Genomic DNA, 56,062 nt, shown 5'->3' on the forward strand with positions numbered 1-56,062 from the left:
AATCAGGTAATCAGGTAATCAGGTAATCAGGTAATCAGGTAATCAGGTAATCAGGTAATCAGGTAATCAGGTAATCATTTTAACCCATTAGGCATGGAGGAAAGTTGATATCTCTGCTCTTGCCACCTTCCTGTGTGACCCTGGCTTTAATTCACCGGATGCCAGTCATGTATGTTCACCACAGAATAAGGCTTCGTCGAAAACCAGTAGCCAATAGTGATGGACAATATTGGACATACACCACCGAATATGACGCAGACCATATATCACCTGTTATAATCGTATATAAATTATTATTTGTGACTGATATCCCACACTTTTTTATGGCGATTGATTTCTCAAAGTGGGGTGTTATCATCTAAACATAGAGTAAAGGGCAAACCGGTCGAAAGGTCGGGACGCAAAGCCACCGGTCTAAGGGTTCATAACCTAAGACAGCGGAGCTGCCATCTGAGAAGAGCGATGTCATCAGTTGTATCTGTGTCATTCTCTTTGATTGCGTTGCCCTTTTCGTACAACGACATGTGACGAAAAGGACATAAAAATGAACACTTCCACCGCTTCCGTTCGCAACAGCGCCATCCGTTTCGCTTCTTCTGCCGCCGCAGCCATGCTGCTGGGTGCTGCCTTGCTGCCTGCTACTGCCTCCGCCGCCGACGGTTCCGTCACCTTCACCGGTACCATCTACGAAGCTCCCTGCGATTTTGCCGACAACAGCGTGACCTGCTATTCCGGCACTCAGCGCCAGACCATGGATCTGGCCAGCCTGCAGCAAGCCGGCAGCCTCAATACCATCAGCAGCACCATGCAGTACAAGCTCTCTGCCGGCAGCAGCAACATGGCCATCGTCACAGTCAGCTACCTCTGATCGGGTCGTTCCTGCCATCAGCCCGGGGTTGTTCATTACCTCGGGCGGATCTGTTCGTCTTTTGAAGAATGAGCCCCCACAGCCTCACTTAGGCTGCCATTGTTAACGCCCGCTCACCATCCGCCAATCCCTCTCCTGTTCTCTCGATTTCCATGTTGACTGCCGCCCGGCGGCTTTTCACTACGATACTCACTGCGACACTCGGCTTTCTACGCAGGCAGATCAGCACTTTCCCTGCTTGCTACCCAGCTTGCTACCCAGCTTGCTACTGTCGCATTCCCGCTTGGCGGGAGAATCTCAAACGAGACGTTGATCACAGTTGCCGGCCTCAGACTGAGATCCCCCCCAGATGGCAGATGAGTCCTTGCTATCAACCGGGTCCCTAATGGGGCTCACTTTGTTTTGATTTAATCTAAATAAATGATTTATATGGCCTGATTGGTGGGTTGATATCCCTTTGGGGCTGACTAGATTGCACGCGTCAATCACGCAGACAATCAAGCAAAGGGATAAAAATGAACAATCTGGGTACCAGGTTGCTGCTGCTGGCAGCACCGGGCCTGTTTGCCACTTCGGCGCTGGCCAATTACTCCCCCTCCGACTGGCAACAGTATCAACTCAAAGGTGAATCCAGACGTCAGCTGGGGGATCGTCTCACCGAAGTGACCTACGAGCTGAGCGCCCGCAGCGGCGACGCTCCCTATCAGCAGCTGAGGGTGTATCGCCGCTTCGACTGGAGCGATGCCAACCTGGCTGCGCTGGCAGAACAGCAGTGCGGCGAGCCGCAGCTCAAGATCGAGCAGGGCTGGCAGATCCGCTACCTCAGCTGTGAAGAGGTGGTGCCGGCCGGCAAGGCCGTCCCGGCCAGCAGCTATGACTATGGCTACGGCATGAAGCAGGGCCGCTGGGAGCCACTGGCAGGCACCCCGACCGCGCCGCGTCAGGATCGTCTGCCGTTGGCGGAGCGGGTCATCCTGGGTCACAGCGAGCAGGAGCTGGATCGCTGCGAGCTCAACACCGAAGGTCGCTGCGCCGAGCAGGCATGGCAGTACCAGCCGCAAAACTGGCAGCAGTTGAAGGTGCTGGAAGAGACCCCCAATGAACGGGATGGTCGCCTCGAGCAGATTTTCTTCCGCCTGCAGCCCATCGCGGGCAGCCAGGCCGCCAAGCAGGTGAGCGAGCTGCACGTCTGGCGCCAGTACACCTGGTTGCTGGAACAGGCCAAGACCCAGCAGGAGTGCGATGAACCCCAGACCCGCCAGGAAGGGGACAAGACCATCAGCTATCGGGTGTGCCGTCAGACCCTGCCCGCTGGCAGCGAAGTGCAGGTGGTCTTGAAGGACACCGGCTATCAATACCCGGTGGGGGGCAGCGAATGGCAGGCCCTGCCGGAAACAACCGAGTGGCAGGAGAGCCGGGTGCTCAACCGCCCCATCGTGCTGGCCAGCAAGGAAGAGCAACTCGACTGTCGCCGTGCCGACGGCCGCGCCTGTTCCGAGCCGGATCTGCCGGGCACCGAACTGCTGGACGCCGAAGCGGCCAAGATAGTGCAGGATGCCAGTGGCCAGCCCGCGCCGGTCTGGCAGGAGAACTATGGTCACGATGACACCAAGCTGCTGGCCGTGTCGCGCGGCATCCAGAGCCTGCTGGCGGCCAATCAGCCGGCCCATCCGGCCATGAAGCTGCTGCTGGAATACGTGCGCGCCCACAACTACCACAACTACGGCAAGCACAAGGAAGACGGCCCGGCCGCCGCCGAGGCGCTGGCCGAGGCATTGACGGCGCTGGGCGCCCATCCGCTGCTCTTCCCGGAGCAGGCCAGCGACGAGGTTGGTGCGGTCATGGGCGCCTGGAGCATCGCCCTGCACGGCCAGTTCAAGAGCCCGGCAGTGCAGAGCCGCTTTGGCACCCTGCTCGGCGAGTTCAACCAGATGCTGGCCTACAGCACCCGCCATGCCAGCGAGATCAACGGTCAGCACGCCTGGGCGACCGGCCTGTTCGATCTGCTCAACTTCCTCGACTTCGCCAGCGACTACAGCGACCCCTTCGCCAACGACTTCCGCCAGCAGGATGGCGAGCTGCGCAAGCAGCTGCACGCCCTCGGCATGAGCGAGCTCGCGTTGTGGAAGGGACGGGATGGTGCCGATCTGTTCCTGCTCAACAACGTGCTGGATGCCTACACCCGCCTCTACCGGGTCGCCCGCTATACCCGCCCGGACGAGCTCGACGGCTACCGCAAGCTGCTGGATGACTCCGTCATCGCACTGGTTCGCCACCACGACCTGATCCCCGGTGGTCAGCAGAGCCAGGATCTGCTGGAAGACATGTCGCTGACCCTCTCCACCTACTACCTGACCTACACGGACCGCACCAGCGAAGCCTGCATCAGCGGTGACTTCGCCGGGCTCTGCACCCCCGTCCGGGTGGAGGACGTGCTGCCGTTCGAGCACACCTGCTCGCCGACCCTGCGCCTGCGGGCCCAGGATCTGACCATGGCTCAGGCCGAGGGGATCTGCCGTGAACTGGGTGCCGAAGAGCAGCAGTTCCATCAACAGATGGAAACCGGCTGGCAGCCGGTAGCGGATGATCACAACGAGGCGCTGGAACTGGTGGTCTTCAACTCCTCCGCCGACTGGAAACGCTACGGCAGTGCCCTGTTCGGCGGCGTCTCCACCGACAACGGCGGCATCTACCTCGAAGGGGATCCGGCTCGCCCCGGCAACCAGGCCCGCTTCTTCGCCTACGAGGCGGAGTGGAAGCGCCCAGCGTTCCAGGTGTGGAACCTGCGCCACGAGTACGTGCACTATCTGGACGGCCGCTTCAACCAGTACGGCAGCTTCGGCCACTACCCGCTCAACCGCACCACCTGGTGGTCGGAGGGGCTGGCGGAGTTCGTCGCCCACGGCCAGTGCTTCGCCCGCGGTCTAGACAACGTCGCCGGCCGCCCGGCCAACGACCGTCCTGCCCTGGCCGACATCCTGCACCTGGATTACGACAAGGGCGGCGAGATGGTCTACTCCTGGTCCTACACGGTGCACCGCTTCTTGAACGAGACCGGTCGCGGCGCCAGCTGGCTGGCCATGGCCCAGGCCCTGCGCAACCCAGATCAGCAGCAAGCCATGAGCGCCTTCGAAGCCGAGCTGGACCAGCTGATTGCCAATGACAGCGAGGCCTACCAGCAGTGGCTCGGCCGCGAGCTGCTGCCCTGGTGGGAAGCCAACAAGGACTCCGACGAGTGCAAGGCCAACGACTCCTCCCACTGAGGACGAGAGGCTATGACAAGGGGCGGCCATGGCCGCCCCTGCTTATGAACGATTTTAATCGGCTCAGGATCAAGCAGTTAGCCGACCTCTCCCTGCGACAACCTCTGCCCGAGTGACGTCTTCGGCGGTCATCAAGCCTGACGTACGGCGGCAACTTGTAATAGAATGACCCTCTGTCACCTCTTACTTCAGACCCGAACCGCACCGCGCATGAAGAAGTTTGCCAAGATCCTGCTCGCCTGCCTCTGCCTGTTGCTGGCCTCCGTCGCCACACTGCTGGGCTACAGCGAGTGGACCGTCTCGGACGCCCGTCACTACACCTACGACGACGTCAATGCGGTGCCCTACAACCGGGTCGCCCTGGTGCTCGGCACCTCCAAGTACCTGATTGGCGGCAGCCCGAACCACTACTTCAAGTACCGGATCAAGGCCGCCGCCGAGCTCTACAACAACGGCAAGGTGGACTACATCCTGGTCTCCGGCGACAACGCCACCGTGCAGTACAACGAGCCGCGCCAGATGCGGCGGGCTCTGATCCAGGCCGGCATCCCGGCCAACGCCATCTACAGCGACTACGCCGGCTTTCGGACCCTGGACTCCATCGTGCGAGCCAAGGAGGTGTTCGGTCAGGCCCACTTCACCGTGGTCTCGCAGGCCTTTCACAACGAGCGCGCCATCTTCATAGCCCGCCATTTCGGCATCGAGGCGGTCGGCTTCAACGCCGTGGATCCCAGCGCCTATCAGGGCATCAAGACCCGGGTACGCGAGGTGTTCGCCCGCCTGATGGGGCTGCTCGACCTCTACGTGCTGGACAAGGGTCCCAAGTTCCTCGGCGAGCCCATCGTCATCGGCGGCCCGGTCCCCTGCCAGGCGTTGAGCACTATAGGGGCGAGCCAGCCCTGCCTGCCCATTGCACCGCCCCCTCATAAGCCGAAGGCCAAGCCGGCAGCGGCAGTGAGCGCTGCAACCGCCACCAGTGCGGCGGCCGCAACCAGCGGTGCCCCGGCCACCAGTGCAGTTGCACCGAGCGAGTCAACGCCCGTGGATAATCCGGCTGCCGCCAGTGCGGCAACACCAACCAGCGGTGCCTTGGCCACCAGCGCCGCCGTGCCGAGCGAGGCAACGCCCGTGGATAATCCGGCTGCCGCCAGTGCGGCGCCGCCAACCGGCAGCGCGCCGACCCCTCAATAGCAGAGACCCGCCAACAGGCGGGTCTCTTTCATTGCGCTCGGTATTTCCGGCGATCAGGCCAGCGCCGCCACGTAACGCCGCGCCACCTCGTTCCAGTCGATCACCTTGTAAAACGCGGCTATGTAGTCGGGACGCTTGTTCTGGTACTTGAGGTAGTAGGCGTGCTCCCACACATCCAGCCCCAGAATGGGCACCAGCCCATCCTGCAGGGGGCTGTCCTGGTTGGCGCTGCTCACTACCTGCAGCTTGCCGCTCTGGTCGACCACCAGCCAGGCCCAGCCGCTGCCAAAACGGCTCAGCGCCGCCTGGGTAAAGGCCTGTTTGAAGGCCTCCAGTCCGCCCAGGTCTCGTTCGATCGCCGCAGCCAGCTCGCCGCCCGGCTCGCCGCTACCCTGCGGACTCATCACCTGCCAGAACAGGCTGTGGTTGGCATGACCGCCGCCGTGATTGCGCACCGCCCCCTGCACCTTGCCAGGCAGGCTGTCGAAGCGGGCAAGCAGCTCCTCCACCGGCAACGCCGCCAGCTCGGGGAGATCGGCCAGGGCGGCATTGAGGTTGTTGATGTAGGTCTGATGGTGACGGCTGTGATGGATCTCCATGGTCAGCGCATCGATGTGGGGTTCCAGCGCGTCATAGGCATAGGCAAGGGCTGGCAGGGTATGGCTCATGGTCACCTCTGTTTATTGTGATTAATGCAGTTGGCGGGCGGACTCGGTCTGGCACAGGCACTGACCGAGGCAGCGGCGGATGCCGTCGTGGTTGCCGTGTTTGCGCAGGAAGGCGAGCAGCTCGGCATGGGTGCTGCGGGTGTGGCGCAGGGCCGCATCCCGCAGAGGATCGGGGCTGGCCGGCGACTGGCTGGTGGCGAGCAGGCAGTCGTGGATGTGGCACAGCAGGTCGGCAGCCCGCTCCGGCCGCGCCATGGCGACCAGCAGATCCGCCAGATTGTGGTGGGCCACCACCAGCGCGGCGACCGCCTCGTCCACGTCGGGCCAGCCGGCAAACTGCTGGCGGGCCAGCCACAGCGCCTGCTGATAGCAGGAGAGCGCCTTGCCGTGCTCACCGGCATCGAAGTGGCGATTGCCGCTCATGGTCTGCACCTTCCAGTGCACCATGCTGCTGTCGCTCTCCTCCGTCCCTACCCATCCTCTTACCCAGCTCGCCGCCATGATCCTCAACACCGCAAATGATAATAATTATTATTTAACTTATGTGGGCGGCGAACACAAGGGATAGTTGTGCCGACACCGCCAACAGCCCTGCCCATATGGGTAGGGCTTTTTTGAATCTGTCTGATTGGTGATCATTTGCACAGATGCAAACGTCCCGCTCCGTCATGCTGGTCGGTACTGGCATGAGGCCGGTGATTGCCGCTGCGGCAACCTTATTCACAAGGATGGACAAGATGAAAAAATGGCTATTGGTGCTGCTGTGCGCCCTGCCCATGCTGGGCCAGGCGGCAGGTTATACCCAGACCCGCTACCCCATAGTGCTGGTGCACGGTCTGTTCGGCTTCGACAAGCTGCTCGGGGTCGACTACTTCTACGGCATCCCCCAGGCACTGACCCGGGATGGTGCCAGAGTCTATGTGGCCCAGGTCTCCGCCACCCAGAGCTCGGAACTGCGCGGCGAGCAGTTGCTCAAACAGGTGCAGCAGGTGCTCGCCATCACGGGGGCGGAGAAGGTGAACCTCATCGGCCACTCCCACGGCGGCCCCACCATTCGCTACGTCGCCTCGGTCGCCCCCGAGCTGGTTGCCTCCGCCACCAGCGTGGGCGGGGTCAACTACGGCTCGGAGATCGCCGATCTGGTGCGCGCCAACGTGGCACCGGGCTCGGTGGCCGAGAAGCTGGCGGTGGCTGCCGCCTCCGCCCTGTCCGGGGTCATCTCGCTGCTCTCCGGGGGCAGCCAGCTGCCGCAGGATCCCCTCGCCGCCCTCGACGCCCTCACCAGCGCCGGCGCCCAGCGCTTCAACCAGCGCTACCCGGAGGGGCTGCCCAGCCAGTACTGCGGCGAAGGGCCCATGCAGGCCGCCAACGGGGTCTACTACTTCTCCTGGAGCGGGCGCGGCACCATGACCAACATCCTGGATCCGGTGGATCCGGCGCTGGCGCTGACCGGCAGCTTCTTCAAGGAGCCCAACGACGGCCTGGTCGGGGTGTGCAGCAGCCACCTCGGCAAGGTGATCGGCACCGACTACCGGATGAACCACCTGGACGAGGTGAACCAGTCGTTCGGCATTCGCCACCTGTTCGAGACCGACCCGGTCAGCCTCTATCGCCAGCACGCCAACCGCCTGCAGAGACTGGGACTATGAGCAAGGCATGGCTGATGGCCGCTCCGCTGGGCGCGGCCCTGCTGCTGGGGGGCTGGCAGCTGTGGCCCGCTCCGAACTCCACCTCGGCCGCTCCCCCGGTGCAAGAGGCCGGGTCGAGCTCCCCCCTGCCCAGGCAGGCTGCCCCCTCGCCCGATGAGAACTCGCTGCAGGCCCGCTATGAAGCCTTTCTCGCCGCCGAGGGCAGCCTGACGGTGCCGACCGATCCGGGCCTGGCCAGCCTGCAGGTGCTGTTCGACGAGCGCGAGCAGTTGCGCCAGCAGAGCTTCACCCCGGCCGAGCAGGAGCAGCTGTTTGCCGAAGATCGGCTGATGGAGCAGTGGACCCTGCGCCGCAAGGCGCTGGCGGAGGCTGGCGATGCCGACAAGCCGCTGCTGGCGAGCGAGCTCGAGCTCTGGCTGGCGGAGCAGCCCCAGTGGTTTCGGGAGGCGGAGGCCAACAGCCGCCTGCTCGGCGACCTGCAGAGTCTGGAGCGGCTGCCCGCGACCGAGCGTGACGCCGTGCTGCGCGAGCAGCTGGGGCCGGAGGCGGCGGACCGGCTGCATCAACTGACGCAAAACCAGCAGGGGTTCGAGCAGCAGCTGGCCGGCTATCTGGCCGAAATCAAGCCACTGCCCGCCGAGCGCCGGGCAGAACAGCAGCCGGAGATCCTGGCGCGCTGGTTCGAACCCGACCAGTGGCGACGGGTGGAGGCCCTCACCCGGCTCAGGCTGGGCGAGTAACCGCCACAATAACCAAAATAAAAAGGGGGCCCATATCTGGGCCCCTTGCTTTAATACTGCCGCGCTTACTGCGGCTTGTTGGCACCCGGCAGCGGCTGCCAGGTGAGGCGGGTCACCTGGGGTCCCTGCACCTCGCACTTGAGGCTCAGATCCTGCCACCCCTTCTCCTGGCGCAGGGAGACTTCCCCCTCTATGCCCTCGGCGCGGGTCTTGAGCTTGGCCTGCTCGAAGGTCACCTTGTCACCCCCGGCCAGCGCCATCAGCTTGCCGTTGCAGAGCCAGTGGGCCAGCTCCGCCCCCTTGAGCTTGACGCCCCCCTTGGCCGCCTTCTGTTCGGCGGCGCTCGGTGCAAACAGCTGACCCAGCTCGGCCGCCCGTTTGGTGAGCCAGACTTCCCGCTGCTGCATGCTCATCTTGCTGACGAACTCAGCGGGCTGCCCCTTCTCGTCCAGCCACTGGGTCAGCTTGCCGCCATCGTCAAAGGCGAACTGGGCGGCGGGCTCCTTCACCCCGAACAGCTTGCCGCCCTTGAAGTAGTAGCGGCTCTCCCCTTCCAGCTTGCCCTGCTCGTTCATGATGGGCACGGCGATGATGACGGGAGCGCCATCCACCCAGGCCTTGATGTCGACGCCATCGTGGCTGAACAGACGGGTATCGAGGGCGCTCTCGGCCCCCTTTTCCATCAGGGAGAACTGCTCGGCGAGGGAGGCCGCCACGGAAGGCAGGGAGCAGAGCCCCAGTCCCAAGCCGAGGCTCAGGGCGATCACGGTATTGCGCATAAGTGTCCTGTGATTGGCCGGTGGGCCAAGGTTAGCTTTCTATCAGCCAGGCCCGCAGCCCCTCCCGGTGGCGATCGCTCAGGGGGATGGACTGGCGGGACTGGTAGTCAAAATGGATCAGGGTGGTTTCGGCGGTCACCGCCAGCTCGTCCCCCTGCCAGGCTTCCTGCCAGAGCGTGAAGGAGCTGGAGCCGATGCGGCGGACCCCGGTTTTGATCAATACCTGCTGGCCGTAGAACAGCTCCCGTTTGAACTGCACCGTGTAGCCCGCGATGATCAGATGCCAGTTGTGCACATCCAGCTCGGGGGAGAAGATGCGAAACAGCGGGTCGCGGGCCGATTCAAACCAGACCGCCGGCACCGTGTTGTTGATGTGGCCGAGGGCATCGGTCTCTTGAAAACGGGGTTGGATCTGCATTTCCAGCATCGATATCGACTCCTTGTCGTTGGACCGCGCTCAGGCTAACGCGGCCCGCCTTTGGACTCAAGCTCCCCCGTCGTGTCGCCGGCGCCGACGGCCAGCTCCGGGCGCAGCCAGGCGCTGCGAAAATCGAACCAGCCGAGCGCCGTCATCCGCACCCCGTGCACGCCGACCCGGCTCTCCAGCTCCAGCCAGTGGTGAAACAGCGGCACGAACCAGCCCTGCTGCTGCACGCTTGCCAGCAGGGCGCGCGGCCCCGGCTCCTCGCCGCTGGCACGCCACTGCGTCAGCCCCTGCCACAGACGCTGCTGGCTGCCCCACACCTTGCGCAGCAGCGGAATGCCCTGCAACCAGGCGTAGGGGGCGAAGGCATGTTCGTGCTCCAGGTTGAGGGTGCCGAGCCAGAGATCCACATCCTCGTCCGCCCCGCTCACCCAGCGGCCGTAATCCAGGGTGCGCACCTCGAGCCGGATCCCCTGCTCTGCCAGCAGGCTGCTCATAGCGTTGGCACACTCGTTGAACTCCAGGTGCTGGTTGAAGCAGGCCAGCACCAGCTGGCGCGGCAGCTGTTTCGGCGTCGGCAGCGGGGCTGGCTGCGCCTCGCGCCAGTGGGGCAAAAGGCCAAGCGCGCTGGTCCAGCCTCGCTGCAGCTCGGGGGCGACCCGCGCCATCAGGGCGATGGGGTTGAGCAGGCCGGCCAGCCACTGGCGCAGGGCGGGATCCTGCAAGGATGCGGCTCTGTCGTCCTGCAGCAGGAAGTAGCAGCCGGATTCCAGCTCGGACTCGCCGCGCATGGTGCCGAGCTCGGGGCTGTCGCGCCCCAGCTGCAGGTGGCTCTCCAGCCGCTCCGCCAGCTCCGGCAGCATCCAGATGTCGATCTCGTCGAGCAGGGCGCGCAGGCCGAAGTAGTCGTCGAATGCCTCGAGGCACAGCTGCAACGGGTCGTTGGCGGTCACCCGGTAGGGGCCGGTGCCCACCGGTTGCAGGGCAAAGCCCGCCTCCCCCTTGAGCTCGCGCGGCAGGATGGCCGCCACCGGCTCGGCCAGCAGGTGCGGCAGCAGAGGATCAGGGCTGTCGAGATGAAGATCCAGGGTGCGCGGCCAGGGGCTCTCCAGCCGCGCCAGATGGGTGAACAGCGGGCGATCCCGCAAGGCCAGCAAGCTCTCCACCACGTCCTCCACCACCAGCTCGCGGCCGTGGTGAAAGCGCACCGCCGGCCTCAGATAGAAACGCCAGTGGCAGGGGCCCAGACACTCCCAGTGGTGGGCCAGATCCCCCTCGATTTCCCCATTTTCCTCATTTCTCCGGGTCAGGCCGTTGAAGATCTGGCGGCTCAGGTGGATTTCGGAGCGGCGCAGCGGGCCGGTGGGCAGCAGGCGCGGCAGCGGCCGGTAGTAGGGCACCCGCAGGATCTGGCGCCCTTCCCGAGTGGCCTGGCCGAGCTGCTCGATCAGCAGCGGGGTGAGCAGATCGAGGCGATCTTCGGCCAGCCGTACCGCCTGCGCCAGCTGGCCCTGGCTCAGCAGATCCCGCAGCCGGCGCCGGGTCAGGCTCTCCTGGTTGTCGAGCAGGGTGAGCCGGGAGCGCCGCCCCCGCCCGGCCTCCGCCGCCCAGCTGAGCCAGCCCTGATCCTGCATGCGGCGCAGCAGCAGGCGGGCATTGCGCGGGGTGCAGCAGAGCAGATCCGCCACCTCGGCGAGGCTGATCTCCCGCTCGTCACAGCCAAGCTGCTGGGCGAGCCGTTGGAATTGCTGGTAAAGGCGGCTGGTGGGCATAAAAGAGGAAATCCAGTTGCTTAAAGTCATCAGTTTTTACTTCCGCATTTTAGCTCAATACTGCTGGCGAACGTGAGAACCACAGCACAGGAGCACCATCATGAGCCACGCCAACCCCATCAAACCGAACCGGATCCAGCAGATCCTGCGCCGTTACTTCAAGCGGATCCTGCCCAGGCCGCTGACCCTGATCGAGGATCCCATGAGCCAGCTCAACCGCCTGATGCAGTGGGACATGCAGCAGATCGACGATCGGGAGTATCGCCGCCGCCTCTGAGCCCCGCTCGCCCGGGTCACGCAACGGAGGGCGCAGTTCGCCAGCGGGCGCAATTGCTTTGCCGGATTGGGTGGTTTACATCGGCGCTGAGCCTGATAGATTGGACGTCTATCCATCTATAACTGCTACCCAGCAACATCCAACAAGGAGTGTGTGATGAAAGATGCGACCCTGGCCCTGCACCACGGCTTTACCAGCGACCCCACCACCAAGGCCGTTGCCGTGCCCATCTACCAGACGGTGGCCTACGAGTTCGAGAGCGCCCAGCACGGGGCGGATCTGTTCAATCTGGCGGTGCCAGGCAACATCTACACCCGCATCATGAACCCCACCAACGATGTGCTGGAGCAGCGGATGGCCGCGCTGGAAGGGGGGATCGCCGGCCTGGTGGTCTCGGCGGGTTCCGCCGCCATCACCTACGCCATCCAGGCGCTGACCGCCGCCGGCGACAACATCGTCTCCACCCCCCAGCTCTATGGCGGCACCTACACCCTGTTCGCCCACATGCTGCCAAGCTTCGGGGTCGAGGTGCGCTTCGCCAAGGATGACAGCGCCGAGGCTATCGCTGCCCTCATCGACGACAACACCAAGGCGGTCTACTGCGAGAGCATCGGCAACCCGGCCGGCAACATCGTCGATCTGGCGGCCTTCGCCAAGGTGGCCCACGCCCGCGGCGTACCGCTCATCGTCGACAACACGGTCGCCACCCCGGTGCTGTGCAAACCCATCGAACACGGCGCCGATATCGTGGTGCACAGCCTGACCAAATACGTCGGCGGCCACGGCAACTCGCTGGGTGGCGTCATCGTCGACTCGGGCAAGTTCCCCTGGGCGGATCACGCCGAGCGCTTCCCCCAGCTGACCAAACCCGAACCTTCATATCACGGGGTGGTCTACACCGAGGCCTTTGGCCCGGCCGCCTTTATCGGGCGGGTGCGCACCGTGCCGCTGCGCAATACCGGCGCGGCGCTGGCGCCGATGAACGCCTTCCTGCTGCTGCAGGGGCTGGAGACCCTGAGCCTGCGCATGGAGCGCCACGTGGACAACGCCTTGCGGGTGGCCCACCACCTCAAGCACCATCCCAAGGTAGCCTGGGTCAGCTACGCCGGTCTGCCGGGTCACCCCCACTACCTGCTGGCGGAGAAATACATGGCCGGTCGCCCCTCGGCCATCCTCTCGTTCGGCCTGAAGGATGGCTATGAGGCGGGGGTGCGTTTCTACGATGCACTCAAGATCTTCAAGCGGCTGGTCAACATCGGCGATGCCAAGTCGCTGGCCTGCCACCCGGCCTCCACCACCCATCGCCAGTTGAGCGAGGAAGAGCAGGCCAAAGCCGGGGTGAAACCTGAGATGATCCGGCTGTCGGTGGGGATCGAGGCCATCGAGGACATACTGGCGGATCTGGATCAGGCGCTGGAGGCCTGAGTCAGTCAACGCAGGAGCGGGCATCCAGCCCGCTCTTTTTTGGCCAGCGGTGAACCTGCCACCGCGCAGCTGCGTATACCGCCTTCCGTCACTGCGTCGAGGTTTCCATGATAGTCCTGCACCACCTGAACAAATCCCGCTCCCAGCGCATCATCTGGCTGCTCGAAGAGCTGGGCCTGCCCTATGAGATCAAGGCGTATCAGCGCGATGCCACCACCTTTCTGGCGCCGCCCGAGCTCAAGGCCATCCACCCCCTCGGCAAGTCGCCGGTCATCGAGTTCGACGGCCGGGTGCTGGCCGAATCCGGTGCCATCACCGAGTACCTGATCGCCCGCCACGCCGCCGATCGGCTGGCTCCGGCCCCCGACAGCCCGGACTATGCCGAGTATCTGCAGTGGCTCCACTTCGCCGAGAGCTCGGGCATTCTGCCGCTGCTGCTCGACATGTTCGTGCGCAAGGACGGCAGCCCGATGCGCTTCCTGCCGGACTACGCCAAGGCCGAGTGTGCCAAGGTGCTGGGCTACCTCGATGAGGTGCTGGCAAGCCGCCGCTATCTGGTGGCCGATCGCCTCACCGGCGCCGACATCCTGAACTCCTTCCTGGTGGATCTGCTGGCGCAAAGCGGCCAGCTGGCCCAGTTCCCGCATCTGCAGGCCTACTGGCAGCGCCTCAACACCCATCCGGCCCGCCAGAAGGCGGCAGCCCTGGAGCGCGAACTGGACCGCAGCGCCGGATAAACGGCCGCGCCCGGCAACACCATGCAAAACGCCCCGATGATCGGGGCGTTCTCTTTTCCGGCCGTCAGCCAGATGATCAGAGTGCGTGAGAGAGGATCCTGGCCGCACTTGTTGTCCAGATCGCCCCTTGGCCAAGGGCCTCAGGCCTAGAGGGCGTGGGAAAGGATCCGCGCCACTCAGATTGCGAGGCGCGAGTCCCCTGACTTAAAGCGCGTGGGACAGGATCCTGGCTACCTTGTCCGGATCTATGTCCTGCTGCTCCCCGAGGGCGGTCAGGCCGAAGCGCTTTAGGTTGGAGCAGATGCCGGGGATGCAGCTCTCGCTCAGGCCGTAGTCGGCGAGGCGGGTGCCCACCCCCATCTGCTGGAAGAACTGCTCGGTGCGGATGATCGCCTCCTCGATTCGCAGCGCCTTGTCCTCGCGGCTGGAGTGCCATACCCGCTCGGCGAACTGGGCCAGCTTCTCCTGCTTCTGGGCAGATTGCTCGCGCAGCAGGGAGGGCAGCACCACCGCCAGACTCTGGGCATGATCCAGCCCGTGCAGGGCGGTGAGCTGGTGACCGATGGCGTGGGTGGACCAGTCCTGCGGCACACCGCGACCGATGAGGCCGTTGAGCGCCAGGCTGGCCGCCCACATCAGGTTGGCGCGCACCTGGTAGTTGGTGGGCTCCGTCAGCGCACGCGGGCCGTTGTCCACCAGCACCTGCAGCAGCCCTTCCGCCAGCCGGTCCTGCACCTCGCCCCCCACCGGGAAGGTGAGGTACTGCTCGATGATGTGGACGAAAGCATCCACCACCCCGTTGCCCACCTGGCGTGGCGGCAGGCTGTAGGTGGTCGTGGGATCCAGCACCGCAAACACCGGCTGCACCAGCGGGTTCATGAAGGAGAGCTTGGCCTCCCCGCGGCTCACCACGGCGGCCGGGTTGCTCTCCGAGCCGGTGGCCGGCAGGGTCAGCACGCAGCCCAGCGGCAACGCCCCCTTGATGGGGGCCTTGTGCAGCAGGATCTCCCAGGGATCCGCCCCTTCGAAGCAGGCCGCGGCGGCCACGAACTTGCTGCCATCCACCACGGAACCACCGCCGACCGCCAGCAGGAAATCGATGCGCTCGCGCTTGACCAGGGCCACCGCCTCCATCAGCTGATCGTACTGGGGGTTGGCGCCGATGCCGGGAAACTCCAGCCACTCCCGTCCCGCCAGCGCCTGGGTCAACTGCTCATAGACCCCGTTCTGTTTGATGCTGCCGCCGCCGTAGAGCACCAGCAGGCGGCTGCCGGCCGGGATCAGTTCGGGCAGCTTGGCGATCTGGCCGTCACCGAAACAGACGCGGGTAGGATTGGCATATTGGAAGTTGTACACGGCAGAGCCCTCGGTTGAATGCATGCAGGGGAATTGTGCGCCTGTGGCTCCGGCAGGTCAAAAAACGGGAGCCGGCTATCAAATTGCGCAGCGGGGGCCGGGCTAGCGGAAAGATGTGATGTGGCGCCACTCCTGTTTCCGTGCCGCTCTGCTATGGTCTCTCTGGGAACCGGGTGTTCCACTCTCATCGCCCCGCTCCCACCCTCCTCACTCTTTTGTTGATAAGGTCTGACACATGAAACTCAAGCATGCATGGATTGCCGGTTTGCTCTCCCTTTCAACCTGCCTGGCACAGGCCGCCGAGGTGGCGGCCGAAGTCACCACGGCCCCTGGCAAGGCCAATCTGGTGGAAGCCGTTTCGGCCCAGGCCACGGTCACCGCCATCGATATGGCCAGCCGCAAGGTCAGCCTGAAAAACGCCGCCGGCGAAGCGTTCGACATCGTCGCCGGTGAGCAGGTCACCAACCTGGCCAACCTCAAGGTGGGCGATACGGTAGCACTGAGATACATGCAGATGCTGGATCTGGAGCTGCTCAAGGGCACCGCCGGGGTGAGAAAACGTGTCGTGGAAGTGGCGGCCGACAAGGCCGAGGCAGGCGAGAAGCCGGGCGCCGGGATCGGCAAAAAGGTCACTCTCTATGGCGACGTCATCGCGGTCGACAAGGGGCAGCAGACCATCACGGTGAAGGGGGTGGATCACACCCTGGTGCTCAAGGTGCACAACCCGGCCCAGTTTGCGCTGATCGCCAAGGGCGACCAGATCAAGGCCGTGCAGACCCAGGCGGTGGGGATCGGCATTCTGCCCGAGAAGAAGTAACGACGGCCTGAGTCAATGCAGCGGCCGGACGCCGTCCGGTCACCAAGGGAGTGGCAGCCGCCCTCCCTTTTTTGCTGCCGTGGTGGCGGCGCAGAGCGGCCCGTGCTGCGCCGTATCGGCAAGCCGCTCATGGTGCCCGGACAGGGGCAAGTGATTGCCCCCACCGACCATGGATTGCCGTTCGAGTCATCCCGCCGCTCAGGCGCTCTTGGTCTCTTCCTTGGCGCTGCTCTTCTTGCCGGTAAGGCGGTCCATCGCATCCTGCAACATGGCGTCCCGCTGCTCGTTGAGCGGCTTGCTCTGCTCCGCCCGCTCCTCGGCAGTCAGCTGCTTGTTATCGGCAATCGTCTTGAGCTTCTCTTCTATCTCGTTGAACTTCTTGCGATCAAAGCCGAGCGCCTTGTCCACCAGCTGCTGCATCACGCCCCCCTTGTCGGAGCCGATGTCGAGCGCCGGCGGCAACTTGCTGTTCTTGGCCAGGTGTTCATAGGTCAGCGCCTGCTGGGCCTGGCCAGTGATCCGCTGGGAAGAGAGGTTGACCAGATCTTCCCAGCCGCCACCCTGACCGCTGTCGGCACTGCTGAGGGTAGCGAGGGCGCGGTTGTTGGAGGCACTCTGGGCAAGCTGCTGGCTGTAGGGTTTGATATCCATGGGGACTCCAGTCTGCATGCCGATCCGGCATGACGAGGTCGCTGATTCGATGGCATGAGGCGCCAGGCCCCATCATTGGCAATAAAACCAGCAAGTTGCAGGCCAACTTGCCAGATTGGCGCGGATCCCGGCTCGCACGGGCTTGCGAGCCTCCCGATGCTCATCTAGACGTCAGGATCATGACGCCGCGCTGCCCAATCGGCAGGTTCTGGTGCATATCGCTGCCTTTTTCACGCTTTACCAGACAAAGCAAAGGAACGACTCATAGATCACAAAACAAACAACCAGCGAGGCATACAATTTCGGCGCACAAAACGACCAGCAAGCAGTGTTATGGATGAAATGTTTGCGTCATCGACCATGAGCAGCACGATCCCCCGGCAGCGTATCGGCGGCCGATCGCTCTGCGGCAGACCTGCATCCCACCGCCTGGCTTTCACTCACAGTTACGCTTCGGGCAATCCCATGAAAAAACACACCTTGAGTCTTCTCTCCGCCACCCTACTCACCCTGCTTGGCACCAGTGCCGACGCCTGTACCGGCCTCATCGTCGGCAATGGCGCCAGTGCCGATGGCAGCGTGATGATCGCCAGAAACGAGGATTTTGGCGTCAACAACTGGAACAAGTACCTGGCCTTCCGGCCCGCGCAGCAGAACGAGGGCAAGGTCTGGAAACTGGGCAACGGGCTGGAAGTACCGATGCCCAAGGCCTTCTTCGCCTACTCAGCCATTCGTGACTGGGATGCCACAACCAGCGACCCGGCAGGCAAGTATTACGAGGAGCGCGGCATCAACGAGTTCAACGTCGCCATCTCGGCCACCACCAGCGCCGAGGTCAACGACAAGGCCCAGAAAGCCGATCCGCTGATCGAGAAGGGAGTAATTGAAGCCATCATCCCGACCCTGATCCTGCCGCAGGCCAGGACGGCCAAAGAGGGGGTCAAGCTGCTCGGCCGTTATGTGGAGCAATATGGCGCCGGTGAGGGTAACAGCCTCTATCTGGCGGATGTAAACGAGGCCTGGCTGATGGAGATCGGCTCCGGCCACCACTGGATAGCGGTGCGGGTGCCGGACGACAGCTACACCATGGTGGCCAACGGCCTGCGCATCCACGGCGTCAATCTCGACAGCGCCGATGTGCTGCACTCGCCCAGGCTGCTGGAGTTCGTACGCGAACACAAACTGCTGGATAACGCCGACCCGAAAGAGTTCAACTTCGCCAAGGCGTTCGGGGTCATCGCCGACCCCTACAACGTGGATCGGGAGTGGCTCGGCCAGAAGATGCTGACCGCCAGCCACCCGCAGCCGACCCGGCAGGCGCAATATCCACTCTTTATGAAGCCGGATGCCCCCATCGCCGTGCCGGACGTGGCCAGGCTGCTGAGTGCCACCTATGAGGGCACGCCGCTGGCCGGCAAGGCGGAGCGGCCGATCCGCATCGACAGGCAGCTCGAATCCCACGTCATCCAGTTGCGCAAGGAGATGCCCAAAGAGCTGCAGGGATTGATCTGGCAGAGCTACGGCGTGCTGGCCGAGTCGGTGATGGTGCCGCTCTACAACACCCTGGAATCCTACCCCCTGCCCTATCGCAGCGGCAGCGACAGCTACTCCGATGATTCCGCCTACTGGCAGTTCCGCAGCCTGACCGCGCTGGCCAGCGCCGATCCGGACAAGTACCTGCCGCTGCTGCGCGGTGTCTGGAGCAAGGAGAGCAGCAAGCTCTACCAGGAGGTGGCCCTGCTCGACAAGAGCCTGAAGCAGGCCTATGCCAACGACAAGGCTACCGCCATCGGGCTGGCCGCCGACTACTCCTATGGCCAGTTGGAGCAGACCTATCAGATGGCCAAAGAGCTGCGCTACAAGCTGATGACGGATCTCACCAAGCGCACCGAGCAGAAGTATTCGCCGGAGGAGTTCAAGAAGATCATGAGCCTGTAATCGGCTCACCAACGCAAAGAGGCTCCCAAGGGAGCCTCTTTCATTTCGTCAGCTGCAGCCATCAGCGGCGGCTGATATTGAGCGGACCGAAGGTCTGCGCCACCGGCATGATCTCGATGCTGTTGATATTGACGTGGGCGGGCTGCTGGCTCACCCAGAGCACGGTATTGGCGATGTCTTCCGGCTGGATCGCCTGCACCCCCTGATAGACGCTGGCCGCCTTGGCATCGTCACCGTGGAAGCGCACGTTGGAGAACTCGGTGCCGCCGCACAGGCCCGGCTCCACGTTGGTGACGCGGATGGCGGTACCCGCCAGATCGGCGCGCAGGTTGAGGCTGAACTGCTTCACGAACGCCTTGGTGGCGCCGTAGACGTTGCCGCCCGGATAGGGGTAGGTGCCGGCGATGGAGCCGATGTTGATGATGTGGCCGCGATTGCGCGCCACCATGCCCGGCAGCAGCAGGCGGGTGAGCAGGGTCAGACCGCTGATGTTGGTGGCGATCATCTGCTCCCAGTCTTCCAGATCCGCCTTGTGGGCCGGCTCCAGCCCCAGCGCCAGCCCGGCGTTGTTGACCAGCAGATCCACCTCGCTCCACTCGGCCGGCAGAGCGGCGATGGCAGCGCGGGTGGCCGCCTTGTCCTGCACGTCGAACACCAGCGGCAGGAACTGCGCGCCCAGCTCGTCGGCCAGCGCAGCCAGCCGTTCGGCACGACGGCCGGTACCGATCACCCGGTAGCCCGCCAGCACCAGCTGACGGCTGATGGACTCACCAAATCCGGACGAGGCGCCCGTTACCATTGCTATCATCTGAACCTCCATATCTACAGCGCTATTGTTATTTATCTGTTTGAAATCAATTTGATTCATTCATCGCTCAATTCACGCCCGGTCACCCTGCGCCAGACAAACACCAGCAGGTGAAGCAGCAACAGGCCCGATCCCCCCAGCGCGAACAGCAGACCGGTGAGGGCGTTGACCGAGGTGTCGGCGCCACACCACCACCAGACCAGCCAGCCGACCAGACCGATGACGAAGGTCTGGCCGGCGCAGACCGGGCAGCGCCCCAGCTTGGCCTTGATGGCGGTGGCGAGGCAGTTGTCGCAGCTCATCCCCTCTTCCTCTCTCAGGCCTGCTTCAGCGCCAGCACCAGCCGGTGGGCGTGCTGACCGTGGCCATAATAGTCCGGCAGCTTCTGTCTGGGCCGAAAACCCAGCTCGCGATAGAGGGCCTGCGCCTCTTCATTGGCATCGCCGACCTCCAGCCGGATCGCCCCCCAGCCGCCCTCTTTGCCCTCCTGGATCACCTGCTCCAGCAGGCGGCGGGCCCAGCCTTGCCGGCGGATGGTCCAGCGGATGGCGAGGGTCTGGATGATCAGCCGATCCCAGCCCCTGTGCTCCAGCAGGCAGAGGTAGCCCATCAGCTGCTCCTGCTGGTCCAGCACCAGCAGGGTACGCCCCTTGGCGTGGGTCAGCAGATAGTGCCAGCGGCTGCGGCCAAAGGCGACTTCAGGGGGAAAACAGTAGCGTTCCAGCTTAACGATGGCGCCCAGATCATCGGTCCGGGCCGCGCGCACGGTCAACACGGGGAGTCCTTGTTCGGTTATTTATCTTCATCACCAAAAATGCGACTTGTATCACAAGTTACCAAGGCGGCATATTAGGCACTGTAACCTCTTGTTTCCCCTCGCGCCATTGTCGTGCTTGTCGGTGCATCGAAGCCCACTGGGGATCCTGCCGCTTAAGGCAGTTTCATCTGTGGAGCCGAAAAAATGAGTACCTACGTCATCGTCGAAGAACCGGGCGACTGGCCTTGCCATGCCGATTATCTGCTGACTGCCCGCACCTACCTGCAACACGGGGTGCCCACCACCGGCGGCCGTCCGCGCATCATCAACCTCTGCCGCAATCTGGAGCACCTCAGCGCCGGCTACTACTGCTCGCTGCTGGCCCAGGCCCGCGGCCACCACTGCCTGCCGGGTTTGCAGGCCATCAGCCAGCTGCAACCCCAGCAGCCGCCGGCCAAGCTGTGGCGCAAGCTGCAGGGCTGGCTGGCCCAGCAGAGCGAGGACCGAATCCGGGTGCGCGCCATCTTCGGCCAGTGCGAACAGAGCGAGCTGGCGGGGCTGGCCCGCTACTACTACGGCCTGAGCCAGCTGCCGCTGCAGGAGCTGACCCTCAAGCGCGGCCGCCACGGCTGGTCGGTGCGCCAGCAGCAGAGCCTGTCGCCGCTGGAACTGAGCCCAAGCGAGAAGGCGCTGATGCTACACCACGCCCAGGCGCTGGTGGGCACCGGTGACGAGGAGCAGGCGGCGCCGCTCTATCAGCTCGCCATCCTGGTCGACCCCAACGACGGTCGCGCCAGCAGCGATGCCCTGGCGCTGGATCGCTTCATACAGGCGGCCGCGGCGCAGGGGATCCGGGCCGAGATCCTGGCGCCGTCCGCCATCGAGCGGCTGCCGGAGTTCGACACCCTCTGGCTGCGCTCCGAAACCGCGGTCGGCCACTACACCTTCGAATTTGCCCGCCGCGCCGAGCAGCTCAAGATGCCGGTGATCGACAGCTCCCGCGCCATTCTCGCCTGCAGCAACAAGCTCTACCTCTACGAGCTGATGGTGCGCAGCGGCGTGCCCATGCCACCCACCATGGTGGTGACCCGCCGCGGCCGCCACCACGTGGACGAGCTGGTGCAGCGGCTCGGCCTGCCGCTGATGGTGAAGGTGCCCGACGGGGCGCAGGGGCGCGATCTGGCCATGGCCAGCGACGAGCAGCAGCTGGCCCGCCTGCTGGATGAGGGGCTGGCCCGCTCCGCCCTGCTGCTGGTGCAGAGCCGGATCCCCGCCGAGTTCGACTGGCGCATCGGCTTTCTCGACGGCTCGCCGCTGTTTGCCTGCCGCCGTTTCCGCCCCGAGCCCGGCAACCGCATCCGCCGCCGCAAGCACCCCCTCGACATGAGCCGCATCGAGGCGCTGCCGCTCAACGAGGTGCCGGAGCGGGTGCTGCAAACCGCCCGCCGCGCCGTCCATCAGCTCGGCAACGGCCTGTTCGGGGTCGATCTGCGCCAGCAGGGGCGTGACTGCGTGCTGCTGGAAATCATCGACAATCCCTGGATACGTGGCGATATTGAGGACAGAGAGGCAAAGGACCTCTACGAGCGTCTCGCCCGGGCCTTCCGCCAGCGGCTGGAGAACCGGGGGCAGAGCGCGGCCGGATAACAAGCATCGATAGCAGAGGTGGATATGATGACGACTGATTGGTGGGACATAGCGCCCCTTGGCTGGGAGAACATCCTGGTCTGTCTGGTGTGCGGCACCCTGGTGGGGCTGGAGCGGCAGTTGCGCGGCAAGCCGGTCGGCATCCGCACCTCCTCGCTCATCATCCTCGGCACCTACTGCTTTCTCGCCATCGGTGCCGCCGTCAGTCCCCAGAGCGCCGATCAGGCGCGGGTGCTGGGCCAGCTCATCACCGGCATCGGCTTTCTCGGCGCCGGGGTGATGATGACCCGGGATGGTCAGGTACTGGGGGTCACCTCCGCCGCCACCGTCTGGATGCTGGCCGCCCTCGGCGCCCTCATCGGCATGCAGATGCTGCACCAGGCGCTGCTGCTCACCGGCGTCACCCTCTCCATCCTGGTGGGGGTGGACTACCTGGAGACCAGCTTCAAGAGCCTGCGCCGGGGGGTGCACAACCGGCTGGAGAGCTGGCGGCACGGTAATGGCCACGCACAGGCCGCCCCCCATCAGGACGAACTCGGCAGCGGCATCGAGAAGTAAGTTCCCCATGAAAAAAGGGCTCCATCACGGAGCCCTTTTTGTTGCCAGCCTTGCTTAGCGCACCAGCAGGAAGCGGCCGCTCAGCGGCGGCAAGTCCACCGTCACGCTGCTGCCACCGATGGCCAGGCTCTCGCCGCTTTGCAGATCCACCAAGGCGCTGGCACTGCGCAGCTTGCCGACCGGCACCGCGTAGCTCTGGGGCGTGCTTGAGACGTTGAGCAGGTAGACTACTTGCTCCGCCGCCGTCTGCTTGATGTCGCCATAGACGCTCCCCTCGGCCACCAGCTTGACCCGCTCCCCCTGATAGAGGGCGGGGTGGGCGGCACGCAGGGCCAGCAGCTGGCTGAGCCACTGTTTCAGCTCGCTCTGCTCGCTGCTCGGCACGAAGCCGGTGGCCCCCGGCACCTTGCCATCGCTGCGGGCCACGTGATCGTCACAGAGCCCCTGCGCGGCGCAGTCGCCCCCCACCTGCTTGGCAAAGCCCGGCACCTCGTCGCCAAACTCCTCGCCGTAGTAGAGGGTGATGGGGCCGGAGCGGGCCGCCAGGAAGCTGAAGGCCGCCTTGTGGCGCTGCCAGTAGTCCGCCGGATTGAAGTTGCCGCGCTCCAGCAGATCGCCGAAGCGCACCAGATCGTGGTTGCCCAGCATCAGGTTGGGCATGGCGTGGTTCGGGTAGTTCTCCACCTTGTTCCAGCTGGCGTCGAGCACGCTGGCCCCCTGCCCGCCCTTGCCGGACTCCTCCACCGCCAGCGCCTGCACCAGGCCGTAGCGCAGCGGGAAGTCGAACGCCGAGGAGAGCGCCGGATTGTCGCTCGGTCCATACGCCTGGGCGCGGATCTCGTCGGCGCCCTTCCACACTTCGCCCACCATGTAGCCGAGGGTGCCCCACTGCTGGCCGGCGGCCTTGCGCGCCGCGCTGGCCCGCTCCACCTCGCTGCGAATGGCGCGCCAGTCATCGAGGCCGAGCTGATAAGCCTGATCAAGGCGCCAGCCGTCGATGCCGTACTGCTCGACCCAGTAGCGGGCCACCTCCTTGAAGTAGGCGAGGCTCTGGGACTGGCTGTAATCCACCAGCTGGCCGGGATAACCGGCCCCGCCGCTCTTGAGGACGGGCAGCCGTCCCTCGGGCGAAGGCTTGCTCACCCCCACCTTGTTGACGTGGCCGAACACCCCGTCGAGGAAGACGTAGAGGCCGCGCTGATGCGCCCCGTCCACCAGCTTCTTGAGTTGGACGTTGCTGCCGAAGTTGGGGTCCACGTTGAAGAAGTCGCAGGCGAAGTAGCCGGTGGCATCCAGCTTGTCGTCACCGCCTTGCCCCGCGCAGGAGTCAAACACCGGGGTCAGCCAGATGGCGTTGACGTTGAGGCTCTTGATGTGGTCCAGGCTGTCGATGATCCCCTGCAGATCGCCGTTGTGCTGGGAGGGGCCGTAGCCGACGCCGTAGTTGGCGCTGCCGTCGCCGTCGACGAACGACTCCACCATCACCTGATAGGTGCGCAGGTTGCAGGCCGGCTGATCATTGCCGTAGCAGGCGCGGCTGGCGGTGGCCGGCGGCGGGTTGGTGACCGGGGGCTGCTGGGGCTCGCTGGAGCCGCTCCCGCCTCCGCTGCCGCAAGCCGTCAATAACAGGGCGGCCCCGATGAGGCCGCCATGGCGCAACGTTCCTTGTTTCATTGTTATGTTCCCGCTGTGGTGGTATCGGCGCCCAAAGCGCCACACTGGGGCCATGATAGCGGCCCCGCCCGCACGGGTCTGTGACTGAAAACGTTACCTGGCTCAGTCGGTTGGCGTACCGGCCTAGAGCACACCGGCCGAGGCGAAACGGTAACTGACCGAGAGCCAGTAGGCGCGGCCCGGCTCCGGAATCCGCCCCACCTGCTCGTAGCCCAGCCCGGCCTGACTGGCGTGTACCGACTTGGAGAGGTGCTCGTAGTAGAAGGTGTCGAACAGGTTGTCGACCCCGGCCGACAGCTGCCAGCCTGGGTGGAACTGCCAGGCGGCGCTCAGGTTCATGGTGAAGAAGCCCGGCGTCTCCCCCTGATCCTGGCCGGCTACGGTGCCGGAGCCCACATCGACCCGATCCTGCGCGGCCACGGCGCGGCCCAGCAGGGTCAGGTTCCACGCCTCGGCCGGCTGCCAGCCCAGCGCCAGCTTGCCATCGAGCGGCGGCATCTGGGCCAGCGGCTGGTGGTCGCTCTGGTTTTCGCCGTAGACCACCGCCAGACCGCCATCAAGGCGCCACTGCTCGGCAAACTGCCAGCGCCCTTCCAGCTCGCCGCCGCGGGTCTGGGCGTCGATGTTGCGTACCTTGTTCGACTTGTTGTTATAGAGCAGGTAGTCCTGAATGTCGGCGCTAAAAAGGGAGAGGGTCAGATCCAGTTCGCGGCTGCGCAGGGCCAGCCCCGCATCCCACTGACGGCTGCGCTCCGGGTTGAGGGTGAAGGGCACGCTGTCCTTGCTGCGCTCCCAGTAGTCCGGCGCCCGTTTCGCCTGGCCCCAGGCCAAGTAACTCGACCAGGCCGGCGACCACTGGTATTCGTAGCGGCCAAAGCCGCTGTCCAGGGTCAAGGTATCGCTGTAGAGGGTCTGATCCCCCGCGCCATAACGGGTGGTCTCGACCCTGTCCTGTCGGTAACCCCCCTTGTAACTGTGAGCGCCCTGCTGACGGCCCAGCTCGGCGAAGCCGCCCTGCTGCTCGAAGCGCAGGGTGCGCTGGCGCGGCTGGCTGGCGTAATCCACCCCGCTGCGGGCCCTGTGCTGATCCCGGTTGGCATCGAGCCCGGCGGTCAGCAGCCAGTCGGCCGGCAGGGCGATGTCGTTGGCCCAGCGCCCGCCGGTGTTGCGCCGGTCCGGGTTGGAGAGCATCTTCATGCCGCTGTTCGGACGCAGGCTGAAGTTGTCCATGATGTGGTCGATGTCGTTGTCCCACAGGGTCAGCTCGCTGCGCTGCCAGTAGCGGCTGATCTGCTCCTGCCTGAGCTTGAGGCCGAAGGATTCCCGATCGAACATGGGGCCGTCCATGGTGCGATCCGCATAGGCGGCGCGGGCGTTGCTGCGCTCGGCGGTGAGTTCCAGCCAGGTGTGCTCACTGGGCGTCCAGCCAAGCTGGGCGGTGCCGTTCTCGCGCCGGTAGAAGGAGCGCACCTTGTCGCCATGGCCGTCCTGATAATCATCGCTGTCGGAGTGGGTGAACTGGCCGCGCAGATAGCCCTGCGGCGCCCCTACTGTGGCATCCAGCATCTGGTCGTCGCGCCCGAAACTGCCATAGAGCGCCGATGCCTCGGCCTTGACGCCGGGGGCGGTGAACTCGGGCCTGTCCCGCTCGAACAGCACGGTACCCGCCAGGGTCGCCCCCTGTTCGAGGGATTGCGGCCCCTTCAGCACCCGGATCCGGTCGAAAGATTGAGGAAAGACGTAGGCGGTGGGCGGATCCATCCGGCCGCCGCAGCCACCGGCCAGCATGCCGCCATCCATCTGCACGTTGAGGCGGGACATGCCCATCCCCCGCAGCACGGGATCGCCCCCCAGCCCCCCCTTGCGCACCATGCTCATGCCGGTGACGTTCTTGAGGTAACCGGCGCCGTCGGCCGCCGGCATGGGGGAGCCTGGCTTCTTGGGATCCAGGGTCACCTCCAGGGTGCTGGCGGGGCGACTGGCGACCACCACCATGGGCTCCAGTTGCTGGACCGGCTCTTGGCCGGCGGCACCGTGACAGGCAAAACCGCCCACCAGCAGGGCCAGCGGGGTGCGCATATGACAAGCCATACTCTTTCCTTATCTCTTTGTTTATTTTGTTTTTTTAATTTCAACCAACAAACCATTCAGCTGCTGGAAGGTTTGCCGTCAGGCTGCAAAAAAGGCCTGCGGCGCAGTGGCGGCAAGCCCTCAGAGGCGAAACCAAGCTAGGGTTGGCAAAATGTTGCGCAGGTTTTACCCAAATTGGGTGAGGAAGGCAAACGCTCAAACATTCCCGTTACAGGAATCTTGGGGTGGTTCACAAAAACAGGGGGTTAGCTGAACGCTTCCCGCTCGTCGATGGGCTTGATCAGGTGATAGACCTCGTGGGCCGACAGGATGCAGCCGGCGGGCCACTCCAGCTGGTGATGGCGATTGATGAAGACCCGGGCGCAGCGCCGCTCCGAATCCAGCGCCGCGAACAGCGGCTGGGTGCGCCAGGGGGTCAGGTCCAGCGCCCCCGTGGTACCGTCCGAGAGCACCACGAACAGGCCCCACCCCTGCAAATATTCCACATCGATAAAGACCGGCATCCCTTCGGCTCCGATTGAGAGAATTCGGCGCCATTATAGATAAGCCCCCCGCACCGCTTTGCCGGCAGGATCACAGTTTTTCCAGCCGTTTATGCTGTCTTCGATCCCTGCGCGCCCTCACATAAAAATCATAAATCGTGCCAAAACATCCTTTTAAACAGCATCTACACGCAACCTTTCCCCGGGCCCGCTGTCATAACCCTGCAATATAAAAACAATGCGCCCGTGGACGGGTGCAAACAGGCTTGTAGGAACAACAATGACCACTATCAGACGATGGCTGGGACCGTTTTGGCCCATCGCCGTTTTTTCATTGATCGCGCTCGTCTCTCTCTCCATCAGCCGGCTCGCGCTCGGCCTCTGGCAGCTGGAACGGGTCGACGCCGTCGCCGGCTGGCAGGAGATGCTGCTGCAGGGGCTGCGGGTCGACTTCGCCACCCTCTGCTGGCTGTGGGGCGTGCCCGCCGTGTTCACCCTGCTGCTGGCCGGCCCCCATGCCGTGGGCCGTGCCTGGCTGCAGTTCATCCGGGTCTGGCTGACCCTGGGACTCTGGCTGCTGCTCTTCCTGGAGATCTCCACCCCCTCCTTCGTGACCGAGTACGGAGTACGGCCCAACCGCCTCTACATCGAATACCTCATCTATCCCAAAGAGGTGTTCGCCATGCTGTGGGCCGGCCGCAAGGGCGAGCTGCTGCTGGCACTGCTGTTCAGCGGCGCCGTGCTGGCTGGCGGCTGGTGGCTGAGTGGCCGCTTGCTGCGCGGCATCAGCTTCCCGCGCTGGTACTGGCGGCCCGCCTTCGCCCTGCTGATCCTGGCCATCGGTTTTCTCGGTGCCCGCTCCAGCCTGGGTCACCGCGCCCTCAACCCGGCCATGGTGGCGTTTGCCAGCGATCCGCTGGTCAATGCGCTCACCGTCAACTCCTCCTACTCCCTGTTCTTCGCCATCAAGCAGATGCGGGCCGAGGAGGATGCCAGCCAGTTCTACGGCGAGCTGCCCCGTCAGCGCATTCTGGATCTGGTTCGCCAGGAGAGCGGGCGTGAATCCCACGAATTCAGCTCCGACACCCTGCCCAGCCAGACCTTCAACGAGGCCAGCTACGGCGGCAAGCCGAAGAACCTGGTGATCCTGTTGCAGGAGAGCCTGGGCGCCCAGTTCGTCGGCTCCCTCGGCGGCCTGCCGCTCACCCCCAACATCGATGCCTTGTCGAAAGAGGGTTGGGCGTTCGAGCAGCTCTACGCCACCGGCACCCGCTCGGTGCGCGGCATCGAGGCGGTGCTGACCGGCTTCACGCCGACCCCGGCCCAGGCCGTGGTCAAGCTCGGCCGCAGCCAGACCAACTTCTTCACCATCGCCGATCTGCTCAAGCAGCGGGGCTACGACACCAGCTTCATCTACGGCGGCGAGAGCCACTTCGACAACATGCGCAGCTTCTTCCTCGGCAACGGCTTCACCACCATCGTCGAACAGAAGGACTTCAAGAACCCGGTGTTCGAGGGCTCCTGGGGCGCCTCTGACGAAGATCTGATGGCCAAGGCCGACGAGACCTTCCGGGCGCTCAGCAAGCAGGGCAAGCCCTTCTTCAGCCTGGTGTTCAGCTCGAGCAACCACGATCCGTTCGAGTTTCCCGACGATCGCATCGCCCTCTATGAGCAGCCCAAGCAGACTCGCAACAACGCCGCCAAGTACGCGGACTACGCCATCGGCGAGTTTTTCAAGAAGGCGAAACAGTCCGAATACTGGAAGGACACCCTGTTCCTGGTCATCGCCGATCACGACAGCCGGGTCAGCGGCGCCAGCCTGGTGCCCATCCCCCGCTTCCACATTCCGGGCGTCATCGTGGGTGACGGCATAGCGCCGAGACAGGATCCGCGCATCGTCAGCCAGATCGACATGGCGCCGACCCTGCTCTCCCTGATGGGGATCAGCGCCGACTACCCCATGCTCGGCAAGGATCTGACCCGCATGCCCGCCGACTGGCCGGGCCGCGCCATCATGCAGTACGACAAGAACTTCGCCCTGATGCGTGGCAAGGACGTGGTGATCCTGCAGCCGGAGCGAGCGCCGGAAGGCTTCATTTATGAGGATGCGACAGAGACGCTCACCCCGGCGCCGCAGCCGGCCACCATGAAGGATGCGGCCCTCGGCCTGGCGCTGTGGGGCAGCCTCGCCTACCAGCAGGGGCTCTACCGGACGGCGCCGGATACCCGCACCGTGCTGAACTGAGCGCCATAAAACAAAACCCGCCGATTGGCGGGTTTTTTGTAGGAGGCAGACGGGGCGTCAGGTGTTGAGGAAGCAGGGCAGCGAGCGGCTGAACTTGTGCTCGAACACCAGCGAGGTCTCCAGGTGCACCACCTCTTCGCGGGAGGTGAAGTGATCGAACACGAAGTTGCGCAGGTGCTCGGTGTCGGCGACGCACAGATGCACCAGGAAGTCATCCTTGCCGCCCATGTGGAACAGGCTGATCACCTCGGGCAGGGCCAGGATGGCGTCGCGAAACGCATCGATGATCTGGCGGCTGTGGCGGGCCAACTGCAGCGACACCATGGCCTGGATGTGACCGCCGAGGGCCTGGTAATCCACCTCGCAGTGGGCGCCCTTGAGCACCCCGTCCTGCTGCAGCTTGCGTACCCGTTCCAGACAGGTGGACGGTGCCACCCCGACCAGCGCGGCCAGATCCTTGTTGGTCATACCCGCATCGCGAAACAGATGGGCCAGGATATCCAAATCCAGTTGATCCAGGTTTCTCATCTTTACTCCTTGAACCGCTCAATTTTTTAGACTCTGCCCGTAAACCGGGCCGAACACAACGCAGATTGACATCGGGGCCGCGCCCCCTATGCTTTGGCGCACTCAAAAACCGGGTCAGGCCCGGCTTGCCTCGCCGTTGCTGGCGTCATAAGGATCTTTATGCACCCGTCTCACCCCTTCTGGAGCCAGGAAGTCCCCCGCGTCGACGGTCAGCTGCTGCTGACCCCCTGCCCCGGCACCCAGCAGGTGACGCTGCCGCTGGCGCTGGGCCAGCTCAAGCTGGCCGGGGCGCACGGCGTGCTGACCCTGATGACCGACGCCGAACTGGCCCGGCTTGAACTGGGCACGCTTGGCCAGCAGATCGAGGCCGCCGGCATGCGCTGGTTCCAGCTGCCCATCGAGGACGATCAGGCTCCCGATGCCGCCTTCGAGGCCGCCTGGCAGCAAGCACTGCCGGACCTTATCGGACTGCTGCGGGACGGCAAGCACCTGGTCATCCACTGCAAGGGCGGCAGCGGCCGCACCGGGCTGGTGGCGGCAGCCCTGCTGATGAGTCTGGGCCAGCCCCAGCAGGAGGTGATGGCCGCCATCCGGGCCCACCGGCCCAAGGCCTTCACCCTGGCCTGCCACCGCCAGTGGCTCGACGGGCTGGCGGCGCGGCTGGCCGAGGGCGACTGAGCCACTCCCTACCTCGACGGCGAGTTCTGCTGATAGGTAAACACCTTGCCGATATCCTCGACGCGATAGCTGGTGAGCTGATAGACGTAGTAGTTGAGCCAGTTTGAAAACAGCAGGTGACCGTGGCTGCGCCAACTGGCGCGCGGGGTCCGGGTCGGGTCGTTGTCCGGGTAGTAGTTGACCGGAATGACGGGCGCAAGCCCGGCCGCCAGATCCCGCTGGTATTCGCCATCCAGGGTCAGCGCATCGTATTCCGGGTGACCGGTGACGAACACCTGACGACAATCCTTGGTGGCCGCCAGATAGACGCCGGCCTCTGCCGATTCGGCAAAGATCTGCAGATCGGTGTGGGCGCGGATGAGATCCCCGTCGAACGCCGCATAGCGGGAGTGAGGTGCCACGAACTCGTCGTCGAAGCCGCGCAGCAGCGGTTCGTGCTCGTCGAGCCGGTGGTGGCGATAGACCCCGGACAGCTTCTCGCCGTGGGTCTGCTTCTCCATGCCGTACAGGGCTTTCAGCGCCGCCTGCACTGCCCAGCAGAGGAACAGGGTGGAGGTCACGTGCTGATGGGACCACTCGATGATCTCGACGATGCGCGGCCAGTAGACCACCTCCTCGAACTCCACCAGCCCGAGCGGCGCCCCCGTGATGATCATGCCGTCGTAGTTGTTGCCGCGCACCTGTTCGAAGTCGTGATAGAAGTTCTCCAGGTGCGCCTGGGGCGTGTTCTTCGACTCCCGATCGTCGATGCGCAGCAGATCCACGTCCACCTGCAACGGCGAGTTGGAGAGCATCCGCATCAACTGGATCTCGGTTTCAATCTTCTTGGGCATCAGGTTGAGGATCAACACCCGCAGCGGGCGGATGTTCTGGGTGACGGCCCTGGATTCCGTCATCACGAAGATGTTCTCCTGCCCCAGCACTTCGGCGGCGGGTAACTGATCCGGGATCTTGATCGGCATGCTTACTCCCTGTACTGCATCGGTAAATATGTCTGGACATCCAGAAGCCTATAATAAAGCACCCACCCTGTCATCAGATACCTTTTGTATTCACCCCCACCTTTGACTAGCATACGGCTCAGTGTGTCTCTCGCATCCAAGACAATGACAGGTATCAAGATTTCAGTAGACCGGCTGCAAGTCGGCAATTACGTTTCTCTGCCACTTGGCTGGCGCGAACACCCCTTCCTGTTTTCCAGCTTCAAACTCAAGAATGAAGAGGAGATCGAGCTCATTCGCCGGCTCGGTCTCAAGCTCGTGACCATCATCCCCGACAAGAGCGATGCGCCGCCCAAACCGCTGAACCAGATCCAGGCCCAACCGGTGGAGGCGCCGGATACCTCCCAGCGTCAGGCCGAAATGCAGTTGGAGAAGGAGCGCCGCATCGAGCAGCTGCAGCAGTATCGCCGCGATCTGCAGCAGTGCGAGAAGCAGTTCCAGCAGTCGCTGGCCCAGGTGCGCAACGTGATGAGCAAGATCCAGTCCCGCCCCCTCAACGCCATCGGCGAGGCGCAGGAGCTGATCAACGCCATGACCGAGCAGCTGCTGTCGGTGGACGAGATGGTGCTGCACCTGGTCTCCGACAGCGAGGACGGCAACAACCTCTACTTCCACTCCCTCAACGTCAGCGTGCTCAGCATGCTGCTGGCCAAGGAGTGCAACATGTCGGCCGACGAGATCCGCCAGGTCGGCATGGGGGCCCTGTTCCACGACATCGGCAAACTGAAGATCCCGAGCCAGATCCTGCGCAAGACCGAGCCGCTCACCAAGCCGGAGCAGAACCTGATGGCCCAGCACCCGCGCTACGGGCTGGATCTGCTCAATCTGGCCAAGGACTTCCCGGCCGAGGCGAAGGGCATAGTGCTGCACCACCACGAATACCTGGACGGCAGCGGGCCGGAGGGGCTCAAGAAGGGGCAGCTCGACCCGCTCACCCAGATAGTGTCGCTGATCAACGAGTACGATAACCTCTGCCACATGCAGGCCAAGGTGCCCTACTCGGCCCTGAGCGGCCTCTACAAGCAGCGCAAGGCCCAGTTCAATCCGGAGTACCTCAGCATGCTGATCCGGCTGATGGGGATCTACCCGCCCGGCAGCGTGGTACAGCTCTCCAACGGTCAGGTGGGGCTGGTGATGTCGGTCAACGCCTCTCGCCTGCTCTACCCTTCGGTGCTAGTGTACGATCCGCGCATCCCGCGCCAGGAGGCGGCCATCATCGACCTGCAGCAGGCCGAGCTCTCCATCGCCAAGGTGATCCATCCCAAGCGGCTGCCGCCGGCGGTGTTTGAGTACCTCAACCCGCGCACCCGCATCAGCTACTACTTCGAACACACCAAGCCCTGATCGACCCGGCCACCCAGGTGGCCACCCCCAAGTCCAGCCGTCAGCCCCGAGGAGCCCGCCATGCGCATCGAAATCATCAGCACCGGAGACGAGATAGTGACGGGTCTGGTGGTGGACACCAACGCCGCCTGGCTCAGCGCCCTGCTGCTGGAGCAGGGCTGGCAGGTGCGCCGCCGCGTCACCGTGGGGGACAACCTCAAGGACTTGAAAACCGTGCTGGCAGAGAGCGCCAGCCGCGCCGAGGTGGTGCTGGTGTGCGGCGGGCTCGGCCCCACCGCCGACGATCTCACCGCCCAGGCAGCGGCCGAGACCTTCGCTCAGCCACTTACCCTGTTTCCCAACTGGCTCGCCACCATCGAAGCGCGCTATGCCAGCCGTGGCAGGCCCATGCCCGCCAGCAACGCCAAGCAGGCCTGGCTGCCGCAGGGGTGCGAGATCCTCGACAACCCGGTCGGTACCGCCTGCGGCTTTGTGGTCACCCACGCAGGCCATCAGGGCCCAAGCCGGCTCTTCTTCACCCCGGGCGTGCCATTCGAATTCAAGCAGATGGTGCGCGAGCAGATCATGCCGCGCCTCAAGGCGCTGGCCGGCGAGCAGACCGACACCGAACTGCGCCGCTTTTATACCTTCGGCGTCTCGGAGTCGGCCCTCAGCGACATGCTGGATGCGGCTCCCTGGCCCACCGGCATCGAGCTCGGCTACCGCTCCTCCATGCCGCTCATCGAGCTGAAGCTGATCGGCCACGGCGCCAGCACGGCGGACATGGACACCGCCGAGGCGCGGCTGCTTGCGGCCATCGAGCCTTGGCTGGTAGGACGGGGCGATGAGGAGCCGGCGCAGCAGATCCTGGATCTGCTGGGGGATAGGCCGCTGACGCTGCAGGAAGGGGAGAGCCGGGGCGCCCTGCTGGCCATGTGCCACCCGCATCCGGCCCTGATGGCCAGCTTCAGCCACACCTTGGCCAGCGAGCTGGCGCAACTGGCGGCGCCCGCGGCCCCCCTCAGCCTGACCATAGGCAGCTCTGGTCCGGACGGCGTGCCGCTGCTGCTCTGTGTCGACGGGCAACAGCACGGCCAGACCCTCAAGGTCAGCCACCCGGATCCTGACAGCGGCCGCCGGATCCTCGCCTTCGCCGCCCTCGACATGCTGCGCCGCCAGTTGCAGGGGCTGGCGGTACTCGGCGACTACCGCACCCTGGCCCGCACCGCCAGCCGCTGACAACCAGCAGCAAGCAGCCAGGTTCTCACCCCTCGCGGGGCATCAATCCAGACTCTTCTTGAAGCGATGGGCGGCCAGGGTCAGCACCAGCAGGGTGAACCCCGCCAGCCAGAGCACGTCGGGCAGCAGCTCGGCGAGCTCGCCACCGCGCAGCACTATGCCCCGGATCAGCCGCATGAAGTGGGTAGCCGGCAGCACCTCGGCAATCCACTGGGCCGGCAGCGGCATCCCCTCGTAGGGGAACATGAAGCCCGACAGCAGGATGGAGGGCAGCAGGATGAACACCGTCATCTGCATCGCCTGCAGCTGGGTCTGCGCCAGGGTGGAGATGAGCAGCCCCAGGGTCAGGCTGGCGGCGATAAACAACAGGGTCGCCAGCAGCACCTGGCTCAGGGCGCCGTTGATGGGCACGTCGAAGATGAAGTGGCCGAGCCCGAGGATGATGGCCACCTGGATCAGCCCCACCCCGATATAGGGCAGGATCTTGCCCAGCATCAGCTCCATCGAGCCGACCGGGGTGGTGATGAGCAGCTCCAGATTGCCGCGCTCCCGTTCACGTACGATGGCCGCCGAGGTGAACATGATCATGGTCATGGTGAGGATCACCCCGAGCAGGCCGGGCACTATGTTGACCGCCGAACGGCGCGCCGGGTTGAAGTAGAGCACGGTCTCGAAGGTGGGGGGGGCCGTCTTGAGGTCGGGTTTCAGATCGGAGAGCGGCATGTTGCGAAGGCCGAGCAGGGCCCCGGCGATCATGGTGTCCGAGCCATCCACCAGCCACTGCCCCGCCGTCTCGCCGGCGCTGAGCCGGCGGCTCAGATCGGCGGGCAGCACCAGCACGGCGCGCACCTCGCCCCGGGTCAGCGCCGCCTCGGCCTGCTGCACTCCGACGTATTGCTGCTTGATGTGCACCACCTGGCTCGCCTTCACCGCTTCCACCAGCAGCCGGCCCGGCACGCTCTGGCTCATCTCCACCAACCCCACTGGGATCTGGCGCACGTCGGTGTTGATGGCGTAGCCAAACAGCAGCAGCTGGATCAGCGGGATCATCACCACCATCCCGAACGTCAGCCGGTCCCGTGCCAGTTGCCTGAGTTCTTTCTGGGTAATAGCCCAGAGCCGCCGCAGACTATTCATCGACTCACTCCCGTCGGGATCATCACCACCATGCCGAACGCCAGTTGCCTGAGCTCTTTCTGGGGGATGGCCCAGAGCCATCGTAGACTGTTCATCGATTCCCCCACGCCGGGATCATCACCGCCACCGCACCGAAGGTCAGCCTGTCTCTGGCCAGCTGCCTGAGTGCTTTCTGGGTAATGGCCCAGAGCCGTCGCAGACTGTTCATGCCCTCGGCTCCTGACCGGTGCAGCTGACGAACACATCCTCCAGACTGGGTCTGACCAGCGCCAGGCTGGCACCTGCCAGCGCCGGGCAGGCCTGCTGCAGCCAGGCCACCGGCTCCGCCAGCTCCTTGTCCACCAGCACCCGCAAGCGCTGGCCGAGCTGGGCGGCGGAGCGCACCGGCGCCAGCTGCACCAGCTGCTGTTTGAGCAGCCGCAGATCGGCGGCCAGCACCTCCACCACCCGGGTGCTCATGGCATCCATCAGCGCCTGCGGCGCCCCCTGAGCGCGCACCCGGCCCGCCTCCATGATGGCAAGCTGATGGCAGCGCTCCGCCTCGTCCATGTAGTGGGTGGTCACCAGTATGGTGGTGCCCCCTTCGCTCAGATCGAACAGCTTCTCCCAGAAATCGCGCCGGTTCTGCGGATCCACCGCCGAGGTGGGTTCATCCAGCAGCAGCAGCGCCGGCCGGTGGATCACCGCCGCCGCCAGCGCCAGCCGCTGCTTCTGGCCGCCGCTCATGGCGCCGGCCCGCTGCCGGGCCAGCGGCGCCAGCTCATAGGTGGCCAGCAGCTCGTGCAGGCGGGCAGCCAGCGTAGCGCCCCCCATGCCGTGGATCCGGCCCATGAACTCCAGGTTCTCCCAGGCCGTCAGCTCGTCATAGAGGGAGAATTTCTGGGTCATGTAACCGATCCGCCGGCGCAGGGTCTCGGCCTCGCGAGGGATATGCAGACCAAGCACCTCCACCTCCCCCGCCGAGGGGGTGAGCAGGCCGGTCAGCATGCGCAGGGTGGTGGATTTGCCGCAGCCGTTGGGGCCGAGGAAACCGTGGATCTGCCCCTTGGGCACGCAGAGATCCAGTCCGTCCACCGCCAGGAAATCGCCGAAACGGCGGCTCACCCCCAGCGCCCGGATCGCCAGCTCACTCATGGCCCTCTCCCTGCGCGGCGGGTTCGGCCTGCAGCGGCAGGCCGCTCGGCAGCTCCTGCGCCCCTGCCGGCAGATCGATCTCGGCCAGATAGACCAGCCGGGCCCTGTCCTGCTCGTTGAGGGCGTAGTAGGGGGTAAAGGCGGGCTCTTTCGAGATCCAGCGCAGCCGGCCGGTGAAGGGCTCCGCCACCCCGTCCACCTGCACCCGCACCGGCTGGCCGACCCGGTAACCGGCGAGGGAGGGCTCGGGCACATAGACCCGGGCGTAAGGCGCCTCGTCCGCCTGGATGGCAGCCAGCACGGCACCCACCGCGACCCGCTCGCCGAGGTGATAAGGCAGGCTGTCGAGCCGGCCGCTGCGGGTGGCGACGATGGAGAGATCCGCCAGCTCCCGCTCGGCCAGCGCCACCTCGGCGGTGGCGGCCAGCAAGGCGGCCTGCGCTTCGTCGATATCTTCGCGCCGCACCCCGCGCGCCAGCTTGTCGAGCTGCTGGCGGGCGCCGTCCTGCTCGGCCAGGGCGCTGTCGCGCTGGGCGCGGGCCTTGTCGAGATCCGCCGGGCTCACCAGCTTGCGGCGTACCAGCCGGTCGATCCGCTCAAAGTTGCGCTCGCTCTCCCTGACGTTGGCCTGCGCCTTGTCGAGGCTGGCGCGGGCGGCGGCGATGTCTTCCGGCCGCTCGCCATTGGTCAGTCGGGCCAGGGCTGCGCGCGCCTGTGCCTGTTGGGCCCTGGCACGGGCCAGCACCGCCTGCTGACGCCGGTCATCGAGCCGGGCCAGCAGGGTGCCCTCTTCCACCCGGCTGCCCTCCGCCACCGGCAGGGCGCGGATGATCTCGCCGGCGGTGGCGGTCAGCAGTACCCGGTCTCGTTCCAGGGTACCGAGGGCCGTGGTGGATGCCTGTGGCTGGCAGGCGCTAAGCAGGCCCGTCAGGGCCAGGGGCAGCAGACAATGACGCAAGGTCGACACTCCTCTCACGGTGGCGGATCCGCCCGGGGGCACTCCCTTCACCCGCCGGACGACAGCCGCTAGCGGCTGGCAGACGGGCTCATGGTGCCGTCAGCATACTCCCTGTTACTTTTCATTTCCTCGTCCCAGTTCACCCATTTGTGCTTAGCTCATTGACCAAAAAGGAGAAATGTCTGGATACTGCAGACCAGCACCATGTTGATGACTCGCATTTTTAACAAAATGCCGATTAACTGAAAACAAGCAGCCGTTCCAATTGGGATGCGGACGAAGGAAGGGATCCGGGTGTTAAGCAAAGAGTGGTTACTGTTGTCAGCCGATATGGAATACGCCTGCCTGCGCATCGTGCCCGGGCTGACCAACCCCATCTCGGAGAGCGATATCCAGACGCTGCTGCTGGCCTCCAACTGCCGCCGCTATCAACCGTTGACGGAGGGGATCAAGCAGGCCATCAGCCTGCTCAACACCCTGCTCAGCAACCCGACCGCCCCCCTGCCTGGCAACCCGGTACCCATCGCCCAGCGCCACGATGCCAGCGTCCTGCTGGTGGTGGAGAAGGACCGGATGAGCGCCACCGCCCAGATCACCGCCGACTGGGGTGGCAAATATCTCACCAGTGAACAGCTGGAGCAGGCAATCCAGAGCAGCGAGATCAGCCAGGGGGTGCAGGCACCGCTCATCGCCGCCGCCGTGCTGGCCGCCAAGGAGGCGACGCCGGGCACCCTGCTCAGGCTGCCGGTGGCGCAGGGCAAGGCCGCCGTCAACGGCCAGGACACCCGTTTCGAGCGGCTGGTGGAGACCCCGGCCGAACGGATCCTCAAGCCTCAGGAGCTGGACCACGGCCGGGTCGACATGCGCGACCTCGGCACCATCCTCACCGTCAAGGCCGGCGCCCAGCTGATGCGCCGCCACCCCGCCACCCAGGGGGTGCCCGGTTTCACCGTCACCGGCCAGGAGCTGCCCGCCAAGCATGGCAAGGACAGTCCCATGGTGGCCGGCGAGGGCACCTTCCTCTCGCCGGATGACCCCGATCTGCTGCTGGCCAGCCGCCCCGGCCTGCCGCGTCAGGAGAAAAACGGCATGAAGGTGGACGACGTGCTGAGCGTCAAGCAGGTGGATATCCGCCACGGCCACGTCATCTTCGAAGGGGCACTGATCGTGGCGGGCGACGTCACCCCGGGCATGAAGATAAAGACCAGCGGCGACGTGGTGATCGGCGGCTTCGTCGAGGGGGGCTACATCGAATCGAGCGGCACCATCACGGTGCGCAACGGCATCATAGGGCGCAAGAGCGAACAGAGTGACGAGTTTCTCTGCCACCTCAACGCCCAGGGCGAGATCCACGCCAGCTACGCCCAGTACGCCAAGCTGGAGGCTGGCGGCGACATCCACATCCTGACCCAGCTCAGCCACTGCTACAGCCGCAGCGGCCAGGATCTCAAGGTGGGTGACAGCGGCATGCGCAAGGGCCACCTGCTGGGGGGCATCAGCATCGCCAACCGCCTCATCATGGCGCCGATCCTGGGGGCCTCGGCCCACAACCAGACCCGGCTGCAGATCCTCGGCGGCTACTTCACCCACAAGGAGCAGGAGCAGGCGCTGCGCCAGCGCAAGCAGGAGTGCCGGGAGCAGCTGGACAAGCTGCAGGACCTGCTGCTCAAGTTGCTGCAACTGCCGAGCGACAAGCGCAATCCCCAGACCCTGCAGAAGATCAAGCTGATCCGGACCCAGCGCCTCGAGGAGAGCAAGCTGCTGGACGAACAGCTGGAAGCGGCCCAGGAGGAGCTGCAAAAGCTGATGGCGGAGATGGACATCATCGCCACCCAGCACGCCTTCCCCGGGGTCGAGGTGGAGATGGCCCACCACCACTACCGGGTCGACATCGAGCACGGCCCCATCCACTTCGCCATCCGTGAAGATCAGCTGCAGCTGACCCCCTACGAACCCCACAAGTAACGCAAGAGTGACCCGTCAGTCGTGATCCGGGCGGCGAATTTCGCTACACTCGGCCTCCCATTGGCCCCATAGTGCGGGCCAGCCAGACCGCAGGATAGTGAGAGATGTACAAGCTGATCGCATTGGATATGGATGGCACCCTGTTGAACTCCCAGGGCCAGATTTCCCCCCGCACCCACGCGGCCATTGCCGCCGCCCGCGCCAAGGGCGTCACCGTCGTGCTGGCCTCGGGCCGGCCGCTGGAGGGGATGAGCCGCTATCTGGTGGAACTCGGCCTCACCGGTCAGGATGACTACGTCATCTGCTACAACGGTGCCCTGGTGCAGCAGGTGGCCGATCAGCGCATCATCCGCAGCCAGCTGCTCACCGGCAGCGATGCCAGCGCCATCGCCGCCCTGGCCGACGAGCTGGGCGTCAACGTGCACGGCTTCTCGGTGAGCCGGGGGCTCATCAGCCCCAGGGTCAGCCCCTACACCGAGCACGAATCCCGCCTCATCGACATGCCCATCAAGCTGCTGGACTTCGCCACCCTGCCCGCCGACGAGCAGATCCTCAAGGTGATGATGATCGATCCCGAGCCGCTGCTCTCCCCCGCCATCGCCAAGCTGCCGGCCGAGCTCTATCAGCGCTATACCGTGGTGCGTAGCGCCCCCTACTTCCTCGAGTTCATGAACAAGCAGAGCAACAAGGGGACCGGCGTCGCCGCCCTGGCCGAGCACCTGGGGCTGGATGCCTCCCAGGTCATCGCGGTGGGGGATGCGGGCAACGATCACCACATGATCGAGTACGCCGGGCTGGGGGTGGCCATGGGCAACGCCACCGACGACATCAAGGCGCTGGCCCAGCACACCACGGGGCGCAACGATGAAGACGGGGTCGCCCAAGTGATCGAGCGTTTCATCCTGAACGCCTGACGCGACCAGGGGCCTGCGGGCCCCTTTTGCTATCCGGCCGCCAGCGCCGCATGTTTAATATATCCACCACGATAATGTCCTTCCCTCTCCCCTTCCTCGCTACAGGCCCCTTTAAATGGGACTCAAGCCAGTCGAGCGCAGAATATATTTAACATGTTGGCATCATTTCGTTTGACATATTGAACGGCCTTGGCAGACTGGGATCAGGATCCAGGCTGTCGTTGCCCAGGCTGACCGACGATTCTGGCTGTGCAACGCACCTCCGATCCCACGACCATGCCTTGAGGCATGCCCTTGCCCCGCTGACGACGGCAAGGGCCTGCCCAAGGCGCAGGACCGCTAAGGACAGCCAAGGTGAATCATGACTCGCAGCCCCCACACCCCGCGTAAACCCGTCGTACTGATGACCACGGGCGCCCAGCCCCGCAATGGCCACGCCTATCAGGTGATGACCCACAAATACATCAAGCCGCTGGTGGAGATCAGCGGTTGCGTACCGCTGCTGGTGCCCACCTGCTGCGGCACCGAGGATCTGGCGCAGTATCTGGATCTGGCGGATGGCGTCTATCTGAGCGGCGCCGGCTCCAACATAGATCCCGCCCTCTACGGCCAGGAGAACCTCACCCCGGAGAAGCAGCAAGACAGAGACCGGGATCTGTTCGACATCCCGCTGGTGCGCGCCGCCCTCGACCGTGGCCTGCCGATCCTCGGGATCTGCCGCGGCATGCAGGAGATCAACGTGGCGCTGGGGGGAGACATCCACCAGAAGGTCTACAGCGAGCCGGGTTATGACGATCATCGGGAGGATGCTGATGATCCGGTGGACGATCAGTATGGCGAGAGCCATCAGGTCGAGCTGGTGCCGGGCAGTTGGCTGGCGGAGCTGATGGGACAGTCGTCGATCCCGGTCAACTCGCTGCACGGCCAGGGGATCAAGACGCTGGCCAAGGGGCTGGAGCCGCTGGCCCATGCCGAAGACGGGCTGATCGAGGCGATCCACGCCCCCGCGCTCTCCCCCTTCCTGCTGGCGGTGCAGTGGCACCCGGAGTGGAAGGCGAGCGAGAATCCTCACTCCATCAAGATTTTCGAGGCCTTTGGCGACGCCTGCCGGGCCCGTCTGAGCGGCCTCTGACGCCGCCGGCTAGTCGCCGAACCCGCGCGCCTTGAGCTTGGGCAGCGCACCGCGATCCGGGCGCAGGGTTCGGCACACCTCCAGCCCCTTCAGCCCGCGCTGGATGTGATCCGGCGTGTGACCAAACACCATGCCGTTGCTGCGATAGAGGGCGCTGTCGTCCAGCTCGAACAGCTCGCCGCCAATCAGCAGCTGCTCGCGGCCGTTGACCGTCTTGCCACGCTTGAGCGGCAACATCATGTCGCTCAGCACCTCGCCGGTGGCACAGCCCTCGCGCCAGCGCGCCTCGTCGGCTAAGGGGGTGATGGCGATCTCGCGCCAGGAGCCATCGCGAAACTCGACCCGATACTTGTCGGCCAGCTGATCACAGCCCGTCAGCAACCAGGCCCCGGCAATCCAGACCATCTTGTTCAGCGTGCGCACTCGTACCACTCCCTCGTCAGACCGGCGCCCAGCATAAATAAATTGCCTCCGCCCCGCACCCATTTAACGGGTTGAAACCAACTATGCTGGAAATAACCAATGATAAGGGGCTGCTATGTTTAGCGATAACCTCGTTGCGCTACCTACCCTGCTGTGGATTGGCGAACACCCGTTCTGGACCCTGTTGACCCTGTTCTTGCTCTTCACCCATTTCCTGCGCAGCCCCGGCCGTCGGCGGGAGCTGGTGAGCGAGCTCGGCTTCGTGATGATAAGCCTGGTGGTGATCCTGCTGATCCAGTTCGAAGGGGGCTGGTTTCGTCTGCCGCTGCCCCACCGCTGGCTGGTGGAGATCTCCAGCCTGCTGGCCGGGCTGGTGCTGGTGAAGATCTGGGGGATCCTGCTGTTCCAGTTTCTGCTGCCCCTGTGCCAAATCCGCATCCCGCGCATCATCGCCGACATCGTCATCACGGTCGGCTACATCGGCTGGTGTCTGTTCCGCCTCTACGCCTCCGGCATGGCCCTCGGCGAGATCGTCACCACCTCCGCCGTCATCACCGCCGTCATCGCCTTCTCCATGCAGGATACCCTGGGCAACCTGCTGGCCGGCGTCTCGATCCAGCTCGACAACTCCATCGCCATCGGCGACTGGCTGCAGGTGGAGACCACCCAGGGCCGGGTGGTGGAGATCAACTGGCGTGCCACCACCATCGAGACCCGCAACTGGGAGACGGTAGTAATCCCCAACAGCCACCTGCTCAAGCAGCGCTTCACCGTGCTCGGACGGCGGCAGAATGCCCCCCTGCAGTGGCGCCGCTGGGTCTGGTTCGACATCACCCTGGATACCCTGCCGACCCAGATCATCGCCCTGGTGGAACAATCCCTGAGGGAGACCCGCATCCGCCACGTCTCCGCCAGCCCGCAGCCGGACTGCCTGCTGATGAACGTGGAAAACGGCATTGCCCGCTACGCGGTGCGCTACTGGCTCACCGATCTGGCGGTGGACGATCCCACCGATTCGGCGGTGCGCACCCTGATCGATGCCGCCCTGCGCCGCAACGATAGGCGCCTCACCCCCCCCATCTTCAACGTCTTCATGACCACGGATCAGGATCACAAGGATCAGCGCCACAAGCGGCATACCGCCGAGCGCACCGATACCCTGCGCCGCCTGCCGCTGTTCGCCATGCTGCAGGAGGAGGAGCTGCTGCGACTGGCGGATCAGGTCAAGTTCGCCCCCTTCGTCAACGGCGATCGGATGCTGAGCCAGGGGGAAGTCTCCGGCTGGCTGTTCGTGCTGGTGAAGGGGGATGCCCAGATGCTGGTGGAGGTGGAAGGGCGCGAGCTGCCGCTCGGCACCCTCAATGCCGGTGACTTCTTCGGCGAGCTGAGCCTGCTCACCGGCGAGCCCAGCCCGTTCACGGTGCGAGCCCTGGGGACCGTCGAAACCTATCGCATCAATCAGGCCATGTTCCAGGAGCTGGTGGCCCAGCGCGGCTCCCTGCTCGAGCCGCTCTACAAGGTGCTGAGCGCCCGTCAGCAGGAGCAGCAGGAGCTGCTGGCGCGGGAGGCGGAAGCCATGAAGCAGATCACCCCGCCACGGGATCTGCTGGACAAACTGATGGCGCTGTTTGGCGGTCGATGACGTAGCATGGCGGCTCAGGCTTTCTACCAGAGATGCATTTCATGCTGTTGACCGCACTGGCCCTGAGCGCCACCCTGCAATTTGACTGCCCCGCGACCATTGAAACCCGCCAGCAGCAGCTGGGGGCCAGCCCAGGGTGGCAGGCCGTCACCCGCAACGATCTGGGGGAACAACACCAGCCCCTCAGCCACCGGCTGGACAACCTGGCCCTGTTCGACGGCGACCCCGATGAGCGAGCCCAGCTCAAGCCGGACAACGGCGACAGCGACGCGCTGCACTACTGGAGTCTGGATCGCCGCAACCCCCGCCCCTTCTATCTGGTCTGCCACTATCGGGAGACCGCCATCACCCTGCAGCGGGCGCTGCCCGCCGGCATCAGCTACTGCCGGGTCAACCAGCCCGAGCCTTACGATCTACGCGGATTGATCTGCCGCAACGAGTGACAACTCCGGCACGACCCAACGATGGCTGCTGCCTACGGTGCATGATCGGCCGACAGGGGATGCATGCCGGCTGCGAACCGGCGGGTGTTGGAGTCTGACTAGAGCAACAGTTCGGCCAGCTCGCCCAGCGCCGTCAGCTCCACGTCCGGCAGCAGTTGCAGCTGTCGCCAGGGCTGGCCGCGCTCGTTGAGCCAGGCGGCCTTGAAGCCGTGCAGCCGGGCCCCCAGCACGTCGGTCTGTGGATGATCCCCCACGTGCAGGATCTGGCCGGGCGCCAGCTTGAGGGCCCTCTGCGCCTCTACGAACATATCCGGCGCCGGCTTCATCCTGCTGCCGAGGCCAGCCTTGCAGACCAGCGTGAAGTAATCCGCGAGACCTGCCCGGGTCAGGTCCAGATTGCCGTTGGTGATGACCACCAGCGGGTAGCGCTCGGCCAGCCGGGCCAGCAGGGCGTGGGTCTGGTCGCTCACCTCGATCTTCGAGCGCTCGGCCAGAAAACCGGCGAACACCGACGCCGCCTCACGTTCTGCCAACCCTTGCGCCATGCCCCCCGCCATCAGCGCGGCCTGAATGCCGTGCCGGCGCGCCAGACTGACGTCGTGGCGCAGTGCCGGCTGCTCCAGCAGCAGGTTGTGCTTGAGCGCCTGCCAGCGCGGCTTGTCCAGCATGGCGGTGGCCAGGTATTCGCTGCGCAGGTGGCTCAGCATCCACTGCTCGGCCCGCTCGATGGCCGGGCCGTTGTCATAGAGGGTGTCGTCGAGGTCAAACGAGATGGCGGCCACCGGCTGCCAGCGGCGATAGAACTGCATGGTATCTCCTCTTGTCGGGACCGGGCATGCCCGGCCCTCTTCATTCGTCGTCCGGAGTGGCGGGATCCCGCTTCGCCCTTGGATGGGCGCTGTCATACACCTTGGCCAGATGCTGGAAGTCGAGGTGGGTGTAGATCTGGGTGGTGGAGAGATCGGCGTGACCCAGCAGCTCCTGCACCGCCCGCAGATCGCCGGAAGACTCCAGCATGTGGGTGGCGAAGCTGTGGCGCAGCTTGTGGGGATGGACGTGGGCGTTGAGCGCCTGCTTGTTGCCCCAGCCGTCGAGCCGCTCCTGCACCGAGCGGGCCGACAGCCGCTGCTTGCGCTTGGAGACGAACAGCGCCTCCAGCTCGTCGCCGGCCAGCAGGGGGCGCAGCTTGAGCCATTTGTGCAGCCACTCCACCGCCATCCGCCCCACCGGCAGCACCCGCTCTCGCGAGCCCTTGCCGGTCACCCTGAGCTGGCGCTCGTCGAGCTTCACGTCCGCCAGATTGAGCCCCACCAGCTCGGCGAGGCGCAGGCCGGAGGAGTACATCAGCTCCATGATGGCGCGATCCCGCACCGCCAGCGGATCCTGCTCGTCAGTGATGTTGAGCAGCTGGTACATCTCGTCCACATCCAGGTTCTTGGGCAGCGGCCGCCCCTGCTTGGGGGTGACGATGCCGCGCGCCGGATTGGCCACCAGTCGCCCCTGGCGCACCTGCCAGTCGCAGAAACTGCGCAGGGCAGAGACCTTGGTGGCCAGCGAACGGGGCGCCAGCCCCGCCTTGTGCATCCGGGTCACTAGACTGCGCACCTGACTCGCCTCGAGCCGGGCCCAGTCATCGACCCCGAGCTTCACCAGCTCGGCGGTCATGGATTCCAGATGGGCCTGGTAGTTGCTGCGGGTGTGCGGGCTGAGCTGGCGCTCGACCCGCAGGTATTCGATGAAGGCCGCCAGCTCGTCGGCCAGCGCAGCCGGCAGGGGCTCGGCGGCTGGCGGCGCCTTGGCGGGAGATCTGGCCGGCGTCTTAGCCACGCGCCAGCTCGGGCAGACGCAGCTGCAGCAGGCGGCCGAGCTGGCCCAGCAGCAGGGTGTCGTTGTGGGGGGTAAAGTGGCTCGGATCCGAGCTGGCGAAAGCCAGCACGCCGAGATCGCCGAGCCGCATCAGGGCCACCGAGTTGACCAGCACGTCGTGGCCGAACAGCGCCTGCTTCTCGCTCTGATTGAGCCGGCCGAAGTAGTAATCCTGACCCGGCAGGCGCTGACCCAGCAGCTGCTCGAGCTGTCGCCCCTCCGCCATGAACTTCTGCTCGGGGCCGCTCAACTGGAATTTTTTCGGGCTGAGCCAGAGCCGCAGGCCGGTCAGCCGCAGCCGCTGCACGAACGCCTTGCCCATCACCGCGCTCACCTCGAACAGGCTCTGACAGCCGTACAGCTCGCCGTAGAGATCGGCATAGACCCGGAAGATCCGCTCGTTCTCGCTGGCGATCCCCATCAGCTCGGTGATCTCCTGCTCCAGCTGTTCGATGCGCTCGCGCTGTCTGTCCAGCTGGCGCTCCACCAGGGAGACGGTGCCCTTGCGTTCGTGAGGAATGCGGATCCGGTCCAGCATGGCCGCGTGGCGCTGGAAAAACTCGGGATAACGGGCCAGGTACTCCAGCACTGTGGCTTCATCCACCAGTGGTTCCTGCCGTTTGAGTTCGCTCATAACTTGGTTGGTCCATCCGAAAAAGGGGCACAAGGCCCCGACATTAGTGCTTGGCTGAGCGGGGGCCTCCCCGCCCGTGCCTATAACTCTATCTGACCGTCAAATACGTGCTCGGCCGGCCCGGTCATGTAGACCGGCTGACCCGGCCCCTTCCAGGCGATGGTCAGCTTGCCTCCTGGCAGGGTGACGGTGACCCGCTCCTTGAGCTTGCCCTGGCTGATGCCCACCACCACAGCGGCACAGGCGCCGGTGCCGCAGGCCAGGGTCTCGCCCACCCCGCGTTCGAACACCCGCAGCTTGATCTCGCTGGCGTTCACCATCTCCATGAAGCCGACGTTGACCCGCTCGGGAAAGCGCTCGTGTCGCTCCATGATGGGACCCAGGGTCGCCACCGGCGCATCGGCCACCGAGGGCACCTCGATGACGCAGTGAGGATTGCCCATGGAGACGGCCCCGCACATCACAGTATGCTCCTGGGCCCGCAGCAGGTAGGTTTTTTCCGCCTTCTGGGCCCGGAACGGGATCTTGCCCGGCTCGAACTGGGGCACCCCCATGTTGACCGTGACCTGGTTCTCCCCTTCCAGCTGCAGCACGATGCGGCCGCGCGCCGTGCTCACCGCGATGCGATCCCGGTTGATCAGCCCCTTGAGGCGCACGAAGCGGGCGAAACAGCGGGCACCGTTGCCGCACTGCTCCACCTCGCTGCCATCGGCGTTGAAGATGCGGTAGTGAAAGTCGAGCTCGGGATCATAGGGCGGCTCCACCAGCAACAGCTGGTCGAAGCCGATACCGAAGTGGCGATCCGCCAGCTTCTTGATGACCTCATTGCTGAAAAACACCTTCTGGGTGACGCCATCCACCACCATGAAGTCGTTCCCCAGCCCGTGCATCTTGGAAAAATCTATCAACATCGTGCGTTCCTGTACCCTTGTTCACGCTCTCACCTGGAGGAACGCTTAGAGAAATCCATTAACAATCAGGGCAGTAAATGCTCACCGCGCCAGAGATCGGCCAACTGCTCGCGCTCTCTGATGAGGAACGACTGCGCTCCGTCCACCAGCACTTCGGCGGCGCGGGGACGGGTGTTGTAGTTGGAGGACATGGTAAAGCCGTAGGCACCGGCGGAACGCACCGCCAGCAGGGAGCCTTCGGCGATCGCCAGGGTGCGCTCCTTGCCGAGGAAGTCACCTGTCTCGCAGACCGGGCCGACCACGTCGTACAGCGCCAGCTCGTGGGCGGTGCGGCTGTCCACTTCGATGATGTTCATCCAGGCGCCGTAGAGCGAAGGACGCAGCAGATCGTTCATGCCGGCGTCGATCAGCGCGAAGTTGCGGGTCTCGCCCGGCTTGAGGTACTCCACCCGGGTCAGCAGCACGCCGGCGTTGGCGACGATGGCGCGACCCGGTTCGAACAACAGGGTCAGATCCCGGCCCGCCAGCTTCTGCTTGAGCGCCTCGGCATACTCGCTGGGATGGGGCGGCTGCTCGGCGCCGTAGTTGACCCCCAGACCCCCGCCCACGTCCAGGTGGTGAATGTGGATGCCTTCCGCCGCCAGGCCGTCGATCAGCCGCAGCAGCTTGTCGGCCGCCTCCATGAACGGATTCAATTCAGTCAGTTGCGAGCCGATATGGCAATCCACCCCGACGATCTCGATGTTGGCCATGGCCGCCGCCTTGCGGTAGATGGCGGGCGCCTGCTCGATGGGAATGCCGAACTTGTTCTGCTTGAGGCCGGTGGAGATATAGGGGTGGGTACCGGCGTCGATGTCCGGGTTGACCCGCACCGACACCCGGGCCTTCTTGCCCATGCCGCCCGCCACCCGGTTCAGACGCTCCAGCTCGGCTTCCGACTCCAGGTTGAAACAGAGGATCTCTTTATCCAGCGCAAGGCGCATCTCGGCTTCGCTCTTGGCCACCCCGGAGAAGACCACCTTGGCCGGATCGCCGCCCGCCGCCAGCACCCGCGACAGCTCGCCGCCGGAGACGATGTCAAAGCCTGAGCCAAGGCGCGCCAGCAGGTTGAGCAGCGCCAGGTTGGAGTTGGCCTTGACCGCATAACAGATGAGATGGGGGATGTCGCCCGCCGCCTTGTCGAAGGCGTGCCAGTGGCGTTCAAGGGTGGCGCGGGAGTAGACGTACAGCGGGGTGCCGTACTGCTCGGCAAGTTGTTGCAGCGAGGTGTGTTCGGCCTGAAGCTGGCCGTCGGCGTCGTAGTTAAAGTGATCCAAGGGGGCGGTTCCTTCCTAAATTATTGCGGCGCGGCCTCTGGGGCAGCCTCGGCGGTCGCAGGCGTCTGTGCTTGCGGTGTACTCTGGGTCTGGGGCTGCTCGGGGGGCGGCATGTAGAGCGGTCCCGTCAGGCCACACGCGGCCAAACCAAGAGACAGAAGAGTGGCAAGCAGACACTTGGTAAGCTGGGTAATCATAATGGTTCGCTGCGAAAAAATTTTTGGCCCTCTATAATCGCACTCACATTGTTAAAAGCAACAGGATAAACCGATGAAGGATCACGAGTATCACGCCCTGACCGACGCCTTTTTCCAATATGTGGAGGACACCGTCGACGCAGGATATCCGGATATTGACTGTGAACGTGCCGGCGGGGTCTTGACCCTGTCGTTCGAGAACAAGACCAAGGTCATCATCAACAAGCAGGAGCCCCTGCACCAGATCTGGGTCGCCACCCGCGAGAACGGCTTCCACTTCGAGCTGCAAGGGGAAAGCTGGATCGACAACCGCTTCGGTCACGAGCTCAAGACGCTGCTGAGCAAGGCCTGCACCACCCAGGCGGGCGAACCCGTCCAGTTCCCATGATGGTGCAGCCTGCCATGATTGATCTGCATCCTGAAGGCGCCCGTCACGCGATGATCTGGCTGCACGGGCTGGGGGATTCCGGCGCCGGCCTCGCCCCGCTGGTGGATGCGCTGGCGCTGCCCGCCGACCTGCCGGTGCGTCATCTGCTGCCCGATGCGCCGGAGCGCGCCATCACCATCAACATGGGCTACAAGATGCGCGGCTGGTACGACATCAAGAGCTTCGACAACCCGGCGGACCGCGCCGTGGAGTCCCACGTCAGGGAGTCCGCGGCCCGCATCGCCGCGCTGATCGAACAACTGGTGGCGGAGGGCTTCGCCCCCGAGCGCATCGTGCTGGCCGGCTTCTCCCAGGGGGGCGTGATTGCCTCCTTCACCGCCCTGCGCCTGCCGCAGCAACTGGCGGGCCTGCTCTGCATGTCCACCTACCTGGCGGCCCCCGATACCCTGCTCGGCGAGATGAGCGAGGCTGCCCGCAGCCTGCCCATCTGCTACATGCACGGCATCTATGACGACGTGGTGAGCCTCTCCATGGGCTGGGACGCCAAGAACCGGCTGGAGGCGGCCGGGCTCTCCCTCGAGTGGCACGAGTACCCCATGCGCCACGAGATCTGCCGCCCGCAACTCGACGACATCCGTCAGTGGCTGCTGGCCCGCCTCGCGGGCTGAGCCAACCGCGGATAGCCAAACGGCCTGCAGATGCAGGCCGTTTTCATTCGATATGAGCGATGATCCTGTGCAGCAGGGGGCCGAGACCAGGGCGCTTGCGCGCACGCCGGACCGGCCCCTGCCCTACCCCGCGCCTGCGGCGGAGCCGAGCTCGCGCCCCTGACCAGCGTCGCGCAGCTGACCTTGGCTGCGGTAGGGGATCACTTCCAGCTCGCCGTTGATCTGCACTATCTCGTAGTACTGGGGCAGGTTGAAGTTGCTGAACTGGCCCGCGTCGCTGAAGCGCTCGTGGCTGGAGGTATAGAAGCGGTTCACCCCCTGCACCAGCTCATCCTTGTTGCCGGCGAAGTGCTGGTAGATCTCCACCCGGTTCGCCTCGTCCAGGATATAGATGTTGGTGCCCGCATCCCGGGTATCGAAGAAGAACTGCACCAGCCCCTCGCTGGCATAGGCGTCGACAATGCCGGGCAGATGCTGGCTGTGGGTCTTGTCGAGCCGCAGCGGCAGGTGATCCAGCTTGTTGTGGGAGATGTGGCGATAGAAGTCGACCGCGTTCTCCAGCTTCTTGACCGACACCCCGCGCCGCTCGAAGAAGATGCCGTACTTCTCCTTGCCGAGCGCCAGCGTCTTGACCAGCTGCTGCTTGTCGCGGGCCAGACGCAGCTCGATACACTCGGCCACCAGCTGCTGGAAGCGGGTACGCACCAGAGAGCGGAAGTGCTGGCTGTAACAGAACACTTCGATCATCTCGGGGGCAGCAGCATCCTGGTGCATCTTGCCGAGGATGGTGGTGAGAGCGTCCACCACCGCCTCGTCCCCCTGGAAGTGCAGGGTACGGATCTCGCTCCAGGAGTTGCGATAGACCAGGTCCACCGAGCCCACCAGACACTCCTGGTTGCGGCCGAACGAGAAGACGTCGGCGGCGTTGGCGTCGAACTCGATCACCTGGCCCACCCAGTGACTGGTCGGGTCCGTCTCCAGGTTGAGGAAGATGGAGAGCTGGCGGATCTCGCACGGCCGGCTGAGGGCCAGGTTGGTGGCGCGGGGATACTTGACCGGGAAGGTGCCGGACAGATCGCGACAGAACTGGTGCAGGTTGTCGATGTGCAGATCCGAGCCCTGGTTGAACAGGTGCACCCGGGACTGCGGCGTCAGCAGGCCGTTGAAGTAGGCCCACGACACCAGCTTGCTGATGTAGCCGTTATATTCGAGCGGCGCCCGACCGATGATATCTGCCGGCTCCAGCGAATGTTTGTAGAGATACCAGCCGGCGCGGTTCAAGCGGCCGTGCGGCACCTGCACGAAGCTGAGATCCGGCTCGCTCAAGTCCGGCGCAATCTTGAGGTTGATGCGCTGCACCTTGCCCGGCAGGCTCTCGAACGCGGCATAGAGCTTGCGCGACAGGATGCCGATGTCTTCCGGGTTGATGGACTCGCTGATGTTGTTGCGCCGGGCGAACTGGATCAGGTTGCGGTAGCTCTGCATCAGGGCTTCCAGCAGCTCGGCGTGAGCCACCTTGACGTCCTCGACCTTCCACTCCTGGCGGTGATCCAGATGGTGCAACCGCTCCTGACTCCAGCCCCAGTAGGCCACCAGCTGGGTCATCTGCTCGCGGCGCCAGGCCGGGGAGTGCTCCTCTTTCGGGTGGCTGAGACCGTCACACACCTTCAGATAGAAGCAGCGGCGCACCAGATCGAGCCGCTGCATGTCGCCGATGGACTTGAGGTAGTTGGTCACCTTGTCCAGCATCAGGCAGTAGTTGTCGAGCCGGTAGTGCATCCCCTCGTTGTGCTGGAACCAGTCGCGGCTGGTCACCGACAGCAGACGGGTGTTGGGATACTCGTGGGAGTAGGCCTCCATCAACACCGACTTGAGCACCGCCTTGTAGGGGGAGTCGATGCCCTTGTAGAGCTGCCAGAGGGCGGAGCCGAAGTACTCCTCGGCCGGAATGCGGTTGAAGCCACCGAGATCGAGCCAGTCATCCTGGCTCAGCTTGCCGTGGGCGAACAGGCCGTTGACGTAGTCGTCGTAGTGGTCGTCATACTCGCTGGGCACCAGATACCAGAGCAGCCGCTTGCCGGCGATCAGCATGGCGCTGCGGTAGAACTCGTCGAGCAGCAGCAGGTGCTGGGCGCTGCCGCAGCTCTCACCCTGCATCTGGGCATCGTTGCGCTGGCGGAACTTGTCCTCGGGGATCAGGAAGAAGTTGAGATCGACCCCGCGCTGCTCGGCCCACTTGGAGAGTTGCTGGCATTTGAGATCCAGCAGCTCGAGCCGCTCCTGCGACAAACCGGCCACGTGGCAGACCCAGATATCGAGATCCGAGTGGCAACACTGGCCGATGGACGAGGTGCTGCCCATGGAGTAGAGCCCCTGGATCGACTTGTCATGGGTGGTGAGGCCGTTCAGGCAGTTGGCGTTCTGGCACAGGTCCTCGATGAAGGCCTGCTGGGCGTCATTGGCCGTAAAACTCCAGATGCCGTGCGGCACATCCCCAGCCACGTAACCAGGCAGCAGAGGGTGATTGAAGTGCAGCATGACGGGTAGCAGCTGAAAAACCTGCTGCCCGTAGCGACTCATGAGACCTAGCGCCCGTTGCGTCTTGAGACGATTGAGTTCGTCGTAGCGCGCCACCAGCGTGTCGAGTTTTACCAGCAATGCCCTGCCTATACCGAGGTAAGAAATGACGCACCAAAACGGGGAGACGTCAAAAAAGTGTGATCATGTTAACAATGCAAACAGCGGTGGTAAACAAGCCCGCACACAATCGCCGGATTATTTATGACAAGTCACTAAACAGTATCATTGGAAAGCAATAAAAATCTGTAATTTCAACAAATTAACCGGCAAGCCAGACTTAATAAAAATCATTTTCAGCGGCCGTTTTTGAGCTTGAGCCCGCTTTTGCGGGCTGCGCCATGAAAGCCCCTGCAAAGGGTGGTAAGATCGTTTTCCTTCTAAAGATGAAACAACTGATTGATATGGCAGCCCGAACCCTGAAAATTGCCACTCGCAAGAGCCCCTTGGCCCTGTGGCAGGCCAACTTCGTCAAAGACCGGCTGGAAGCCCTGTACCCCGAGTTGCAGGTCGAGCTGGTGCCCATGAGCACTCAGGGTGACAAGATCCTGGATACCCCTCTCGCCAAGGTGGGCGGCAAGGGGTTGTTCGTCAAGGAGCTGGAAACCGCCATGCTGGAAGGACGGGCCGACATCGCCGTGCACTCCATGAAAGACGTACCGGTGGAGTTCCCCGAGGGGCTCGGCCTGCACACCATCTGCGAGCGCGAAGATCCGCGCGATGCCTTTGTTTCCAACCGCTTCGGCCAGATTGATGAGCTGCCGCAGGGAGCCGTGGTCGGCACCTCCAGCCTGCGCCGCCAGTGCCAGCTGCGCGCGGCACGCCCGGATCTGGTGATCCGCGACCTGCGCGGCAACGTCAACACCCGTCTCGCCAAGCTGGACGCCGGTGAATACGACGCCATCATCCTCGCCGCCGCCGGCCTGAAACGGCTGGAGATGGCGCACCGCATCACCGCCTTCATCGAGCCGGAACAGAGCCTGCCCGCCAACGGTCAGGGCGCGGTCGGCATCGAATGCCGCCTCGACGATCATGAGCTGCACGCCCTGCTGGCACCGCTCGAACACCCCGAGACCCGGATCCGGGTGCTGACCGAGCGCGCCATGAACCGTGCCCTGCAGGGGGGTTGCCAGGTTCCCATCGGGGCCTACGCCCTGGTGCAGGGGGAAGAAGTGTGGCTGCGTGGCCTGGTGGGCAGCCCGGATGGCAGCCGCGTCATCCGCGACGAGATCCGCGGCCCGCTGGCCGACGGCGAGGCCCTCGGTCACACCCTGGCCCAGCGTCTGCTGGCCGATGGCGCCGATGTCATCCTGGCCGAGGTCTACCGGGCATGATCCCGCTGGTGGTGCGCCCGGCCGCCCAGGCCGCCGAGCTGGCGGCGCTGCTGCGCCAGCACGGCCACGCACCGCTCTGCTGCCCGCTGCTGGAAACCGTGGCGGGCAGCGAACTGCACCGCCTGCCCGAACTGCTGCCCCAGGCCGACATCGTCATCGCCGTCAGCATGCATGCGGTTCATTTCACTCATCATTTTCTGTTGCAAACTGGTCAGACCTGGCCAAATATTGACTACTTTGCGGTCGGTCAGGCCAGCGCGGATGCCTTCGCCGAGGTGGGCATCCAGGCCTTGAGCCCGGACGATCCGCGCAGCGAAGGGCTGCTGGCCCTGCCCGGCCTGCAACAGGTGAACGGCAAGCAGGTGCTGATCCTGCGCGGCAATGGCGGCCGGGATCTCATCGCCCGGACGCTGGCCTCACGCGGCGCACTGGTGCACTATTGTGCGGCCTATGAGCGCCACTACCCCGCACTGGACGGGGACGCATTGACTCGCCACTGGCAGGCGGCCGGGCTCGACAGCCTGCTCGTCACCAGCGGTGAACTGCTGCAACGGCTGCTGGAACTGGTCCCGGACCAACAGCTGCCCTGGCTGCACGACCGCCTGCTGGTGGTGCCCAGCCCGCGGGTGGCCGAGATGGCCGCAGCGGCGGGCTTTACCCATATCACGATTGCCCAGGGTGCATCCAACCAGGCCCTGACGGCCGCTCTGGAACTGAGGAAGATGGAATGACTGAACAGCAAGAAGTCCAGCCGAGTGCCGCGGCCTCCGTGGCCGACAACAAGCAACCCGGCCAGAAGGTCAACAACAAGAAGGGCAGCTCGGGTGCTGTGGTCGGCGGCATCGCCATCCTGCTGGCCCTCGGCCTGACCGGTGGCCTCTATCTGCACGGCCACAAGAGTGCCGTCGCCCAGCAGGGCGAGCTGAACCAGCTCAAGCTGCAACTGGCCGAGGCCATGAACAAGCTTGACCAGAGCAACAGCAAGGATGGCGAGCAGCTGGCCGCCCTCGGCAAGCAGCAGCAACTGCTGCAGGACGAGCTCAAGGGGTTGCAGACCCGAGTGCTGGATCTCAACGACAAGCGCCCCAACGACTGGATGCTGGCCGAATCCGAATACCTGGTGCGGATGGCCGGTCGCAAGCTGTGGCTGGAACATGACCTCGTCTCCGCCATCACACTGCTCGGCAATGCCGACGAGCGCATCAAGGCGCTCAACGATCCCAGCCTGATGCCCATCCGCAAGGCGCTGGCCGAAGACATCGCCCAGCTCAAGGGGATGCCGCGCATCGACCGCGAAGGGCTGACCCTGAAGCTGGCCGCCCTCTCCGATCAGATCGAGCTGCTGCCGCTCTCCACCGTCAGCATGCCGGAAGCCAAGAGCGAGCCTGATCAGGCCGTCAGCACCAACCCGGACGAGTGGGAAAGCAACCTGAAGAAGAACTGGGTCAAGTTCACCGAGAACTTCATCACCATCCGCCGTCGCGACGGCGCGGTGGAGGCCCTGCTCTCCCCGCAGCAGGAGATCTTCCTGCGCGAGAACCTCAAGACCAAGCTGCTGCAGGCCCAGCTCGCCGTCTACCGCGAACAGCAGGCCCTCTATGACGACAGCCTGGACAAGGCCCAGCGCTGGCTGACCCAGTATTTCGACACCGACAACAGCGCCACCCACTACATGCAGTCCGAGCTGGACAAGCTCAAGGGAGAGCAGATCCAATTCAACTATCCGGATCGCTTCAAAACCCAGGCCATGCTGGAAGAGGTGCTGACCGAGCGCCTGCAGCGCATTCTGGCCAGCAACTGAGGAGGGCACCATGATTCGTCTGATTGTACTGGTGGCCGCCATGGTGGCCGGCCTCATCTTCGGCCCGCAGGCCTCCGGCAACAAGGGCTATGTACTGATCTCGCTGGGCAACTACACGGTTGAATCTTCGGTCACCAGCGCGGTGATCCTGGCGGTGCTGTTCTACGGTGCCCTGCTCATTGTCGAGTGGCTGCTGGGCCGGGTATTCGGCCTGCGCCGCAAGACGCTGGGCTGGTACGGCTCGCGCCGGCGCCGCAAGGCCAACCAGCAGACCGTGGCCGCCACCCTGGCCATGGCCGAGGGGCACTACAGCCAGGCCGAGAAGCTGATGCTCAAGGGCGCCAGCAACAGCGACACCCCGCTGCTCAACTACCTGAGCGCCGCCAAGGCGGCCCAGGCCCGTGGCGATGACGTGCGCCGGGACCAATACCTGCAAAAGGCGCAGGAGGAGAACCCCAAGGCCGAGCTGGCGCTGACCCTGACCCAGACCCAGTTGCAGATCGAGCAGGGCCAGTACGACACCGCGCTGGCCATGCTGGAATCCGTCTATGCCCTCAACCCGCGCCACCCCATGGTGCTGGACCAGCTGCGTCAGGTGCACCTGGCCCGTGAGGACTGGGCTGCCCTCATCGACCTCATTCCGGTGCTGCACAAGGTGGGCAAGCTGACCCCCAAACAGGAAGAGGATCTGCTGCAGCAGGCCTGGCGTGGTCGCCTCGACGCCGCCAGCGGCGCCCTCGAGACCCTGCGCCCGCTCTGGCAGGAGCTGCCGCGCAAGCTGCGCCAGGATCCGGATCTGCTGGCCGTCTATGGCGATCGCCTGCGCCAGCTGGGGGCCGACAATGAAGCCGCCGAGCTGTGGCTGGATGCGCTGCGCAAGCAGGTCTCGCCCCAGTTGCTGGCCCGTCTGCCCAAACTCAAGCTCGACAGCTACCAGCCGATGCTGGCCCTGTTGCAGAAGATCCAGGATCAGCCGGGCGTCGACGCGGCGCTGGCCCAGGTCTACCTGCTGGCCGGTCAGCTGGACGACGCCCAG

53 protein-coding genes and 1 riboswitch (1 of these 54 cut by a window edge) are annotated in these 56,062 nt (G+C 64.6%); of the genes, 27 read left to right on the forward strand and 26 right to left on the reverse strand.

Translation table 11 applies throughout. The annotated features are described in order from the left end of the window. The first annotated feature begins 365 nt into the window (after window positions 1–365). Window positions 366–451, forward strand: a riboswitch (cyclic di-GMP riboswitch). Between the two features lie 93 nt (window positions 452–544). From OKB87_RS06050 to OKB87_RS06060, 3 genes are all read left to right on the forward strand, one after another. Further along, window positions 545–868: a hypothetical protein gene (locus OKB87_RS06050; protein WP_045528977.1), complete on the forward strand. Its 324-nt coding sequence runs from the start codon at window positions 545–547 to the stop codon at window positions 866–868. A gap of 515 nt (window positions 869–1,383) precedes the next feature. Further along, on the forward strand, window positions 1,384–4,131 hold the full coding sequence (locus OKB87_RS06055; RefSeq protein WP_270826804.1) for a collagenase: 2,748 nt from the start codon (window positions 1,384–1,386) through the stop codon (window positions 4,129–4,131). 210 nt (window positions 4,132–4,341) lie between these two features. Beyond that, window positions 4,342–5,322, forward strand: a complete 981-nt coding sequence (locus tag OKB87_RS06060) for a SanA/YdcF family protein (protein WP_199796122.1) — start codon at window positions 4,342–4,344, stop codon at window positions 5,320–5,322. Window positions 5,323–5,375: 53 nt separating this feature from the next. Here the strand turns inward: OKB87_RS06060 and OKB87_RS06065 are convergent, their stop codons facing one another. Beyond that, window positions 5,376–5,990: a superoxide dismutase gene (locus OKB87_RS06065; protein WP_270826806.1), complete on the reverse strand. Its 615-nt coding sequence runs from the start codon at window positions 5,988–5,990 to the stop codon at window positions 5,376–5,378. 21 nt (window positions 5,991–6,011) lie between these two features. Next, window positions 6,012–6,437, reverse strand: a complete 426-nt coding sequence (locus OKB87_RS06070; RefSeq protein ID WP_139707194.1) for a hypothetical protein — start codon at window positions 6,435–6,437, stop codon at window positions 6,012–6,014. Window positions 6,438–6,727: 290 nt separating this feature from the next. Here OKB87_RS06070 and OKB87_RS06075 point away from each other — a divergent pair, with 290 nt between their 5' ends. Both OKB87_RS06075 and OKB87_RS06080 read left to right on the forward strand, forming a co-directional pair. Then, window positions 6,728–7,639 carry a lipase family alpha/beta hydrolase gene (locus tag OKB87_RS06075; protein WP_042066117.1) on the forward strand — a complete coding sequence of 304 codons (912 nt, stop codon included), beginning with the start codon at window positions 6,728–6,730 and terminating at the stop codon, window positions 7,637–7,639. Continuing rightward, on the forward strand, window positions 7,636–8,379 hold the full coding sequence (locus OKB87_RS06080; protein WP_270826814.1) for a lipase secretion chaperone: 744 nt from the start codon (window positions 7,636–7,638) through the stop codon (window positions 8,377–8,379). Before OKB87_RS06075 ends, OKB87_RS06080 begins: the two co-directional genes overlap by 4 nt. 65 nt (window positions 8,380–8,444) lie before the next feature. On the opposite strand, the gene OKB87_RS06085 is transcribed toward OKB87_RS06080, so the two are convergent. From OKB87_RS06085 to sgrR, 3 genes are read right to left on the reverse strand one after another with little or no spacing between them, the layout of a single operon-like run. Continuing rightward, the gene (locus OKB87_RS06085; protein WP_017408902.1) at window positions 8,445–9,158 is read right to left on the reverse strand and encodes a hypothetical protein; all 714 of its coding nucleotides are present in this window, start codon (window positions 9,156–9,158) and stop codon (window positions 8,445–8,447) included. Window positions 9,159–9,189: 31 nt separating this feature from the next. Beyond that, window positions 9,190–9,585 (reverse strand): acyl-CoA thioesterase, encoded by a 396-nt coding sequence (locus OKB87_RS06090; RefSeq protein WP_011704482.1) that lies wholly within the window; start codon window positions 9,583–9,585, stop codon window positions 9,190–9,192. A 35-nt stretch (window positions 9,586–9,620) separates the two neighbouring features. Further along, on the reverse strand, window positions 9,621–11,354 hold the full coding sequence (gene sgrR, locus OKB87_RS06095; RefSeq protein ID WP_270826815.1) for an HTH-type transcriptional regulator SgrR: 1,734 nt from the start codon (window positions 11,352–11,354) through the stop codon (window positions 9,621–9,623). Between the two features lie 100 nt (window positions 11,355–11,454). Between sgrR and OKB87_RS06100 the strand changes: the two genes are divergently transcribed. From OKB87_RS06100 to OKB87_RS06110, 3 genes are all read left to right on the forward strand, one after another. Then, complete coding sequence (locus OKB87_RS06100) at window positions 11,455–11,631, forward strand: hypothetical protein (RefSeq protein WP_016349280.1); 177 nt, start codon at window positions 11,455–11,457, stop codon at window positions 11,629–11,631. A 156-nt stretch (window positions 11,632–11,787) separates the two neighbouring features. Next, on the forward strand, window positions 11,788–13,056 hold the full coding sequence (locus OKB87_RS06105; protein WP_270826816.1) for an O-acetylhomoserine aminocarboxypropyltransferase/cysteine synthase family protein: 1,269 nt from the start codon (window positions 11,788–11,790) through the stop codon (window positions 13,054–13,056). A gap of 107 nt (window positions 13,057–13,163) precedes the next feature. Then, complete coding sequence (locus tag OKB87_RS06110; protein WP_242796492.1) at window positions 13,164–13,793, forward strand: glutathione S-transferase family protein; 630 nt, start codon at window positions 13,164–13,166, stop codon at window positions 13,791–13,793. A gap of 204 nt (window positions 13,794–13,997) precedes the next feature. Here the strand turns inward: OKB87_RS06110 and OKB87_RS06115 are convergent, their stop codons facing one another. After that, window positions 13,998–15,173, reverse strand: a complete 1,176-nt coding sequence (locus tag OKB87_RS06115) for an iron-containing alcohol dehydrogenase (protein WP_270826817.1) — start codon at window positions 15,171–15,173, stop codon at window positions 13,998–14,000. A 211-nt stretch (window positions 15,174–15,384) separates the two neighbouring features. Between OKB87_RS06115 and OKB87_RS06120 the strand changes: the two genes are divergently transcribed. Beyond that, window positions 15,385–15,966 (forward strand): hypothetical protein, encoded by a 582-nt coding sequence (locus OKB87_RS06120; protein ID WP_017408897.1) that lies wholly within the window; start codon window positions 15,385–15,387, stop codon window positions 15,964–15,966. A 198-nt stretch (window positions 15,967–16,164) separates the two neighbouring features. On the opposite strand, the gene OKB87_RS06125 is transcribed toward OKB87_RS06120, so the two are convergent. Further along, entirely contained in the window at window positions 16,165–16,617 is a 453-nt protein-coding gene (locus OKB87_RS06125; protein ID WP_049046852.1) for a hypothetical protein, read from the reverse strand. Window positions 16,618–17,082: 465 nt separating this feature from the next. On the opposite strand from OKB87_RS06125, the gene OKB87_RS06130 reads away from it, so the two are divergent. Next, window positions 17,083–18,555, forward strand: coding sequence for a C69 family dipeptidase (locus tag OKB87_RS06130; RefSeq protein WP_270826819.1), 1,473 nt, complete (start codon window positions 17,083–17,085; stop codon window positions 18,553–18,555). A gap of 61 nt (window positions 18,556–18,616) precedes the next feature. Here the strand turns inward: OKB87_RS06130 and OKB87_RS06135 are convergent, their stop codons facing one another. The 3 genes from OKB87_RS06135 to OKB87_RS06145 are packed head-to-tail and all read right to left on the reverse strand — an operon-like array spanning window position 18,617 to window position 20,138. Continuing rightward, window positions 18,617–19,363 (reverse strand): SDR family oxidoreductase, encoded by a 747-nt coding sequence (locus tag OKB87_RS06135; protein WP_270826820.1) that lies wholly within the window; start codon window positions 19,361–19,363, stop codon window positions 18,617–18,619. A 56-nt stretch (window positions 19,364–19,419) separates the two neighbouring features. Further along, entirely contained in the window at window positions 19,420–19,665 is a 246-nt protein-coding gene (locus OKB87_RS06140) for a DUF3624 domain-containing protein (RefSeq protein WP_219312983.1), read from the reverse strand. 14 nt (window positions 19,666–19,679) lie between these two features. After that, window positions 19,680–20,138 (reverse strand): GNAT family N-acetyltransferase, encoded by a 459-nt coding sequence (locus OKB87_RS06145; RefSeq protein WP_049046858.1) that lies wholly within the window; start codon window positions 20,136–20,138, stop codon window positions 19,680–19,682. Window positions 20,139–20,324: 186 nt separating this feature from the next. On the opposite strand from OKB87_RS06145, the gene OKB87_RS06150 reads away from it, so the two are divergent. Next, window positions 20,325–21,767: a RimK family protein gene (locus OKB87_RS06150; RefSeq protein ID WP_270802092.1), complete on the forward strand. Its 1,443-nt coding sequence runs from the start codon at window positions 20,325–20,327 to the stop codon at window positions 21,765–21,767. Window positions 21,768–21,791: 24 nt separating this feature from the next. After that, window positions 21,792–22,325 (forward strand): MgtC/SapB family protein, encoded by a 534-nt coding sequence (locus tag OKB87_RS06155; protein ID WP_016349269.1) that lies wholly within the window; start codon window positions 21,792–21,794, stop codon window positions 22,323–22,325. A gap of 54 nt (window positions 22,326–22,379) precedes the next feature. Here OKB87_RS06155 and OKB87_RS06160 read toward each other — a convergent pair whose 3' ends face one another. From OKB87_RS06160 to OKB87_RS06170, 3 genes are all read right to left on the reverse strand, one after another. Continuing rightward, window positions 22,380–23,999, reverse strand: coding sequence for an alpha-amylase family protein (locus tag OKB87_RS06160; protein WP_270826822.1), 1,620 nt, complete (start codon window positions 23,997–23,999; stop codon window positions 22,380–22,382). A 123-nt stretch (window positions 24,000–24,122) separates the two neighbouring features. Continuing rightward, window positions 24,123–26,090 carry a TonB-dependent copper receptor gene (locus OKB87_RS06165; RefSeq protein WP_270826824.1) on the reverse strand — a complete coding sequence of 656 codons (1,968 nt, stop codon included), beginning with the start codon at window positions 26,088–26,090 and terminating at the stop codon, window positions 24,123–24,125. A gap of 245 nt (window positions 26,091–26,335) precedes the next feature. Next, window positions 26,336–26,593: a DUF2442 domain-containing protein gene (locus OKB87_RS06170; RefSeq protein ID WP_270826826.1), complete on the reverse strand. Its 258-nt coding sequence runs from the start codon at window positions 26,591–26,593 to the stop codon at window positions 26,336–26,338. 259 nt (window positions 26,594–26,852) lie between these two features. Between OKB87_RS06170 and OKB87_RS06175 the strand changes: the two genes are divergently transcribed. Continuing rightward, the gene (locus tag OKB87_RS06175; RefSeq protein WP_270826828.1) at window positions 26,853–28,817 is read left to right on the forward strand and encodes an LTA synthase family protein; all 1,965 of its coding nucleotides are present in this window, start codon (window positions 26,853–26,855) and stop codon (window positions 28,815–28,817) included. A gap of 57 nt (window positions 28,818–28,874) precedes the next feature. Here the strand turns inward: OKB87_RS06175 and OKB87_RS06180 are convergent, their stop codons facing one another. Then, complete coding sequence (locus OKB87_RS06180) at window positions 28,875–29,345, reverse strand: Lrp/AsnC family transcriptional regulator (RefSeq protein WP_011704464.1); 471 nt, start codon at window positions 29,343–29,345, stop codon at window positions 28,875–28,877. Window positions 29,346–29,504: 159 nt separating this feature from the next. On the opposite strand from OKB87_RS06180, the gene OKB87_RS06185 reads away from it, so the two are divergent. Continuing rightward, window positions 29,505–30,023 (forward strand): cyclin-dependent kinase inhibitor 3 family protein, encoded by a 519-nt coding sequence (locus OKB87_RS06185; protein WP_185423434.1) that lies wholly within the window; start codon window positions 29,505–29,507, stop codon window positions 30,021–30,023. Window positions 30,024–30,031: 8 nt separating this feature from the next. Here OKB87_RS06185 and metA read toward each other — a convergent pair whose 3' ends face one another. Next, complete coding sequence (gene metA / locus OKB87_RS06190) at window positions 30,032–30,985, reverse strand: homoserine O-acetyltransferase MetA (protein ID WP_017408885.1); 954 nt, start codon at window positions 30,983–30,985, stop codon at window positions 30,032–30,034. A 144-nt stretch (window positions 30,986–31,129) separates the two neighbouring features. On the opposite strand from metA, the gene OKB87_RS06195 reads away from it, so the two are divergent. Together OKB87_RS06195 and OKB87_RS06200 are read left to right on the forward strand one after the other, a co-directional pair. Next, the gene (locus tag OKB87_RS06195) at window positions 31,130–32,368 is read left to right on the forward strand and encodes an HD-GYP domain-containing protein (RefSeq protein WP_016349264.1); all 1,239 of its coding nucleotides are present in this window, start codon (window positions 31,130–31,132) and stop codon (window positions 32,366–32,368) included. A gap of 60 nt (window positions 32,369–32,428) precedes the next feature. Next, entirely contained in the window at window positions 32,429–33,586 is a 1,158-nt protein-coding gene (locus tag OKB87_RS06200; RefSeq protein ID WP_270826832.1) for a competence/damage-inducible protein A, read from the forward strand. Between the two features lie 42 nt (window positions 33,587–33,628). On the opposite strand, the gene OKB87_RS06205 is transcribed toward OKB87_RS06200, so the two are convergent. From OKB87_RS06205 to OKB87_RS06215, 3 genes are all read right to left on the reverse strand, one after another. Then, window positions 33,629–34,723 (reverse strand): ABC transporter permease, encoded by a 1,095-nt coding sequence (locus OKB87_RS06205; RefSeq protein ID WP_043167247.1) that lies wholly within the window; start codon window positions 34,721–34,723, stop codon window positions 33,629–33,631. A gap of 204 nt (window positions 34,724–34,927) precedes the next feature. Continuing rightward, entirely contained in the window at window positions 34,928–35,857 is a 930-nt protein-coding gene (locus tag OKB87_RS06210; protein ID WP_039212894.1) for an ABC transporter ATP-binding protein, read from the reverse strand. Beyond that, on the reverse strand, window positions 35,850–36,824 hold the full coding sequence (locus OKB87_RS06215; RefSeq protein WP_270826934.1) for an HlyD family secretion protein: 975 nt from the start codon (window positions 36,822–36,824) through the stop codon (window positions 35,850–35,852). The genes OKB87_RS06210 and OKB87_RS06215 overlap by 8 nt, the downstream gene beginning before the upstream one ends. Window positions 36,825–37,109: 285 nt before the next feature. On the opposite strand from OKB87_RS06215, the gene OKB87_RS06220 reads away from it, so the two are divergent. From OKB87_RS06220 to OKB87_RS06230, 3 genes are all read left to right on the forward strand, one after another. Further along, the gene (locus OKB87_RS06220; protein ID WP_024946066.1) at window positions 37,110–38,780 is read left to right on the forward strand and encodes a DUF342 domain-containing protein; all 1,671 of its coding nucleotides are present in this window, start codon (window positions 37,110–37,112) and stop codon (window positions 38,778–38,780) included. A gap of 104 nt (window positions 38,781–38,884) precedes the next feature. Beyond that, window positions 38,885–39,694, forward strand: a complete 810-nt coding sequence (yidA, locus tag OKB87_RS06225; RefSeq protein WP_011704455.1) for a sugar-phosphatase — start codon at window positions 38,885–38,887, stop codon at window positions 39,692–39,694. A 361-nt stretch (window positions 39,695–40,055) separates the two neighbouring features. Continuing rightward, window positions 40,056–40,826, forward strand: a complete 771-nt coding sequence (locus tag OKB87_RS06230) for a gamma-glutamyl-gamma-aminobutyrate hydrolase family protein (RefSeq protein WP_029301837.1) — start codon at window positions 40,056–40,058, stop codon at window positions 40,824–40,826. A gap of 9 nt (window positions 40,827–40,835) precedes the next feature. On the opposite strand, the gene OKB87_RS06235 is transcribed toward OKB87_RS06230, so the two are convergent. Continuing rightward, the gene (locus tag OKB87_RS06235) at window positions 40,836–41,231 is read right to left on the reverse strand and encodes a hypothetical protein (RefSeq protein WP_162518558.1); all 396 of its coding nucleotides are present in this window, start codon (window positions 41,229–41,231) and stop codon (window positions 40,836–40,838) included. Between the two features lie 133 nt (window positions 41,232–41,364). Between OKB87_RS06235 and OKB87_RS06240 the strand changes: the two genes are divergently transcribed. Both OKB87_RS06240 and OKB87_RS06245 read left to right on the forward strand, forming a co-directional pair. Beyond that, window positions 41,365–42,891: a mechanosensitive ion channel family protein gene (locus OKB87_RS06240; RefSeq protein ID WP_011704452.1), complete on the forward strand. Its 1,527-nt coding sequence runs from the start codon at window positions 41,365–41,367 to the stop codon at window positions 42,889–42,891. A gap of 41 nt (window positions 42,892–42,932) precedes the next feature. Next, window positions 42,933–43,334: an STY0301 family protein gene (locus tag OKB87_RS06245; RefSeq protein ID WP_270826835.1), complete on the forward strand. Its 402-nt coding sequence runs from the start codon at window positions 42,933–42,935 to the stop codon at window positions 43,332–43,334. Between the two features lie 98 nt (window positions 43,335–43,432). On the opposite strand, the gene OKB87_RS06250 is transcribed toward OKB87_RS06245, so the two are convergent. The 6 genes from OKB87_RS06250 to lptM form a co-directional block, all read right to left on the reverse strand. Then, window positions 43,433–44,143 carry an HAD-IA family hydrolase gene (locus OKB87_RS06250; protein ID WP_201904585.1) on the reverse strand — a complete coding sequence of 237 codons (711 nt, stop codon included), beginning with the start codon at window positions 44,141–44,143 and terminating at the stop codon, window positions 43,433–43,435. Between the two features lie 40 nt (window positions 44,144–44,183). Continuing rightward, a complete protein-coding gene (gene xerC, locus OKB87_RS06255; protein WP_270826837.1) occupies window positions 44,184–45,161 on the reverse strand; it encodes a tyrosine recombinase XerC in 978 nt (325 codons plus the stop codon). Next, entirely contained in the window at window positions 45,154–45,834 is a 681-nt protein-coding gene (locus tag OKB87_RS06260) for a DUF484 family protein (protein WP_016349251.1), read from the reverse strand. Before OKB87_RS06260 ends, xerC begins: the two co-directional genes overlap by 8 nt. A gap of 80 nt (window positions 45,835–45,914) precedes the next feature. Beyond that, a complete protein-coding gene (gene dapF / locus OKB87_RS06265) occupies window positions 45,915–46,745 on the reverse strand; it encodes a diaminopimelate epimerase (RefSeq protein ID WP_011704447.1) in 831 nt (276 codons plus the stop codon). Between the two features lie 65 nt (window positions 46,746–46,810). Then, a complete protein-coding gene (lysA, locus tag OKB87_RS06270; RefSeq protein WP_270826839.1) occupies window positions 46,811–48,061 on the reverse strand; it encodes a diaminopimelate decarboxylase in 1,251 nt (416 codons plus the stop codon). A 20-nt stretch (window positions 48,062–48,081) separates the two neighbouring features. Then, complete coding sequence (gene lptM / locus OKB87_RS06275; RefSeq protein WP_017408874.1) at window positions 48,082–48,258, reverse strand: LPS translocon maturation chaperone LptM; 177 nt, start codon at window positions 48,256–48,258, stop codon at window positions 48,082–48,084. A 73-nt stretch (window positions 48,259–48,331) separates the two neighbouring features. Here lptM and cyaY point away from each other — a divergent pair, with 73 nt between their 5' ends. Both cyaY and OKB87_RS06285 read left to right on the forward strand, forming a co-directional pair. Next, window positions 48,332–48,646 carry an iron donor protein CyaY gene (gene cyaY / locus OKB87_RS06280; protein ID WP_011704445.1) on the forward strand — a complete coding sequence of 105 codons (315 nt, stop codon included), beginning with the start codon at window positions 48,332–48,334 and terminating at the stop codon, window positions 48,644–48,646. A 14-nt stretch (window positions 48,647–48,660) separates the two neighbouring features. Beyond that, complete coding sequence (locus tag OKB87_RS06285; protein ID WP_270826841.1) at window positions 48,661–49,314, forward strand: alpha/beta hydrolase; 654 nt, start codon at window positions 48,661–48,663, stop codon at window positions 49,312–49,314. A gap of 123 nt (window positions 49,315–49,437) precedes the next feature. On the opposite strand, the gene OKB87_RS06290 is transcribed toward OKB87_RS06285, so the two are convergent. After that, on the reverse strand, window positions 49,438–51,972 hold the full coding sequence (locus OKB87_RS06290; RefSeq protein WP_065479953.1) for a class I adenylate cyclase: 2,535 nt from the start codon (window positions 51,970–51,972) through the stop codon (window positions 49,438–49,440). Between the two features lie 323 nt (window positions 51,973–52,295). On the opposite strand from OKB87_RS06290, the gene hemC reads away from it, so the two are divergent. The 4 genes in view from hemC to OKB87_RS06310 are tightly spaced (at most 10 nt apart) and all read left to right on the forward strand, a layout consistent with a single transcriptional unit that may run on beyond the window. Then, on the forward strand, window positions 52,296–53,225 hold the full coding sequence (gene hemC / locus OKB87_RS06295) for a hydroxymethylbilane synthase (protein WP_016349245.1): 930 nt from the start codon (window positions 52,296–52,298) through the stop codon (window positions 53,223–53,225). Next, window positions 53,222–53,956, forward strand: a complete 735-nt coding sequence (locus OKB87_RS06300; RefSeq protein WP_077098117.1) for a uroporphyrinogen-III synthase — start codon at window positions 53,222–53,224, stop codon at window positions 53,954–53,956. Before hemC ends, OKB87_RS06300 begins: the two co-directional genes overlap by 4 nt. Continuing rightward, window positions 53,953–55,026, forward strand: coding sequence for a uroporphyrinogen-III C-methyltransferase (locus tag OKB87_RS06305; protein WP_024946056.1), 1,074 nt, complete (start codon window positions 53,953–53,955; stop codon window positions 55,024–55,026). The genes OKB87_RS06300 and OKB87_RS06305 overlap by 4 nt, the downstream gene beginning before the upstream one ends. A gap of 10 nt (window positions 55,027–55,036) precedes the next feature. After that, window positions 55,037–56,062 carry the 5' portion of a heme biosynthesis HemY N-terminal domain-containing protein gene (locus tag OKB87_RS06310; RefSeq protein WP_270826844.1) on the forward strand. 138 nt of this gene lie beyond the right edge of the window, so 1,026 of the gene's 1,164 nt are visible here — the first part of the coding sequence; its start codon is at window positions 55,037–55,039; its stop codon lies off the right edge, out of view.

This window comes from Aeromonas sp. Y318-1 (assembly GCF_027706125.1).
Classification (GTDB): Bacteria; Pseudomonadota; Gammaproteobacteria; order Enterobacterales; family Aeromonadaceae; genus Aeromonas; species Aeromonas hydrophila.

Coding starts and splice junctions, on each gene's coding strand:
- OKB87_RS06060 (WP_199796122.1), top strand. CDS start 4,342: ATGAAGAAGTTTGCCAAGATCCTGCTCGCCTGCCTCTGCCTGTTGCTG.
- OKB87_RS06135 (WP_270826820.1), bottom strand. CDS start 19,363: ATGATAGCAATGGTAACGGGCGCCTCGTCCGGATTTGGTGAGTCCATC.
- OKB87_RS06055 (WP_270826804.1), top strand. CDS start 1,384: ATGAACAATCTGGGTACCAGGTTGCTGCTGCTGGCAGCACCGGGCCTG.
- OKB87_RS06110 (WP_242796492.1), top strand. CDS start 13,164: ATGATAGTCCTGCACCACCTGAACAAATCCCGCTCCCAGCGCATCATC.
- dapF (WP_011704447.1), bottom strand. CDS start 46,745: ATGTTGATAGATTTTTCCAAGATGCACGGGCTGGGGAACGACTTCATG.
- OKB87_RS06300 (WP_077098117.1), top strand. CDS start 53,222: ATGATCCCGCTGGTGGTGCGCCCGGCCGCCCAGGCCGCCGAGCTGGCG.
- OKB87_RS06305 (WP_024946056.1), top strand. CDS start 53,953: ATGACTGAACAGCAAGAAGTCCAGCCGAGTGCCGCGGCCTCCGTGGCC.
- OKB87_RS06170 (WP_270826826.1), bottom strand. CDS start 26,593: ATGCCGGTCTTTATCGATGTGGAATATTTGCAGGGGTGGGGCCTGTTC.
- OKB87_RS06245 (WP_270826835.1), top strand. CDS start 42,933: ATGCTGTTGACCGCACTGGCCCTGAGCGCCACCCTGCAATTTGACTGC.
- OKB87_RS06115 (WP_270826817.1), bottom strand. CDS start 15,173: ATGCATTCAACCGAGGGCTCTGCCGTGTACAACTTCCAATATGCCAAT.
- OKB87_RS06100 (WP_016349280.1), top strand. CDS start 11,455: ATGAGCCACGCCAACCCCATCAAACCGAACCGGATCCAGCAGATCCTG.
- OKB87_RS06185 (WP_185423434.1), top strand. CDS start 29,505: ATGCACCCGTCTCACCCCTTCTGGAGCCAGGAAGTCCCCCGCGTCGAC.
- OKB87_RS06150 (WP_270802092.1), top strand. CDS start 20,325: ATGAGTACCTACGTCATCGTCGAAGAACCGGGCGACTGGCCTTGCCAT.
- OKB87_RS06175 (WP_270826828.1), top strand. CDS start 26,853: ATGACCACTATCAGACGATGGCTGGGACCGTTTTGGCCCATCGCCGTT.
- OKB87_RS06090 (WP_011704482.1), bottom strand. CDS start 9,585: ATGCTGGAAATGCAGATCCAACCCCGTTTTCAAGAGACCGATGCCCTC.
- OKB87_RS06250 (WP_201904585.1), bottom strand. CDS start 44,143: ATGCAGTTCTATCGCCGCTGGCAGCCGGTGGCCGCCATCTCGTTTGAC.
- OKB87_RS06200 (WP_270826832.1), top strand. CDS start 32,429: ATGCGCATCGAAATCATCAGCACCGGAGACGAGATAGTGACGGGTCTG.
- OKB87_RS06070 (WP_139707194.1), bottom strand. CDS start 6,437: ATGGTGCACTGGAAGGTGCAGACCATGAGCGGCAATCGCCACTTCGAT.
- yidA (WP_011704455.1), top strand. CDS start 38,885: ATGTACAAGCTGATCGCATTGGATATGGATGGCACCCTGTTGAACTCC.
- OKB87_RS06065 (WP_270826806.1), bottom strand. CDS start 5,990: ATGAGCCATACCCTGCCAGCCCTTGCCTATGCCTATGACGCGCTGGAA.
- hemC (WP_016349245.1), top strand. CDS start 52,296: ATGGCAGCCCGAACCCTGAAAATTGCCACTCGCAAGAGCCCCTTGGCC.
- OKB87_RS06155 (WP_016349269.1), top strand. CDS start 21,792: ATGATGACGACTGATTGGTGGGACATAGCGCCCCTTGGCTGGGAGAAC.
- OKB87_RS06230 (WP_029301837.1), top strand. CDS start 40,056: ATGACTCGCAGCCCCCACACCCCGCGTAAACCCGTCGTACTGATGACC.
- OKB87_RS06235 (WP_162518558.1), bottom strand. CDS start 41,231: ATGGTCTGGATTGCCGGGGCCTGGTTGCTGACGGGCTGTGATCAGCTG.
- OKB87_RS06285 (WP_270826841.1), top strand. CDS start 48,661: ATGATTGATCTGCATCCTGAAGGCGCCCGTCACGCGATGATCTGGCTG.
- sgrR (WP_270826815.1), bottom strand. CDS start 11,354: ATGCCCACCAGCCGCCTTTACCAGCAATTCCAACGGCTCGCCCAGCAG.
- OKB87_RS06080 (WP_270826814.1), top strand. CDS start 7,636: ATGAGCAAGGCATGGCTGATGGCCGCTCCGCTGGGCGCGGCCCTGCTG.
- OKB87_RS06140 (WP_219312983.1), bottom strand. CDS start 19,665: ATGAGCTGCGACAACTGCCTCGCCACCGCCATCAAGGCCAAGCTGGGG.
- OKB87_RS06125 (WP_049046852.1), bottom strand. CDS start 16,617: ATGGATATCAAACCCTACAGCCAGCAGCTTGCCCAGAGTGCCTCCAAC.
- OKB87_RS06195 (WP_016349264.1), top strand. CDS start 31,130: ATGACAGGTATCAAGATTTCAGTAGACCGGCTGCAAGTCGGCAATTAC.
- OKB87_RS06240 (WP_011704452.1), top strand. CDS start 41,365: ATGTTTAGCGATAACCTCGTTGCGCTACCTACCCTGCTGTGGATTGGC.
- OKB87_RS06160 (WP_270826822.1), bottom strand. CDS start 23,999: ATGAAACAAGGAACGTTGCGCCATGGCGGCCTCATCGGGGCCGCCCTG.
- OKB87_RS06180 (WP_011704464.1), bottom strand. CDS start 29,345: ATGAGAAACCTGGATCAACTGGATTTGGATATCCTGGCCCATCTGTTT.
- OKB87_RS06050 (WP_045528977.1), top strand. CDS start 545: ATGAACACTTCCACCGCTTCCGTTCGCAACAGCGCCATCCGTTTCGCT.
- OKB87_RS06085 (WP_017408902.1), bottom strand. CDS start 9,158: ATGCGCAATACCGTGATCGCCCTGAGCCTCGGCTTGGGACTGGGGCTC.
- lptM (WP_017408874.1), bottom strand. CDS start 48,258: ATGATTACCCAGCTTACCAAGTGTCTGCTTGCCACTCTTCTGTCTCTT.
- OKB87_RS06260 (WP_016349251.1), bottom strand. CDS start 45,834: ATGAGCGAACTCAAACGGCAGGAACCACTGGTGGATGAAGCCACAGTG.
- OKB87_RS06075 (WP_042066117.1), top strand. CDS start 6,728: ATGAAAAAATGGCTATTGGTGCTGCTGTGCGCCCTGCCCATGCTGGGC.
- metA (WP_017408885.1), bottom strand. CDS start 30,985: ATGCCGATCAAGATCCCGGATCAGTTACCCGCCGCCGAAGTGCTGGGG.
- OKB87_RS06105 (WP_270826816.1), top strand. CDS start 11,788: ATGAAAGATGCGACCCTGGCCCTGCACCACGGCTTTACCAGCGACCCC.
- OKB87_RS06120 (WP_017408897.1), top strand. CDS start 15,385: ATGAAACTCAAGCATGCATGGATTGCCGGTTTGCTCTCCCTTTCAACC.
- OKB87_RS06165 (WP_270826824.1), bottom strand. CDS start 26,090: ATGGCTTGTCATATGCGCACCCCGCTGGCCCTGCTGGTGGGCGGTTTT.
- OKB87_RS06205 (WP_043167247.1), bottom strand. CDS start 34,723: ATGAATAGTCTGCGGCGGCTCTGGGCTATTACCCAGAAAGAACTCAGG.
- OKB87_RS06210 (WP_039212894.1), bottom strand. CDS start 35,857: ATGAGTGAGCTGGCGATCCGGGCGCTGGGGGTGAGCCGCCGTTTCGGC.
- cyaY (WP_011704445.1), top strand. CDS start 48,332: ATGAAGGATCACGAGTATCACGCCCTGACCGACGCCTTTTTCCAATAT.
- OKB87_RS06130 (WP_270826819.1), top strand. CDS start 17,083: ATGAAAAAACACACCTTGAGTCTTCTCTCCGCCACCCTACTCACCCTG.